Below are 55,373 nucleotides of genomic sequence, written 5' to 3' on the forward strand. Positions count from 1 at the left end.
TTCACAAAGCATGGGAAAAAGACGGTTTTACCGTGCTCGGTTTCCCGTGCAACCAGTTCCTCGGCCAGGAACCCGGTAGCGAAGAAGAGATCAAAACTTTCTGCAGCACCACCTATGGCATCACCTTCCCGATGTTCAGCAAAGTCGAGGTCAACGGCGAAGCGCGTCATCCGCTGTATCAAAAGCTGATTGCCGCAGCCCCGGTGGCTGTTGCGCCTGAAAGCAGCGGTTTTTATGAGCGTCTGGCGAGCAAAGGCCGTGCGCCGCTCTATCCTGATGACATTTTATGGAATTTTGAAAAATTCCTGATCGGTCGCGATGGCGAAGTGGTTCAGCGTTTTGCGCCGGATATGACGCCTGAAGATCCGATCCTGATGGAAGCGATCAAGCTGGCGCTCGCGAAGTAATGTCGATCCTGATGCAGCTCAATGGGGTGTCGGAAGCCGGACGTCTGCAGCCGCTTTCCGCACAGGTTAATGCGGGGGAGATCCTGCACCTGGTCGGCCCGAACGGGGCAGGTAAGAGCACATTGCTTGCCCGTATGGCCGGGCTGAGTAGCGGGCAGGGCGAAATCCTGTTGCAGGGGGAATCGCTATCCCGTTGGTCCTCCGCGTCGCTGGCGAGTCGCAGGGCGTATCTGGCGCAGCAGCAAACTGCGCCGTTCGCCATGCCGGTCTGGCACTATCTGACGCTGCATCAGCACCATAGTCAGCAAAAAGCGCTGTTAAGTGAGGTCGCGGCCATGTTGGGTATTGAGGATAAACTGTCCCGGCACGTCAGCCAGCTCTCCGGCGGAGAGTGGCAACGCGTGCGGCTGGCGGCGGTGATCCTGCAAATTCATCCCCAGGGCAATCCGCACGGTCAGTTGCTGTTGCTGGACGAGCCGATGAGCAGTCTCGATGTTGCCCAGCAGGTGGCGCTGGACAGAGCGTTAAGCGCTCTGTCGCAGCAGGGTATTGCGGTGGTGATGAGCAGTCATGACCTCAACCATACCCTGCGTCATGCGCATCGCGTCTGGCTGCTGAAGCGGGGCCAGCTGATTGCCAGCGGGGCGCGTGACAGCGTTTTGACGCCGCCCAATCTGGCTAAAGCTTATGATATGTCTTTCCGCCGTCTGGACATCGAAGGTCACAGAATGATCATTTCGACGTCTCAGGAATAACCGCTTGTTGCACAGCGACATATTCACAGGCTAAATTACGGAAAATCCAAAAAATCAGAGGATTCGTCGGGAATGCGATTCTGTTTTCTATTGGTAGCCGCGCTATTTCTTGCAGGATGCAGCAGCCATCGCGCACCGCCGCCGAACGCGCGGCTGTCTGATTCTATCGCGGTGATTGCGGGTCTCAACGATCAACTGCACAACTGGGGCGGTACGCCTTACCGCTACGGTGGCATGACGCGCGGCGGTATTGATTGTTCGGGGTTTGTCTTGTTGACGTTTCGCGACCAGTTTGCGTTGCAGTTGCCGCGAGAAACGCGACAGCAGGCGACAATAGGCACCGAGATTGATAAAGAAGATCTGTTGCCTGGCGATCTGGTGTTCTTTAAAACCGGCTCTGGCGAAAGCGGCCTGCACGTCGGGATATACGATACCGATAATCAATTTATTCATGCCTCGACCAGTCGCGGCGTGATGCGCTCCTCTCTCAATAATGTTTACTGGCGCAAAAACTTCTGGCAAGCCCGACGCATTTAATCTCGTCGCGCCGGCCTGGCGCGACGCCGATCCTTTGTTTAAATGAGATTCGTTTCAGGACATTAATTCTGGATCTCCAGCAGGCGGAATTAATTTGAATCAATTCTGGCAGTTAGGGAAAACTGGCTATTAAGCTTTATCCAGGATAAGATTATTTTCAGGACTAAGGAAAATCCGAAAATTAAATGGAACGAATGAGATTATTCTTTATAAAATCCAAATGGTTGAATTACTTCAGCATATGTTTCAGGATGTCTTGTATCGTCTTTAAATCAGGACGGACGCCATGATTGTGATGCTGGATATTGCTTATCAAACAGAATTTTTATTAGTCCCCGCGCGCCATGATTCAGGGGCGCTTAAAGGTCTTGAAATAAACGTCAATTTTGTTGGTGTTAACAGCCCTGTGCGCATTCCTACTGAACTGGTGCGCCCGTTGTTAACGCCTGCGCAAGAGTTGATGCTTTTTCAGGAGCAACTTGCGCTGCTCGAAACCTGCAAACTCTTTTTTATTCAGCAACAGCTCCTGGCGTGGATAAATATCTCCCCGGTGATTGTTGAATATCTGCTAACAGAAGAAGAAGGTGTTTCAATATGTGAACGTCATCCGTGGCTGGAGTTCACCATTTATGAAAACTATCCGGATCTCAATAAAGGCAATTTGAATACCTCGCTAATGAATTTCGCACTGCGTTTTCCGCTGGTGTTAGGCAATTTTGGTGCCGGGGATGCCTCAACCAAAGCCATTTTTGACGGCATGTTTAAACGCGTGGCGCTGGATAAAAACTTCATTCAGCAACAGCTCACTCAAAATACCTTCGATCCTTTCTTACGGGCGATCTTTATCCAGATATCGCCATACTGTCAGTCACTGATGGTAGCGGGCGTGGATGATGACGTTGCGCTACAGCGGCTGTCGGTGTACGGCTTTAGCGCCATGCAGGGCAGCCTGTGGCCTGCCGTTCCCCTTGAGCGTATAACCTCACTGGTGCAGGTATAACCCTTGTCTTACCCGGTGTTTAACCGCTGACAAACCCACTACACTAAAAGCAGGAGGACCTATGACCCTGTCTTTTACCGCGCACTGGCATGATGAATTACCCGGTTTTTATACGGCTCTGAAACCCACTCCCCTGAATAATGCCCGCCTGATCTGGCATAACACGGCGCTGGCCGCCGAACTGGCGATCCCGGAATCGCTGTTCAGGCCGGAGCAGGGTGCCGGCGTTTTTGGCGGCGAAACGCTGCTGCCCGGCATGCAGCCGCTGGCGCAGGTGTACAGCGGACATCAGTTTGGCGTCTGGGCCGGTCAATTAGGTGACGGGCGAGGGATCCTGCTCGGCGAACAGCAGCTCGCCAACGGACAAACCATGGACTGGCACCTGAAGGGCGCCGGGCTCACGCCGTACTCACGTATGGGCGATGGTCGCGCCGTTCTGCGCTCCACCATCCGCGAAAGCCTGGCCTCGGAGGCGATGCACGCCCTGGGAATTCCCACCACCCGCGCGCTGTCGATTGTCACCAGCGACACCCCGGTGGCGCGTGAGAGCATGGAGCAGGGCGCGATGCTGATCCGCGTAGCTCAGAGCCACGCCCGTTTCGGCCATTTCGAACACTTTTACTATCGCCGCGAGCCGGAGAAAGTGCGCCAGCTGGCGGACTTTGTCATTCGCCATCACTGGCCCCAGTGGCAGGACGAGGCCGATAAGTACATCCTCTGGTTCCGCGACGTGGTGGCACGTACCGCGTCGCTGATCGCCTGCTGGCAGACGGTGGGCTTTGCTCATGGCGTGATGAATACCGACAACATGTCGATCCTCGGCCTGACCATCGATTACGGTCCCTACGGTTTCCTCGACGACTACCAGCCGGGTTATATCTGCAACCACTCCGACTATCAGGGGCGTTACAGCTTTGATAACCAGCCTGCGGTGGGCCTGTGGAACCTGCAGCGTCTGGCGCAATCGCTCTCACCCTTTATCGACGTTGACGCGCTTAACGACGCGCTGGACAGCTATCAGGACGTCTTGCTCCAGCAGTACGGCAAGCTGATGCGCCGCAAGCTGGGGCTGATGACTCAGGAGAAGGGCGATAACGAGCTGCTGAATAACCTGTTTGCGCTGATGGCCCGGGAAGGCAGCGACTATACCCGTACGTTGCGCATGCTGGGACAAACAGAGCAGCACAGCGCTGCCTCACCGCTGCGCGATGAGTTTATCGATCGTCAGGCGTTTGATGACTGGTTTACAACCTACCGCGCGCGTCTGCAGCAGGAGAACGTGGCGGACGAGGTGCGTCAGGCGCAGATGAACGCCGTCAACCCGGCCATGGTATTACGCAACTGGCTGGCGCAGCGGGCGATCGAGCAGGCGGAAAAAGGCGATTACGCCGAGCTTCACCGCTTGCACGAAGCCCTGCGTACGCCGTTTGCCGATCGTAATGACGACTACATCAGCCGCCCACCGGACTGGGGGAAGCGGCTGGAAGTGAGTTGCTCAAGTTAAGGAGCGAGAAAAACCTGGGGGCTGGCATTAAGCGGATGCTGCCCCACCTGCACCTGCGCGCCGTACCAGCGCGTCAGGTCGTCAGCCTGTAACACCTGCTGTGGTGTCCCCTGCGACACGATTCTGCCGTCGTGCAGGAGCACGATCCGATCTGCCCATAAGGCCGCCAGATTGAGATCGTGCAGCACCACGCAGACGTGCAGTTTTCCCTCCTGAACGAGAGCCTTTAGCAGGCGCAGCAGATGCTGCTGGTGATAGAGATCCAGCGCCGAGGTGGGCTCATCGAGAAACAACCAGCCGCGCGGCGAGGCGTCATGCCAAAGCTGAGCCAGCGCCCGGGCCAGCTGCACCCGCTGCTGCTCTCCCCCCGACAGGGCCGCATACTGGCGACCGGCAAGCGGCTGGCAGCCGGTCAGCTGCATCACCTCGCTGACGATCTGCGGCTCGGGCCGTTGCGTCCACGGCGAGCGACCCATGCCGATCACCGCCTCAACCGGCCAGTCAAAACCGAGCTGGGTTTGCTGGCGCATCACCGCCCGCAACCGGGATAAACTCTGCGTACTCCAGCCGTCCAGCGCTTTACCGTCCAGCAGGCAGCGCCCTGAATCCGGCTTGAGAAAACCGGTTAACAGGCGCAGCAGGGTGGATTTCCCCGCGCCGTTAGGGCCGATCAGCGCCATCAGCTCTCCCGGCGAGAGGGACAGCGAGACGTCGCGCACCACCGTCCGGCCTGCCACGCTGTAGGTCAAACCTTCGGCAAACAGGGGTTCAGCCATGCTGGCCTCCACGACGAAAAATAAGCCACAGGAACCAGGGCGCGCCGAGAATGCTGGTCAGCAATCCCACCGGCATCTCAGCCGGAGCCACCAGCGTGCGCGCGGCGGTATCAGCGATCAGCAGCAAAAACGCCCCCGCCAGCACCGAGCCGGGGATCACCGCCCGGTGATCCGACCCCAGCCACATGCGTATCAGGTGCGGCACTACCAGGCCAATAAAGCCGATCACGCCGCTGACCGCCACCGCGGCGGCCACCAGCAGGGCGCTGCATAAAAGCAGGATGCGCTGAACGTTCCGCACATCGACGCCCAGATAGTGCGCCTCTTCCTCGCCAAGCTGGAGCAGATTCAGGGCAGCCGCCAGCCGCCAGATAACCAGCACCGTCGGGATCATCAGCGAGGTCACCGCCACCAGGGTGGACCACTGGGCCTGGCCGAGGCTGCCCATTCCCCACAGGGAGAGCTGGCGCAGCTGGGCGTCGTTACTTACCCAGGAGAGCACGCCCACCGCCGCGCCGCACAGGGCGTTGATGGCGATCCCCACCAGCAGCAGGCGCGAGAGGGAACTCTCCCGCTGCTGGCTGAGCAGAAAAATGACGACCGTTGCCGCCAGCGCGCCAAGAAAGGCCGCCAGCATCGGGGCATAGAGCATCAGCAGGGCGGGCAGGGTGATGGGCAGCACCACCCACAGGGCGACGGCGCAGGCGGCACCGCTGCTGATCCCAAGCAACCCGGGGTCGGCGAGGGGATTACGAAACAGGCCCTGCATCACGCAGCCCGCCAGCGCCAGCGAGCCGCCAATCACCAGCGCCAGCAGCACCCGCGGCAGGCGAATGGTGAGCCAGATCTGGCGTAGCGCCTCGTCGGTGCCGCTCCAGAGCAGGTTCACCGGCAGGCGCAACGCGCCAAAACCGGTGGCCAGCAGCGTCATCAGGGCCAGCGCCAGCGCCAGCCCCCACAGCGAGCAGAGAATACGGCGAGGCATCAGGGCAGTTGCTCAGCTTTGCTGCGCAGCTGGCCAATCGCCTGCGGGGTACGCACGCTGAACCCGAGCAGCGCCATATCGTCAATCTGTAACACCTGCTTATTACGCCCGGCAGGGGTTTGCGCCAGACCTGGCAGCTTCCACAGATTCTCTTCTCCGCCCATCGCTTTTACCCCGTCCTGCGAAATCACCACTAAATCGGGCTGGCTGGCGATCACGCCCTCCTGAGAGAGCGGCTGGTAACGGGAGAAGCCCTGCATGGCGTTTTGCAGACCCGCGGCGCGGATCGCCGCATCGGCGCCGGTATTCTGCCCGGCAGCCATGGCGGTCATCCCGCCGTGATTGAGAATGAACAGCACCCGCTTGTTAAGCGGGGAGGAGGGCATCGCGGCCAGCTCCTGATTCAGACGCTGGCGCAGGGCTTCCCCTTCGGAGACGCGGTGCGTCGCCTGCGCTATCACGCGCACTTTCTCGTCGATGACGCTGAGCGCATTGCTGCCCGGCACCGTCACCACCCTGATGTTGTTTTGCCCGACCTGTTTGAGCGCCAGGGAAGGCTGCGCCTGGGCGCTGGCTAACACCACCGTCGGGCGCATCGCCAGGATCCCCTCGGCATTGAGCTGGCGCAGGTAGCCCACGTCCGGCAGCGAGTTGGCCTGCTCCGGCCACTGGCTGGTGCTGTCGCGCGCAACCAGTGAATCCCCGGCCCCCAGAGCGTAGACAATCTCCGTGACGTCCCCGCCAAGGGCAACGATCTTCTCCTGCGGGGCGGCAAAAGCGGCCAGCGGCAGCGCGGCGATCAGGGCAAGCAGTTTTCTCATGCGGCCAGCCCTTTCACCGTCAGGGCGTCAATCTGGGCACGCCACTGGCGCTGCTCGGGCTCGCCTTCCGTGCGCTGACCGTACAGCTGGGCGATCTGCGTTCCGTCAGCGGCAAACAGCTCAAGGCTGGTAACGTGGCCGTCGGCGGTCGGTTTACGCGTCACCCAGGTCTCGGCGATGGTCTCTTCCAGCAGATGCAGGGTGAAGGCCGGGTTAAAGATGTTCAGCCAGCCTTTCATCGGCACCACTTTCTCCACCTTGCCGGTGAAGATCTGCACGCAGCCGCGGTTGCCGACGAAGATCATGATCTCGTTGGCGTCCTGACGGGCGGTGTCCAGCAGCTGCGCCAGGGCGCGGTTATCCACCTGACAGGCCAGGTCGTCACCCACCAGGCGGAACGCCTGCTGACGGGTCAGGCCGTGGCGCTTAAGCAGGCCGAAGAACTGGTGGACGTCGGTCATGGCGCGCCACTCGCTGTCTACCGTTGCGGCATCGGCGTTTGCCACCTCTGCGCTCACCTCGGCAGCCTTCAGCGCCAGCGGCGGGTTATCGGCAAAGATAAAGCGGGTCAGCACGTCGCCCCAGGCGGAGATATCGGTGTTGTCGGTAGTGTAAACCTTCAGCAGCGCATCGCCCTGATGGTCAAAAAACTGGATGCTCTGACGTTCGCCGCGGGCAGTGGTTTCGCTGATATGGAACACGCTCGCCCACTGGTTGAGGAACAGGCGCAGATCCAGTGCGCGCGGGTTGAGCACCAGCCCGGCATGGCCGTTCAGGTGCTGGTTGGTAAAGGTGCCCACCTGCTCGTGAACCGCATAGTCGTTGCGGCAGATGCATTTGGTTTCACCCGCCGCTTCCAGCGCGCCGAGGATCTCACGAATGTCGCCATGCAGACGCCAGGCATCGTGGCCCACCCGCGCATAGGTCAGTTCGGCTTCGCTGATGTTCATCAGCGCGGCGATATCACGCGCGTATTTCCCCGGGTTTTCTTCTTTTAGTTCAAGCCAGCGTGTGTAGTGATTCATTGTCTCTTCCTTCCGGATAAATGCCCCGCAGCCGGGGCAAGGGGATTACCACTGATAACTTACGAAAATCTTGCCGTTGCGCCCATCCTGCGGGATGCCCTGCGGCGACCAGTACTCTTTGTCGAAGGCGTTGCCCAGCACCAGGGTGGTGGTGACGCCCTTCAGCGCCTGCTGGCCCTGATAGCTGACGTAGAAATCGTTCACCGCGTAGCCCGGCTGGTGGCTGTAGCTGCTGCTCACGTGGGTGGAGCGATCGGCGAAGGTGCCAATCCAGCCCACGTTGAAGCCGCTCTGCGCCAGCGGAATGTCCAGCTTGCTGGAGACGGTATCCGGGCTGATGCTGGAGATGTACTCCCCGGTGTCGGTGTCTTTGCCCCGGGTGCGGTTATAGGCCACATCCAGGCTGAACAGGCTGGCGGAGTATTTCGCCATCATGTCCCAGCCCCAGATTTTGGCGTTCGGCACGTTGTACGACATGGTGGTCGCGGCGGCGAAATCGACGGTGGTGGAGATGTAATCTTTGGCGTTGGTATCAAAGTAGCTGGCTTTGAACTCCAGCGCATCGTTGGCGAGCATCAGATCGTCAAAGCGCAGGCCAAATCCGTACTCCTGGGTTTCGTTGGTTTCCGGGCGCAGATTTGGGTTTGGCACCCAGTAGTTGGTGTAGAACCGGCCAATAGAGAAGTGCTTCGCGTCGTTGTACATCTCGCCCATCGTCGGGGCGCGGAAGGCCTGGGCCCAGGAGCCGAACATCATCAGCCAGTCGGTCGGGGAGACGGTGATCCCGGCGCGGGATGACCACTTATCGGCGTCCACGTCCTCGTAGCCGTCGCTGCTGCCGCGGTAGTTATCGTAGCGGGTGCCGCCCAGCAGGGTGATGGGCAGATCGCGCAGGGTGATCTCATCCTGCAGCCAGCCGGAGCTGAAGTCGATGCTCGCATCCGGGAAGCCGGTGGTGGCACCAGAAGGCGACTGCTCCTGACGGTAATACTCGCCGCCGTAGGTCAGCAGGTGCGAGGCGAAAGAGTCGGCGAACAGGCGGGTGCGGTTTTCCACTTTGCCGCCTTTGGTGGTCTGCTCGCGGTACTCCCCGGTGCCATCAATGTTCTGGGCATTAATCCGCGCTTCAGACCAGTAGATCCGGGCATCGGCGTTCAGCCAGTCGTTGCCTTCCGGGGCGATGTGATACCCCAGCTGAACGTCACGCTGGATGGTGGAGCGGTCGGTCATCGGGTTACTGCTGTCGTCGGCATCGATGGTCTGCGGGTTTTTGGGCTCCTGCGCCGCGTTGTTGTAATAGCGCAGCGAGCCGCTCAGGGACTGGGCCTGATCCATCTGCCAGCTGCCTTTTGCCAGCATATTGTTGATTGATTCGTCGTTCGGCGCGGTCTCGCCGCCGCCCTGGCGGATATCCCCGCGATCCCGGCTCGACCAGGCCACCAGACCATCGAGAGTATCGGTCCGGCCAAAGGCGCTGGCCCCCATGCCGAGGCTGTGATCGCCGGTAGCGGCGGTGCCAAACACACGGAAGCCGCTGCTCTGGCCGGGCTGGAGCAGGTCTTTTGCATCGGCGGTGTCATAGGCGATCACCCCGCCCATCGCACCGCTGCCGTACAGCAGGGCGGACGGGCCGCGCACGATCTCAATGCGCTTGATCAGCGCCGGGTCGAGGAAGGTGCTGTTCAGGTGGCCGGTATCGGTGCCCTGACGAACGCCGTCCACCAGCACCAGCACGCCGCGACGATCGTAGCCGCGCAGATTGACGTCCTGACCGTTGGTGCGCCCGGTGCCGTCGAGGGTCAGGCCAGGAACATGGCGCAGCAGATCGGCGGCAGAGCTGGCGGTTTGGTTTTCCGGGGCGGTGGCGTCAATGACGCTCACCATCATCGGCGCTTCAAAGGCGCTGCGGGCATTCCCGGTGGCGGTCACCGTCATGTCGTCGGTGGTGGCAAGGGCCATTCCCGGCAGGGCGGTGGTAATGGCCAGCGCCAGCAGCGACGGGCGTAAAGACGCGGTATTCAGGTATGGCATGAGCCACTCTCCATTTAAAAGTGAAAAGCGCTGGCTGCCTGGGGAAACCTGGGTGGCTGGCGAAGGTGCTTATTTTGTGAGGATCAATTTTCCGGCATGTGTCTGGCGCAAGAGGTAGTGCTGGCCATCATGCTCGATAATGACGCGTCCTTCCTCGCCCAACAGCTGTTTACTGTTAATGCGACGATCGTTCGCGTCCGGGGCAGGCTGTGTTTTGTCTTCAGGACGAGTGAGCGTTGCTGCGGTGTTATCCATACGTGACATAATGTTTTTCAAAATAGCAATCAATGTAACAATGATAATCATTATCAACAAATCATTTTTAACGGCAAGCGTTTTATGAAAAAACAGTGACGGATGAAACGTTAAAGGGTTGTGCGGGATGAAAAAAGCCGGGTGGCGCTTCGCTTACCCGGCCTACAAAGTGTGGTACGTAGGCCCGGTAAGCGAAGCGCCACCGGGCGAAATGTCAGAAGCGAGAGTCCACCGCCACCGCAAGTTTATCCAGCAGCACTTCGGTATCTTCCCAGCTCAGGCAGGGGTCGGTAATCGACTGACCGTAGGTAATCGGCTGGCCGACCACCACTTTTTGCGTGCCTTCGCGCAGGAAACTTTCGGCCATAATCCCGGCAATGGCGCTGGAGCCGTTGCGGATCTGCTGGCACACCTCGTCGCAGACGTCCAGCTGGCGGCGGTGCTGTTTCTGGCAGTTGCCGTGGCTGAAATCGATCACCAGCTGCTCCGGCAGATCGAACTCGCGCAGGGTGTCGCAGGCTTCGGCGATATCCTGCGGATGATAGTTCGGCTGTTTACCGCCGCGCATAATGATGTGGCCGTACGGGTTGCCGCTGGTCTGATAGATCGTCATCTGGCCGTTCTTGTCCGGGGAGAGGAACATATGGCTGGCGCGGGCGGCGCGGATGGCATCCACCGCGATGCGGGTATTGCCGTCGGTGCCGTTTTTGAAGCCCACCGGGCAGGAGAGCGCCGAAGCCATTTCACGGTGGATCTGGCTTTCCGTAGTGCGCGCGCCAATCGCCCCCCAGCTGATGAGATCGGCGATAAACTGTCCGGTCACCATATCCAGGAATTCGGTGGCGGTCGGCACGCCCAGCTCGTTAACCTGCAACAGCAGTTTGCGCGCCAGCTGAATGCCGTGATTGACCCGGTAGCTGCCGTTTAAATCGGGATCGGAGATCAGCCCTTTCCAGCCCACCACGGTGCGCGGTTTCTCAAAGTAGGTGCGCATCACGATCTCAAGCCGCGCCTGGTGCTTATCCCGCAGCCCTTTCAGGCGCTGGGCGTAATCCATCGCGGCATCAAGATCGTGAATAGAGCAAGGACCTACGATCACCAGCAGGCGGCGATCGTCCCCGTTCAGGATTTTTTCAATACGCTTACGTGACGTTGTCACGTGGTCGGCCACTGCCGCAGAAACAGGGTATCGCTGGGCCAGTTCTGCTGGCGTCACCAGGCTGTCGATACGCGCTGTGCGGAGTTCATCGGTTTTATTCATGGTATTTCTCAGAATGTAGTGCTTCATCGGTAACTTACCGGGAAGTGATGGGCATCACCTTAAACCAATCCCCGCTGATTTCAAGTGCAGGGCACAAGCGTGCCCTGTTATGGGTAGCGAGTATAAAGGATTGCGAACCAATGTACTAGCCTGTTAGTACATGCGGCGGTTCAGCCCCATTATGTCGAGGATCTTGGTGGCAATCTCTTCTACCGAATAGTTGGTACTGTTGAGACAGGGAATGTTGTTCTTCCGGTACAGGGCTTCCACTTCAGCCACCTCCATCCGGCACTGGCGCATCGACGCATAGCGGCTGTTTTCCCGGCGCTCTTCGCGGATGGCCGCCAGACGTTCCGGGTTAATGGTCAGACCAAACAGCTTGTGCTGGAGCGGTTTCAGCGCCGCCGGCAGCACCAGATTATCCATATCATCGGCAATAAAGGGGTAGTTTGCCGCGCGGATGCCGAACTGTAACGCCAGATAGAGGCTGGTGGGGGTTTTGCCGCAGCGCGAAACGCCGAGCAGAATGACCTGGGCCTGATCGAGGTTGCGCATCGAGATGCCGTCATCGTGGGCGAGGGTGTAGTCGATGGCGGCGATACGGGCGTCGTACTTAATGATATTCGCCGGATTCAGACCGTGGGTGCGGTGCGCCACCGGGGTAGGGTCCAGCTTCAACTCCTGCTGCAGCGGGGCCACCAGCGCCTGGACGATGTCCTGACAGAAACCTTCACTTTGCAGAATGATATTGCGGATTTCCGGGATCACAATCGAGTAGAACACCAGCGGACGCTCGCCGGTCTGCTGGAAAATGGCATCAATTTGATCTTTCACCGCTCTGGCGCGGCTCTCGTTTTCCACAAACGGCAGGGTGATGCTGTTGATGGAAACCGGGAATTGCGACATCACCGCATGGCCCAGCACTTCGGCGGTGATCGCCGTACCATCGGAAATATAAAAAACGTGGCGATCGACAGCATTATCCATTTTGCACACTCGGTATATCAGATGTAATTGACTGAAAGCATAAATTAAAAAAGTAAATTACAACAGTCAACGGGCGCGGGAAATTCAAAATGAAACGCTATTTTTATTTTTAATGAAAGGGGTGTTTCATTTTTAAAAATCACCCTAAAGTCTGAGTTTTTTTGTGGGAATCCATAGGAATCATCAGGTTAGCATTTAAGCGGGAACAGTCTGAAAAGCGAAAAAATAAAAGTGCTTACACGATTCACCGTTTTTTTAGCGCGATTAAATATGACAGTATAAATACGCAGTAAGGAGTTTCTTAAAACCCGTTCATATATCATAAAAGGATTGTTTCGATGTCCAACAATGGCTCGTCACCGCTGGTGCTTTGGTATAACCAACTCGGCATGAATGATGTAGACAGAGTTGGAGGCAAAAATGCCTCCCTGGGTGAAATGATTACAAATCTGTCCAGTATGGGTGTCTCCGTACCGAATGGATTTGCTACCACCGCCGATGCTTTTAACTATTTTCTGGATCAAAGCGGCGTAAACCAGCGCATTTACGAACTACTGGATAACACGGACATTGATGATGTCTCCGAGCTTGCCAAAGCCGGGACCCAGATCCGCCAGTGGATCATCGACACACCTTTCCAGCCTGAACTGGAAAAAGCCATCCACGACGCCTATAACCAGCTCTCCGCTGATGATGCTCAGGCCTCCTTTGCCGTGCGCTCCTCCGCCACCGCAGAAGATATGCCGGATGCCTCCTTTGCCGGTCAGCAGGAGACCTTCCTTAACGTACAGGGCTACGATGCGGTTCTGGTGGCGGTTAAACACGTGTTTGCTTCCCTGTTTAACGACCGCGCCATCTCCTATCGCGTGCATCAGGGTTACGACCACCGCGGCGTTGCGCTGTCGGCGGGCGTGCAGCGCATGGTGCGTTCGGATCTGGCCTCGTCAGGCGTGATGTTCTCTATTGATACCGAATCGGGTTTCGATCAGGTGGTCTTTATCACCTCCGCCTGGGGTCTGGGCGAGATGGTGGTGCAGGGTGCGGTCAACCCTGACGAATTCTATGTACACAAGCCAACCCTGGCAGCGGATCGCCCGGCTATCGTGCGTCGCACCATGGGTTCGAAAAAAATCCGCATGATCTACGCCCCGACCCAGGAGCACGGCAAGCAGGTCCGGATTGAAGATGTGCCGCAGGAACAGTGCGATCGCTTCTCGCTGACCGATGCCGAAGTGCAGGAGCTGGCGAAGCAGGCGGTGCAGATTGAGAAGCACTATGGCCGTCCGATGGATATCGAATGGGCCAAAGACGGTAACACCGGCAAGCTGTTTATCGTCCAGGCGCGTCCGGAAACCGTCCGCTCCCGCGGCCAGGTGATGGAGCGTTACACCCTGCATGCCCAGGGCAAAATCATCGCTGAAGGCCGTGCCATCGGTCACCGCATCGGCGCAGGTCCGGTGAAAGTGATCCACGACATCAGCGAAATGAACCGCATCCAGCCGGGCGACGTGCTGGTCACCGACATGACCGACCCGGACTGGGAACCGATCATGAAAAAGGCGGCAGCGATTGTCACCAACCGTGGCGGCCGTACCTGTCACGCGGCAATCATCGCCCGTGAGCTGGGTATTCCGGCGGTTGTTGGCTGCGGTGATGCCACCGAACGCATGAAAGACGATGAGAACGTCACCGTCTCCTGTGCCGAAGGCGACACCGGTTACGTCTACGCCGAACTGCTGGACTTCAGCGTGAAGAGCTCCAGCGTGGATACCATGCCGGATCTGCCGCTGAAGATCATGATGAACGTCGGCAACCCGGACCGCGCGTTCGACTTCGCCTGTCTGCCTAACGAAGGCGTTGGCCTGGCGCGTCTGGAGTTCATCATCAACCGTATGATCGGGGTCCACCCGCGTGCGCTGCTGGAGTTCGATGACCAGGATCCGAAGCTGCAGAAAGAAATTCGCGAGATGATGAAGGGCTACGACTCGCCGAAAGAGTTCTACGTCGGCCGTCTGACCGAAGGGATCGCGACCCTTGGCGCTGCGTTCTTCCCGAAACGCGTGATCGTGCGTCTCTCTGACTTCAAATCGAACGAATACGCCAACCTGGTGGGCGGCGAGCGTTACGAGCCGGAAGAAGAGAACCCGATGCTGGGCTTCCGTGGCGCCGGTCGTTATGTCTCTGACAGCTTCCGCGACTGTTTTGCCCTGGAGTGCGAGGCGGTGAAACGCGTGCGTAACGAGATGGGCCTGACCAACGTCGAGATCATGGTGCCGTTCGTGCGTACCGTGGATCAGGCGAAAGCGGTGGTTGACGAGCTGGCGCGTCAGGGGCTGAAGCGCGGCGAGAACGGACTCAAAATCATCATGATGTGTGAGATCCCGTCCAACGCCCTGCTGGCAGAGCAGTTCCTTGAGCACTTCGACGGCTTCTCTATCGGCTCGAACGATATGACGCAGCTGGCACTGGGTCTGGATCGCGACTCCGGCGTGGTCTCCGCACTGTTTGATGAGCGTAACGAAGCGGTGAAAGCGCTGCTGTCGATGGCTATCCGCGCCGCGAAGAAACAGGGCAAGTACGTCGGCATCTGTGGCCAGGGTCCTTCCGACCATGAAGACTTTGCCGCATGGCTGATGGAAGAGGGGATCGACAGCCTGTCCCTGAACCCGGACACCGTGGTACAAACCTGGCTCAGCCTGGCCGAACTGAACAAGTAACGTCACGCTTCTGCAACAAATAAAGGCGAGGACTTTGGTCCTCGCCTTTTTTTATGCTTCATGCTCAGGACATTCACCGTTACGTTATCGCTCTGTTTACCAGTGCGGTTTCTGAAAATATTTCAATTGATTAAAAAATAGCCAGCGATATTAACGCTGATTTTATTTGATGCATTTGTGCTATTCAGGACGGTCAGCGTTGACTGTTTTATCCTGTAAGAACATTCTTAGCGGGCACAAGCGAACGACGCTTTATTAATAGTGGTGGGAGCTAACAAATAATTAATATTAACACGCGATGGAAAGCTAAATATTCTCAAGGCTCAATGCGAAACACAAATACGCTGCATTTATGGAACGTTTCAAACATTGTGAAACAGGTGCGGTGTGTGAGCAGTGCTTTATCCCACTGTATTGTTGCATGGGTTCTGGTATTGAAATTTAGGGTGTTATCACCGTTGGTATAATGCCAGTTATCACGGTTAAAGAGTTGATTGTGCTTCTTCAGCGTCAGCAAATAGTTGCTGACGTATCGGGGTGATCCTTATGAATATGATCGTCCCGCTCTGTTCTGTTAATTTAAGTGTGGAATTTAAAATGAAACGTTCTGTCTTAGCTTTGCTTATTCTTAGTTCTTTTGCTGCCTCTGCTCACGGTAATCACGGTAATCACGGTGGCGGTCATATGGGCGGCCATTCTTTTAATAATCATTCTTTCAATGGTCATGGTTTTAATGGTCGTAATGCAGGTCGCATTAATAATGGGCACACCTTTAACGGCTTTTCGCGCGGCTCAATTAACATGGGTGACACCAGTCGTACTATTGCTGTAAAAGACGGTGCGATAGTGGGTACCAAAACGACCACTATGGGTAATGTCACACGGCTGGAAACTAACGTTATTTCTGCAGACTATCGCTCGCATTCTGTCGCGGTAACCAACGGCAAGAAGACGGCGGTAGCAACGGGTAGCTATAAAGACGGTATGGGTGGTATCAGCGTGCATGGCGTGAATAATGGTGTGAATACTGTCGGTCATGTCTCTTTATACAACGATGTTGCAAATGCCGCTTATCGCACCAGTGTGGTTAAAAACGACGAAGTGACCCGTGTTGGCCTTAACGTTGTCTCTCCAACTCAGCGTTCACATATGGTCGATGTGAAGAGTGGTGACTACTCCCATGTTCACACGCGTGGTTCCCTTGACACTGAAGAGGGCGTGCGTGGCTGGAACAAGTCAGTTACCAAAGAAGGCCAGTATGGTTTTGAACGTTCTGTTGATGCTAAAGGCATTGCAACTGTCGCTGCCTTTGGTCCAGCGCATTACGCTGAGATTGTCGCCAATCTGAACACCGGTAAATACAAAGCGTTTAGCGATATCACTCCACCGACGCCTGTACCAACCCCGACTCCAACCCCAACGCCAGCACCGACGCCAGCACCAGCGCCGACGCCAGCACCGACGCCAGCACCAGCACCAGCACCAGCACCGACGCCAGCGCCAGCACCGACGCCAACACCAGCGCCAGCACCAACCCCTGTCACACCTGACATGCCTGTTACCGCTCACATCTCATATGTGAACGCTGATAACGACTACGTTTTGTACTGGTGGAATGTATAACAGGCAGGAGCATGAATTTTATTATAAAAAAAAGCCCATCGTGGGAGATGGGCAAAGACTACACACAGCAATTCGTTGTTTCACTCAGGGGATTTCCATGCTTATAAATCAAGATGTTGTTGATTCATAACCGTGACCTAATAGTAGGCATAGCGAATTTTTGCGTCGATCAGATTCGTCTCAATAGTTTAAAAAGCATGAAGAATTTATGAAGTAGATTGAAGGAATTAGGGGCGCTGAAGGGTTTAGTGGTGCTTAATGCCAAGCTAATTGATAAGTGATGCTTAACATTCTGGTGGGCGTACCCACCAGAATGGGAGATTTACTGTTTCGGCTCGTCCGTTTCGTGAAGCGTGGCAAGCAGGACATCGGGATCGGTTGGCGGTAGCGGGACTTCGTGCACCCAGGCGGAGAAGAGTCGCCAGGAGACGGCCAGCAGCACCGGTCCGATAAACAGACCGATCATGCCGAAAGCGATCAACCCACCGATCACGCCGGAGAGGATCAGAATCAACGGCAGATCGGCCCCCATGCGGATCAGTAGCGGGCGGATCACGTTATCCATCGTACCCACCACGCAGCTCCAGACCAGCAGCACCGTGCCCCAGGTGGTATCCCCGCTCCAGTAGAGCCAGATAATTGCCGGAACCAGAACCAGCAATGGCCCCAGCTGCATCAGACAGGTTAACAACATCAGCACCGTAAAGAGGGTGGCGTAAGGCACCCCCGCGATCGCCAGACCAATACCGCCCAGCACCGACTGCACCAGCGCCGTCACCACCACGCCTAACGCCACCGCGCGCACCGCCTGCGCCGCCAGCAGCATCGCCGCGTCGCCGCGCGTCGAAGCCAGACGGGTGGCAAAATGACGCACCCCAAGGGCTACCCGCTCTCCGCGCCAGTAGAGCAGGGCGCTGAACAGCAGCATCAGCACGCAGTGCACCACAAAGCGGCCCAGATGGGCAGCGGTACCCACAAACCAGGTGGTGGTGGCGCCAATATAGGGCCGCACTTTCGCCATAATGGCGCTGCCGCCCATGTCCAGCAGGTTGTGCCAGCCGGCATAGAGCTTGTCGCCAATCAGCGGAATGTCGTTCAGCCAGGCCATCTCCGGCAGCGTCATATCGCCGCTGGTGATGCTGGAAATGAGCGGGCCGCTGCCGTCCACCAGGCTATTCACCAGTAACGCAACCGGGATAACAAACAGCAGCACCAGCAGCAGCGTCATCACCAGCACCGCCAGCGTGCGGCGACCAAACAGCAAACGCTCAAGGCGAATGAACAGCGGCCAGGTGGCGATCACCACGGTCCCCGCCCATGCAAAGCCAAGAATAAAGGGTTGAACAATCCACAGACACGCAATAATCATGATTGCCAGGAACAGCACCGACAGCAAAACTTGTGCAACGTCCCTGGGCTGGTGTCGATTGACCATAAATGAAATTCACCTTGTGAGAACACCGGCAGACCGGCGAGAACATGAAACCGCATCACTATAATCATTAGTGATTTCAGCCATTTTTAACAGGCAGATTCTGCCTGTAATTCTGTCGGGCGGATACGTTTAAAATGTGATACAAAATGTGAGACACAACGCAAACGATTATCTACAACTATTCAGATTGGGCAGGGTCGACAGTAATGATCCCACAAATTTCTCAGGCACCCGGCGTCGTTCAGCTGGTGCTGAATTTTTTGCAGGCACTGGAGCAACAGGGTTTTACCGGCGATACCGCCACACGTTATGCCGACCGGCTGACGATGGCGACCGACAACAGTATCTACCAGCTACTTCCCGATGCAGTCGTTTTTCCCCGTTCTACCGCTGATGTGGCACTCCTAGCCCGTCTGGCGTCCCAGGAGCGATTCGCTTCGTTAATCTTTACCCCTCGCGGCGGCGGCACCGGCACCAACGGCCAGGCGCTGAACACGGGGATCGTTGTCGATATGTCCCGCTACATGAACCGCATCATTGAGATCAACCCGGAAGAGGGGTGGGTGCGGGTGGAAGCCGGGGTCATTAAGGATCAGCTGAACCAGTACCTGAAGCCGTACGGCTATTTCTTTGCGCCGGAGCTGTCGACCAGTAACCGCGCCACCCTCGGCGGCATGATCAATACCGACGCCTCCGGTCAGGGGTCGCTGGTGTACGGTAAAACCTCCGATCACGTCCTTGGCGTGCGGGCGGTGCTGCTGGGCGGTGATATTCTCGATACCCAGCCGATGCCGGTTCAGCTTGCCGAAACGCTCGGAAAAGACAACACCACTACCGGACGCATCTATCGCACCGTGCTGGAACGCTGTCGCGACAACCGCCAGCTGATTATCGATAAATTCCCGAAACTGAACCGCTTCCTGACCGGCTACGATCTGCGCCATGTCTTTAATGACGATCTCAGCCAGTTCGATTTGACCCGCATCCTCACCGGTTCCGAGGGGACGCTGGCCTTTATCACCGAGGCGCGTCTCGACATCACTCGTCTGCCCAAAGTCCGCCGCCTGGTGAATGTGAAGTACAACTCTTTCGACTCCGCGCTGCGCAATGCGCCCTTTATGGTGGATGCCCGGGCGCTGTCGGTGGAAACCGTCGACTCCAAAGTGCTTAACCTGGCGCGGGAAGATATCGTCTGGCACTCGGTCAGCGAGCTGATTACCGACGTGCCCGACAAAGAGATGCTTGGCCTCAACATCGTTGAATTTGCTGGCGATGACGCCGGGCTTATCGAAAGCCAGGTCGAGAACCTGTGCCAGCGCCTGGACGAGCTCATCGCCCGGGGCGATGGCGGGGTAATTGGCTGGCAGCTGTGCAACGATCTCTCCGGCATCGAGCGTATCTATGCGATGCGTAAAAAAGCGGTGGGGCTGCTGGGCAACGCCAAAGGGGCGGCCAAGCCGATCCCCTTTGCCGAAGATACCTGCGTCCCGCCGGAAAACCTAGCGGATTACATCGTCGAGTTCCGCGCGCTGCTCGACAGCCACGGCCTGAGCTACGGCATGTTTGGCCATGTCGACGCCGGAGTGCTGCACGTGCGCCCGGCGCTGGATATGTGCGATCCGCAGCAGGAGATCCTGATGAAGCAGATCTCCGACGACGTGGTGGCGCTCACCGCGAAGTATGGCGGCCTGCTGTGGGGCGAGCACGGGAAGGGGTTCCGCGCGGAATACAGTCCGGCCTTCTTTGGCGAGCAGCTGTACGGCGAACTGCGCAAAATCAAAGCCGCCTTTGATCCGGACAACCGCCTCAACCCCGGTAAAATCTGCCCGCCGGAAGGCATTGACGCCCCGATGATGCAGGTGGACGCGGTCAAACGCGGCACTTTCGACCGTCAGATCCCCATTGCCGTGCGCTCGTCCTGGCGCGGGGCGATGGAGTGTAACGGCAACGGCCTGTGCTTTAACTTTGATGTTAAAAGCCCGATGTGCCCGTCTATGAAGATCACCAGCAACCGCATCCACTCGCCGAAAGGGCGTGCGACGCTGGTACGCGAGTGGCTGCGTCTGCTGGCCGACCGCGGCGTGGATCCGCTGGCGCTGGAAAAAGAGCTGCCGGAAAAACGCGCCAGCCTGCGTACCCTGGTGGAACGCACCCGCAACAGCTGGCATGCGCGCAAAGGGGAGTATGACTTCTCCCACGAGGTGAAAGAGGCGATGTCGGGCTGCCTGGCCTGTAAAGCCTGTTCCACCCAGTGCCCGATTAAGATCGACGTGCCGGAGTTCCGCTCGCGCTTCCTGCAGCTCTATCACAGTCGTTATCTGCGCCCGATGCGCGATCATCTGGTGGCCACGGTGGAGAGCTATGCCCCGCTGATGGCCCGCGCGCCGCGCACTTTTAACTTCTTTATCAACCAGCCGCTGGTGCGCAAACTCTCCGAGAAGCATATCGGCATGATCGACCTGCCGCTGCTCTCCACGCCGTCATTGCAGCGTCAGATGGTCGGCCACCGCTCCGCTAACCTGACCCTCGAGCAGCTTGAGACCCTGAGCGCCGAGCAAAAAGCGAAAACGGTGCTGGTGGTGCAGGATCCCTTTACCAGCTATTACGATGCGCAGGTGGTAGCCGATTTTATTCGTCTGGCCGAGCGGCTGGGGTACCAGCCGGTGCTGCTGCCGTTTTCACCGAACGGCAAAGCGCAGCACATTAAAGGTTTCCTCAACCGCTTTGCGAAAACGGCGCAAAAAACCTCGGACTTCCTGAGCCGGGTGGCGCAGCTGGGCATGCCGATGGTGGGCGTCGATCCGGCGCTGGTGCTCTGCTATCGCGATGAGTACAAACAGACGCTCGGCGACAAGCGCGGCGAGTTCCACGTGATGCTGGTGCACGAGTGGCTGCCATCGGTTGTCAACGCGCAAACCGCGCCGGAGACCAGCGGCGAGCCGTGGTATCTGTTCGGGCACTGCACCGAAGTAACCGCGCTGCCGGGGGCGCCTGCGCAGTGGGCCGCTATCTTTGCTCGCTTTGGCGCGAAGCTGGAGAGCGTCAGCGTGGGCTGTTGCGGTATGGCCGGAACCTACGGCCATGAGGTGGTGAACCACGCCAACTCGCTCGGGATCTACGAGCTCTCCTGGCACCAGGCGATGCAGCGTCTGCCGCGTAACCGCTGTCTGGCGACCGGCTACTCATGCCGTAGCCAGGTCAAACGCGTCGAGGGCAGCGGCGTGCGCCATCCACTGCAGGCCTTACTGGAGATAATGGGATGATCTGGAAACGCGCGGTCACGTTGCAGGCGTTAAACGCCATGAGCGACGGAAATATGGTGGGCTTGCTGGATATCCAGTTTACCCGCATCGGCGAGGATGAACTGGAAGCCACTATGCCGGTGGACAGCCGCACCCATCAGCCGTTTGGCCTGCTGCACGGCGGCGCCTCTGTGGTGCTGGCCGAAACTCTGGGTTCGGTGGCGGGCTATCTCTGCACCGAAGGGGAGCAGAAGGTGGTGGGGCTGGAGGTGAATGCCAACCACATGCGTTCCGTGCGCAGCGGTCGGGTGCGCGGCGTCTGTCGCGCGCTGCATACCGGCGGACGTCACCAGGTGTGGCAGATTGAGATTCTGGATGAGCAGGACCGGCTGTGCTGCACGTCGCGGCTCACCACCGCCGTAGTATAAGAAAAGGCCGCGAATGCGGCCTTTTTGCTTTTCCATCTCGTTGAAATAGCATCGCTTTCTGGCGGGCCGCAATTTATGCTAATTCGCACCCTCAGATTTATGAGACTATTCCTATGCTCCTTCAAGAGCTAAGCCATATTGAGTGCCGGAGATAAGCGCCGGATGGAGCGAGAAGCCCTTAAGATTACCTCAGGTAGTCTTAAGGGCTTTCTTTTTGGTACTCAGTAATCGTTGTTAATGTCCTGCATGGCAGACAGGATAACCAGCCCGGTAATGACGACGGCAACGACGGCGATGGTCACAAGTGCAATGAGCATTTTCCCCTCCGTATGCTGCCCTTTTGCCAAAGCATAGCGCACCAGGAGGGGATCGCCTCAGCCATCCGACTGAGATTCGGAATACGCTTACAATGCGAACATGTGCGAATTCACTCAATATTTAGTGGGGAGTTTGTTAATTTTAATCAGTCGGCCCTCTTCCATTTCCACATAACCGCCGGCTTTCAGATCGGCCAGAATACGCATTACGCCGCTGCGTGAAAGCTGCGTCTTATCCCGGATATACCTCTCTGCGGTGATCTTTTCGCGAAAACTCTCATCTTCGTTCATCAGTTCCAGCAGGTGCTTGCGGATTAACTCATACGCCGTTGGCGTGCCCTCGGGCATGATGTGGTGGTAGAGCCGGTTGTAGACAAACATCAGATGGCTGGAAACCAATCCCCACAGATCCTGCTGCTGGCAAATAGCGTTGACCTTATCGGCCGGAATAATGCCAATTTTGCACGGCTTAATGGTTTTGAAGTAGTCGTCAAAATAGATATCCGTGAGGTTCGCCAGGCCGAAAACCGCAGGGCTGGTGGCGGTTGACAGCAGCATATTGTTGCTCCGGCGATAGATCGCCACGCTTCCCTCGATGATCAGATAACAGATCCCCTGACCTTTTACGCACAGATCAAAGCGTTCCCCCCGCTGAGCGTCGTAAATGGTGGCGTGGGGTTGCAGATGGGTAATAAGTTCCTGAGACCAGGGCGACCCACGCGGAACCGAACCGGGGAGCGTTGTTGGCGATGACATAAAATAACCTGCGAGCTGAGAGTGACGTAATGACGATTATTATAGTGCCACTCGGCTTTGAGAAGTACGGGTTACACAGCCGCATCAATATTTTTGCGGCAGGTGGTGAATATCCAGCAGTACGCCCCGCTGCATGGTGATATATCCCCCGGTACGCAACTCTGACAGAATGCGCATGATGCCGCTTCGGGAAAGGTAGGTGCGGCTTTTTATGTAAGCCGCCGCAGTGGTATTGAGCCGGACCGAATCGGGTTCCTGTAATAGTTCCACCAGTTGCACCCGAATAATGTCATACGCGGACATCTGCGATATTTGCGAGCAATGCTCATATATGCGGGAAACCGTGTAGATCAGCAGCCGGGAAAAATATTCCCATAACCCATCGTTGGCGATGATTTGATTAAATAACTCCAGCGGCATACGTGCCACTTCAGAATCTTCCAGCGCCCTGGCATATAAATGCTCCGAGCACAATTGGCTGCTCACACCCAGGATAAAGGGTGCGGATTCTGAATTCAGCACCACGCCATCGCCACGGCGATGCAGCGCCACACTGCCTTTTAATAACAGCCAGCACTGGCGAACATCCGCCTCGTAATAATGCACCACTTCGCCTTTATTAACCGTCAGGGTCTCGGTAAAAGGTCGAAGATGCGCAATAAGTTTTTCTATATCGGCAAAAGGTTTTAACGCCAGCGAAGATGTATTGGGACCGGCCTTTACCGCCGTCATTCGGGTATTCATCAGGTGACCTCAATCTAAGCAAATTATCGGCTGGTTATTACCGGGCAGGATTATCTTAAAAACCATTGACGCAGGGAATATGTGGGTTTGGTCTAAAAATAGACCGGACACAAGCCTCGTTAGTTAACATCATGATTGATCATTGTTTTTCTACTGAGTCTATTAATAGACCCAACGAGGGCAGGCATGGTTCTATTCATAAGAATGAGATGGGGCCCCTCGCGATGTGCTGAATTTCGTCGGTGATACCAATGAAAAAAAGCTGACCCAAAGTCTACAACTAGACTGAAAAACAATTTGAGTTTGGGGAGGTCTTTATATAAATTGCCGCCATGTGAGTAAAAAACAGACAGTGTCTTTTATATGCAGACAGGGTTTTGTTCTTTTATTTACACCCAGGAACCAGCATAGCGGGCATACAAAAATAAAAGGTGATAAACACCTTATGGATGCTTTTGCCCAAAAATGGTGATGACAAAAGTAATTAAGGAAATGATTTTATGAAAAAGAATATTATTATTGTTGCGTTAACAGCTCTCGCTGCCGTTTCGTCCTCTTCTGTCTTCGCGGCAGCAGGGACGGTTAATTTTTCCGGGAATATTCTGGATTCGGCCTGTGAGGTTGCCGTTGCATCGCAAAACCAGACTGTGGTCATTGGTAACTTCTATAAATCAGAATTCGCAGGTATGGGGGACAGAACCGCAGCAAAAGACTTCGACATTATATTAAAAGATTGTCCCGTTACCGTCACCTCAGCAAAAGTCCGTTTTGACGGTGCGCCGGATTTAGTTAACCCAAGCCTGCTGGCCATTAACTCTTCAGTTGCCGGTGCGGCGACCGGGGTGGCGATTAATCTGATGTCTGCAGATAAAGCCGATCTGCCGCTGCATGGCGAGAATAACTACAACTATGTTCTGAGCAGCACCCAGGATAATACACTGAAGTTTTATGCTCAGTATATTTCCACGGCGTCAAGCGTGACGGCGGGGCCAGCAAACTCTGTCGCCAACTTCTCTGTTGTTTATAACTGATTTCCTGACCGGATATCAGATGGGGCCGGAAAACGGCCCCGTTGTTACTGAGGTATGTAATGAAATTCGTTCACAAAACCCTGCTCTCCAGTCTGCTTATTCTGACCGGCGTATCAACTGCACAGGCAGGTATCGTTATTGGCGGAACTCGCCTTGTCTTTGATGGCAGTAAAAAAGAAGCGTCTATCAACGTAAATAATCCTGACAACTCGCCGTATCTTATTCAGTCGTGGATAGAGGCGGCGGGTGACAGCACGCAAAAGCCGCCTTTTATTATTACGCCACCTCTTTACCGGCTGGATAAAGGACAGCAAAACGTTGAGCGGGTGGTATTAACCGGGGCATTACCTCAGGATCGTGAGAGTCTGTTCTGGCTGAATATAAAATCGATTCCTTCAGCAACCACGGTGGAGAACTCGCTGCAAATTGCCGTAAAAACACGCATTAAATTAATTTACCGTCCGGCAGGATTAAAGCGCTCAACACCAGAGGAGCAGGCCGATAAATTAACCTGGCGACGCAGTGGAAATAAAATAGAGGTTACTAACCCTACCGACTATGTCATGAATTTCAACGAAATTACCGTCGGGGGTAAAAAAGTGCCGGAAGCAACCTGGATATTGCCGCATTCACAAACGGCAATCTCTCTGCCTGCACAAATCACGTCAGGTGCAGTGGTATTTAAATTGATCAGCGATTTTGGCGGTACAGGGGAAGCACATACGGCAAACCTGTGACCAATAACAGGGGTTAAAGGTGATATTCATGGAGCAGCGTTAAGATGGACATCAGTAGATATAAAATCACGTGGCTGGCATGGTTTATTACCCTTGGCCTGGCGAGTGGTTTAAATAAAACTCAAGCACGAGAATTTTTTAACCCGGATTTAATCGAGCTCGATAATCCAGGCATCGACAAGGCCGATCTACAGGGTTTTGAAACAGGTTCCCAGGCGGCAGGTATTTACCATGTGGATATCATACTTGACGGTCAGCTGACGGATACCCAGGACATCACCTTTAACAAAGTCAGTGATACGCAGGGGGAGACGCGGCTTGAGCCCTGTCTGAGCGTCGAAATGCTGAGCAAATGGGGCGTTAAGACGGAGCACTTTCCACAGCTTAATCAGCCCGGTACGCCATGTGCGCGTCTGGGGGCCATTCCCCAGGCCAGCACTGATTTTCAGTTTACCAGCCAGCGCCTGGTGATCAGCGTCCCGCAGGCTGCGCTGTCGATGCAGGCCAGAGGCTATGTCCAGCCTGCGCTGTGGGATGACGGGATCACCGCCGCGATGCTCAACTACTCGCTGAGCGGCGCAAACAACCTGAACAAAAACGGCGGCAACGACAGCAGCCAGTACGCCAACCTGCGACCGGGCCTCAATATCGGCCCCTGGCGACTGCGCAACTACACCACCTGGTCACGGGACAACGACGGCCACACGCAGTGGGATAGCGTCTATACCTATGCCCAGCGCGGCATTGTCCCGCTGAAAGCCCAGCTGACGCTCGGAGACAGCTCCTCACCGGCCGACGTGTTTGACAGCCTGCCTTTTCGCGGCGGACAGCTGGCGTCAGACGATGACATGCTGCCGGATTCGCTCCGGGGATACGCCCCGGTGGTGCGCGGCATTGCCAGAACCAACGCGCAGGTGATTATCCGCCAGAACGGCTACCAGATTTACCAGAACTATGTTGCACCGGGCGCGTTTGAAATTACCGATATGTACCCGACCGGTGGCGCAGGGGATCTCGACGTCACCATTAACGAGGCCGACGGCAGCGTGCAGCACTTTACCGTGCCCTTTGCTTCCCTGCCGGTTTTGCAGCGTGAAGGGCAACTGAAGTACGCCGTCACCGGCGGGCAGTACCGCTCATGGGATAGCCGCGTCGATAAGACGCCGTTCAGCCAGCTGACCGGGATCTACGGACTTCCGTATGGCCTGACCCTGTACGGCGGTTTTCAGGGTGCGAGTAAATACCAGTCGCTGGCCGCCGGGCTGGGGAAAAATATGGGCGATTTCGGCGCCTTTTCCGCGGATGTCACCCAGGGCTGGTCCACGCCGAAAGATGAGCAAAAATCGAACGGTCAGTCCTGGCGGGCGCGGTACAGCAAGAATTTCATTGGCACCGGGACCAACTTTGCCATCGCCGGCTATCGCTACTCCACCCGCGGCTTTTACGGGATGCAGGAGGTGCTGGACTCTTATGGCAGCGACAGTGCGCTCATTGAAAGGCGTCGTAACCGCGCCGAGCTAACCATGAGCCAGTCCCTGGGCAATAAACTCGGCTCTCTGATGTTAAGCGCCATGAGGGAAGATTACTGGAACGAAGGCCAGTCGAAGACCTCATGGAGCCTGGGCTATAACAACTTCTGGCGTAGCGTCAGCTACGGTTTGACCTACACCTACAGTCACAACGGGAGCAACAGCGACGGTCGGTATGCTAAAGACCAGATGGTCGCTTTCAATATCAGCGTTCCGCTGGCGGCCTTCCTGCCGCAGACCTGGGTGAACTACAGCGTCACCGCCAGTAAAAACGGTGGCACCACGCACAATCTGGGGATCAACGGCACCGCGCTGGAAAATAATGCGCTTAGCTGGAACGTCCAGCAGGGGTACGGTACCAACAATGTGGGGTATACCGGCAACGTTAACGGGGATTACAAAGGCACCTACGGTGAAGTGACCGCTGGCTACAGCTACGACCAGCACAGCGACCGGCTGAATTACGGCCTGCAGGGTGGGGTGGTTGCCCACGAAGACGGCATCACCTTTTCTCAGGCGCTGGGCGAAACCAACGTGCTGATCAAAGCGCCGGGGGCTGCCGGGGTAGGGGTGCAAAACCAGTCGGGGGCCAGGACGGATTACCGCGGTTATACCCTGAGCGGCAATATTACGCCGTACCGGAAAAACGATATCTCGCTGTTGACCGACACCCTGCCCGCCGACGTTGAACTGGAACAGACGGTGCAGACCGTGGTGCCGACCCGGGGGGCCATTGTGCGGGCCAGCTATGTCGCCAGCGTAGGGCAGCGGATCCTGATGACGCTCACCCGGCAAAATGGCCAGCCCGTTCCGTTCGGGGCAATTGCCACGGTGAACGGGGCGCAGAATTCGGGCTTTATTGTCGGCGATAGCGGGCAGGTTTATTTAACCGGTTTGCAGCCGGATGTGAAATTGACCGTGAAGTGGGGCGAAGGTGAACAACAGCGTTGCCAGGCTCATTACACACTTAATAACAAGCAACCCGCCAGCGATATTATTCGTGCCGATGTTGTTTGCCGTTAAATAAATTTATGTGGATTACTCGAAATGTCTATTATCAGACGTCTGTTAATTTTGCTGGGGATCGTATTTCCGCTTTACGGATACGGGTGTGATTACACCACTATCGGCGCCCCTTATTCCGTTAATTACGGCAATATTATCGTCCAGCGCGATGTTCCCGTCGGGCAGGCGATAAGCAACGAAATTTATGGCTCGATGGCGCTGGCATACAGCTGCACGGCAACCGGAAATGAAGGCTCAACCACCGGGATGAAAAGCGGGGTATTAACCTATGCGTTTACCTCCGCTAATGGTCGCCGGGTGTATCAAACCAACCTGCCGGGCGTTGGGGTCTCGCTCGGTTACTATGAGAAAACTACCGCCGGACCAAACTCATTCAGTGGCGATACCTGGCTCGGGGCCGATCTGTTCACAGCCTCATGGTCGTCGAATCCAAATGAAGTGGATGCCAGCAACTTCCAGCCGATCATTCAGTTCTGGAAAACCGGCAATATCACCTCGGGTTCGGTAACCGGGCAACTGGCGTCGTTTGTGGCCTGGACCGAGCAATATCGGGGTGGGGCGGCGGCCCCGGAGATCCCGGTTTATGCAGGAACCGGTTCGATTACTCAGGTGGCCTGTGACATCACGACGCCAAATCTGGTGTTCCCCCTGGGCGACATACCGGCAGGTGATTTCGGCGATACCGTTGGCACCGTCCCGGAACGGGGGCAGAACACGCAGAACCTCGGCCTCAACTGCGACAGTGGCGCCAATATTAACGTCACGCTGAGCGGCGTTCAGTACCCAGGATTCAGTGACAACAGCGTGCTGGCGCTATCCGGACAGGGCTCGCCGGGCGTCGCTAACGGTGTCGGCGTGCAGTTGCTTTATGACGGCAGACCACTGGTACTCAACAGCACCATTGCGCTGAAACAGACGACAGGCGGTCAGGAGAGTTTCGCAATCACCGCCCGCTATTATCAAACCAAAACCTCGGTAAGCACAGGAATCGCAAATGCCAGTGCCACCCTGATCCTCACCTATCAATAAAAGGAAAAGGTCGATGACGCTCAATATCATCGCGGCCGCGTTCGCCTGCCTGTTTACCGCCGGGGCGGCAGCAACGGATGCGGTCAGTATCGCCGTAAAAGGCAGAATTGTGGCCTCCCCGTGCGTGTTTAACGGGGGAAACTCGGTTGTAAACGTCAGTCTCGGGAACATGCAGGCACAAAATATGGCAACACCGGCTTCAGCATCCACGCCCGTGCCTTTCAGTCTCACCTTTAGCGACTGCCCGGCAGCAACCCAAAGCGTGACGGCCACCTTTAGCGGAACCGCCGATCCCGTGGCCGGGACGAATTATTACAAGAACAGCGGTTCAGCGACGAATATCGCACTGGGCATTATTGAAACCAGCTCAGGGAGCTTAAAAGGCCCGGGTAGCAGCGTTACCCAAAATATTGCTGCCGATCGCACCGCTACCATGAATATGCAGGCCATTGCCTGGTCCGCTTCCGGCGGCGTAACGCCCGGCACCCTCAGCGTCGCGGTGGTGGCGACGCTGGAATACAACTAATTCTGAATAAGAAAGACGATAAACAGGAAGTGGAGAAAACAGATGACCATCAACGTGCTTATTAAAGAGACAGAGACACTTTACTGTTATGCCCTAAAAAATTTCATTGTCGATCTATTCAGAACGGAATTTCTGAGGGAAGTTAATTTTATTACGGAATTTACCCGGGAGAGCATCAGCGATGCCGATATTATTGTGCTCTCTCTTTGCCGGGGCGAGCCTTTTATCTGCACGCCCGAATTACTGGCCCGCAATAAAGGGGTGATGATTGGTCTGGTCAGCGGCGAACAGTACGATAAAGAGACGTTACCGGGCTGTTTTAAAGAGATGATTTTCATCTCGCGGGATGCCCCGTTAAACGACTTTTATCAGGTTTTCCGGGCGGCATGGCAAACCCTGCAGAGCGATGAGCAAAAGAGCGACAGCCTCTCCTGCGCCGATTGCCATCACCGGACGTTATCGCCCCGGCAAACCGTGATCATGGCGAGCCTGTATCAGGGGCTGTCGACGCCTGAAATCGCCAAAAAGCTGCAGATCGATTACAAAACGGTGTATGCGCATAAGTATGACGTTATGCAGAAATTCCAGCTGGGCAGCGACCACGACCTGCAGGTGCTACTCTCCAGAATGCGTGAAAAAAATACCCAAATAAATTTGCTGCGCGAATGCCTGAGAACGTAACGGCGCATGATGTGTAACCGAACTACCCACCCATATGGGTGGGTGTCTGATTCTGTGGTCACGCTACCCGATACGTAAAGGGTGATGCAAGGAGCCACGTTGCAGTCAGGCGAGCGCAAAAAGAGCTATCCCAAAAATAGGCATTTTCTATACATATTTTCGCTTTTGACCATTTCTGCCGATTTCCTTCCGTAATCCTCAGCATTATCAACAGATTAAACATTCACCCTCAGGCCTGATAAGCCCGTCAGCAGGGTCTATGCTTAATGAAAGTAAGCAAAAAGGGCGATTAAGCGTAATGTCCCTGCAACTGAGGGGTTGAAGTGATAATCATTATCACTAACATGGTGTTATGCCCTGGGGGCGCAATACATGAGGTGGACTTATGGAACAGCATTCAGAAACGTTTGATCCGACAGATTTCGCGTGGCGTGGATTATCGCTTACGCCTGCCGCAGCGGCGCACATTCGCGAGCTGGTGAGTAAACAGGCAGGCATGCTTGGCGTGCGGTTAGGGGTTAAGCAGACCGGCTGCGCCGGTTTCGGCTATGTCCTGACGACCGTCAGCCAGCCGGAGAAAGACGATCTGGTTTTTGAACATGACGGCGCCCGACTCTATGTGCCGCTACAGGCGATGCCGTTTATTGACGGTACGGAAGTGGATTACGTGCGCGAAGGCTTGAACCAGTTATTCAAATTCAATAACCCGAAAGCCCAGAACGAATGCGGCTGCGGCGAAAGTTTTGGGGTATAGGCGGTATTATGTCTCGACATACTGAAGCAACTGACGATGTCAACACCTGGTCCGGTGGCCATATTAATTATAAAGAGGGCTTCTTCACCCAATTGCAGACCGACGAGCTGGCAAAAGGGATTAATGAAGAGGTCATTCGCGCCATTTCGGCCAAACGTAATGAACCCGACTGGATGCTGGAGTTCCGCCTGAATGCGTTCAGGGCCTGGCTGGAGATGGAAGAGCCGCACTGGCTGAAGGCGCACTACGACAAGCTGAACTATCAGGATTACAGCTACTACTCTGCGCCGTCCTGCGGCAACTGCGACGACACCTGCGCCTCAGAGCCCGGTGCGGTGCAGCAGACCGGGGCCAATGCCTTTTTAAGCAAAGAGGTGGAAGAGGCCTTCGAACAGCTCGGCGTGCCGGTGCGAGAAGGGCGTGAAGTGGCGGTCGACGCCATCTTCGACTCCGTGTCGGTGGCCACTACTTACCGGGAAAAACTGGGTGAGCAGGGAATTATTTTCTGCTCCTTCGGCGAAGCCATCCACGATCACCCTGAGCTGGTGAAGAAGTACCTCGGTACCGTGGTGCCGGGCAATGACAACTTTTTTGCCGCCCTGAATGCGGCGGTGGCCTCCGACGGCACCTTTATCTACGTGCCGAAGGGCGTGCGCTGCCCGATGGAGCTCTCCACCTATTTCCGCATCAACGCCGAGAAAACCGGCCAGTTTGAACGCACTATCCTCGTCGCCGACGAGGGCAGCTACGTCAGCTATATCGAGGGCTGTTCCGCCCCGGTACGGGACAGCTACCAGCTGCACGCTGCGGTAGTGGAAGTGATCATCCATAAAGACGCGGAAGTGAAATACTCCACGGTGCAGAACTGGTTCCCGGGGGATAACAACACCGGCGGCATCCTGAACTTCGTCACCAAACGCGCCCTCTGCGAAGGTGAGAACAGCAAGATGTCCTGGACCCAGTCGGAAACCGGCTCCGCCATCACCTGGAAATACCCGAGCTGCATTCTGCGCGGGGATAACTCCATCGGCGAGTTCTACTCCGTGGCGCTGACCAGCGGGCATCAGCAGGCCGATACCGGCACCAAGATGATCCACATCGGCAAGAACACCAAATCGACCATCATCTCAAAAGGGATCTCGGCGGGTAAAAGCCAGAACAGCTACCGCGGCTTAGTCAAAATCATGCCGACGGCGACCAACGCGCGTAACTTTACCCAGTGCGACTCGATGCTGATTGGCCCGGACTGCGGGGCGCACACCTTCCCGTACGTCGAGTGCCGCAATAACAGCGCCCAGCTGGAGCACGAAGCGACGACGTCGCGGATTGGCGAAGATCAGCTCTTCTACTGCCTGCAGCGCGGGATCAGCGAAGAAGACGCCATCTCGATGATTGTGAACGGCTTCTGTAAGGATGTGTTCTCTGAACTGCCGCTGGAGTTTGCCGTGGAAGCACAGAAATTACTGGCGATTAGCCTTGAACACAGCGTCGGTTAAGGATTAAGGAAAGCACATGTTAAGCATTAAAGATTTACAGGTCAGTGTGGAAGATAAAGCGATCCTGCGCGGCCTGAGCCTTGAGGTTCGCCCGGGCGAAGTGCATGCCATTATGGGCCCTAACGGCTCCGGCAAAAGTACGCTGTCGGCCACCCTGGCCGGGCGCGAAGATTACGAAGTGGTTGGCGGATCGGTGGACTTTAAGGGCAAAGATTTGCTGGAGCTGTCGCCGGAAGAGAGAGCCGGAGAGGGCATCTTTATGGCCTTCCAGTATCCGGTGGAGATCCCGGGGGTCAGCAACCAGTTCTTCCTGCAGACCGCGCTGAACGCGGTGCGCAAATACCGCAGCGAAGAGGAGCTGGATCGCTTCGACTTCCAGGATCTGATGGAAGAGAAAATTCAGCTGCTGAAGATGCCGGAAGATCTGCTTACCCGTTCGGTCAACGTCGGTTTTTCCGGCGGGGAGAAAAAGCGTAACGACATCCTGCAGATGGCGGTGCTTGAGCCGGAACTGTGCATCCTCGATGAAACCGACTCCGGGCTGGATATCGACGCCCTGAAGATCGTCGCCGACGGCGTTAACGCCCTGCGCGACGGCAAACGGTCGTTCATCATCGTCACCCACTATCAGCGCATTCTTGACTACATCAAGCCTGACTACGTGCATGTGCTCTATCAGGGGCGAATTGTGAAATCCGGTGATTTCACGCTGGTCAAACAGCTGGAGGAGCAGGGCTATGGCTGGCTTAGCGAACAGCAGTAACGCGCTGCAGCAGTGGCATCGTCTGTTTGAAGCGCAGGGCCAGACGCGCTCGGAGCAGGCGCAACAGCACCTGCAGCAGATGCTGCGCCTCGGGTTGCCGACGCGTAAGCACGAAAACTGGAAATACACCCCGCTGGACGGGCTGCTCAATGGCGAATTCGTGGCGCGTCCGGCAAGCGTAGCGCCTGGCGACCGTGATGCGCTGGCGCTGACCCTCGACGCCACACGGCTGGTCTTTGTCGACGGGCGCTTTAACGCGGATCTGAGCGATAGCACCGATGAGAGCGGGTTCGAAGTGGTGATCAACGACGAACGTCAGAACCTGCCGACAGCGGTTCAGCCGGAGCTGTTCCTGCATCTGACCGAAAGCCTGGCCCAGAGCGTGACCCATATCAGCGTGAAGCGTAACGCCTGCCCGGCGAAGCCGCTGCTCCTGCTGCATATCACCCAGGGGCTGGCAGGTGAGGAGATCAACACCGCTCACTATCGCCACCATCTGGAACTTGCCGAGGGGGCGGAAGCCACGATCGTTGAACATTACGTCAGTCTCAACGACATGCGCCATTTCACCGGCGCGCGCCTGACCATGAACGTGGCGGCCAACGCCCGGCTGCACCATATCAAGCTGGCGTTTGAGAATGCGGCGAGCCACCACTTCGCCCATAACGATCTGCAGATGGCCGCCGATGGGTCGGCGTTCAGCCACAGCTTCCTGCTGGGCGGCGCGGTCCTGCGCCATAACACCAGCACCCGGTTGAACGGTGAAAACACCACCCTGCGGATCAACAGCCTGGCGATGCCGGTGAAAACCGAAGTGTGCGACACCCGCACCTGGCTTGAGCACAACAAGGGCTACTGCAACAGCCGTCAGCTGCATAAGACCATCGTCAGCGACAAAGGTCGCGCGGTCTTTAACGGGCTGATCAACGTGGCCCAGCACGCTATTAAAACCGACGGGCAGATGACCAACAACAATCTGCTGATGGGCCGCCTGGCGGAGGTGGACACCAAACCGCAGCTGGAAATCTACGCCGATGACGTGAAGTGCAGCCACGGTGCCACCGTGGGCCGGATCGACGACGAGCAGATGTTCTATCTTCGCTCCCGCGGGATCGACAAACAGGCGGCAGAGAAGATGATCATCTACGCCTTCGCTGCCGAACTGACCGAGGCCCTCGGGGATGAAACATTAAGACAGCAGGTGCTGGCGCGTATCGGCCTGCGTCTGCCTGGAGGTGTGGCATGAATTTCCCTGTAGAGAAAGTGCGGGCGGACTTTCCCGTCCTGACCCGTGAAGTGAACGGTCTGCCGCTTGCCTATCTCGACAGCGCCGCCAGCGCGCAAAAGCCTGCCCAGGTGATCGAGGCCGAAGCGGAATTTTACCGGCACGGCTACGCGGCGGTGCACCGGGGGATCCACACCCTCAGCGCCGAGGCGACCCAGCGGATGGAAAACGTCCGCACCCGGGCGGCGGCGTTCTTAAATGCCCGCTCGCCGGAGGAGCTGGTCTTTGTGCGCGGCACCACCGAGGGGATTAACCTGGTGGCGAACAGCTGGGGCAGCGCGGAGGTTCACGCGGGGGATAACATCATCATCACCCAGATGGAGCACCACGCCAATATTGTCCCCTGGCAGATGCTGTGCGAGCGCGTCGGGGCAGAGCTGCGGGTGATCCCGCTTATTCAGGACGGCACCTTACAGCTTGAGCGGCTGGAAAGCCTGCTGGATGAACGCACCCGGCTGGTGGCCATCACTCAGGTCTCCAACGTGCTGGGCACCGAAAACCCGGTTGCGGAGATTATCGCCAAAGCCCATCTGGCAGGGGCGAAAGTGTTGATCGATGGCGCCCAGGCGGTGATGCACCATACGGTGGACGTGCAGGCGCTGGACTGCGACTTCTACGTCTTTTCCGGGCACAAGCTCTACGGGCCAACCGGCATCGGCGTCCTCTACGTTAAAGACGAGATTTTACAGGCCATGCCGCCGTGGGAAGGGGGCGGGTCGATGATCGCCACCGTCAGCCTGAGCGAAGGCACCACCTATGCCCGCGCGCCGTGGCGCTTTGAGGCGGGAACACCCAACACCGGGGGCATTATCGGGCTGGGCGCGGCGATGGAGTATGTGACCGCTATTGGCCTTGATGCCATCGCCGAGTATGAGCAGATGCTGATGCGCTACGCGCTGGCGGAGCTGGCCAGCGTGCCGGATCTGACGCTGTACGGCCCGGCAGGTCGCCTTGGCGTCATCGCCTTTAATCTCGGCAAGCACCACGCCTATGACGTCGGCAGTTTTCTTGATAACTATGGCGTAGCGGTGCGCACCGGACACCACTGCGCCATGCCGCTGATGGCGTTCTATGAGGTACCGGCGATGTGCCGCGCGTCGCTGGTGATGTACAACACAACGGAAGAGGTCGACAGACTGGTGGCAGGGCTGAAGCGTATCCACCGTCTGCTGGGCTAACAAGAGGGTAAGAGATGGCTGCATTGCCAGACAGAGACAAATTGCTGCGCAACTTTACCCGTTGCGCAAACTGGGAAGAGAAGTACCTCTACATCATCGAGCTGGGGCAGCGTCTGCCTGCCCTTAGCGAAAGCGACCATGTTCCGGAAAATAGTATTCAGGGCTGTCAGAGCCAGGTGTGGATAATAATGCACCAGAATGAAGCCGGGATGATTGAATTAGCGGGCGACAGTGATGCGGCAATAGTGAAAGGCCTTATTGCCGTCGTGTTTATTTTATATCAGCAGATGTCCCCTCAGGATATTGTCGCCTTTGACGTCCGCCCGTGGTTTGAAAAAATGGCGCTCACCCAGCATTTAACGCCGTCCCGTTCTCAGGGGCTTGAGGCGATGATCCGCGCAATCCGCTCCAAAGCCGCCAACATTAGCTAAACTATCTAAACAGCCCTCATTCTGTTCCGCGAGACGGCTCCCGCCTCGCGGATTTTTCAGCTTTCTGACGATCCGTCAGTGAATAAGGAATCTCAGTATGAAGCGCGCGTCTCTATTAACTCTCATTCTTTTTGGTTCGCTTAGCGCGCTTAATAGCGCCTGGGCGGTGGATTATCCTTTGCCACCGGCGGGCAGCCGGCTTATCGGGCAAAACCAGACGTATATTGTTCAGGAAGGTGATAATAACCTGCAGGCAATAGCGCGTCGGTTTAATACCGCTGCGCATTTAATACTCGAAACCAATAATACCATCGCCCCGGTTTATCCGGCGCCGGGAACGGTCATCACCATTCCGTCGCAGATGCTGCTGCCGGATACCCCCCGGGAAGGGATTGTGGTGAACCTGGCGGAGCTGCGGCTCTACTACTATCCGCCGGGTGAAAACAGCGTGCAGGTCTATCCGCTGGGGATTGGCCAACTGGGGCTGGAGACGCCGGTGTCCACCACGCGAATCAGCCAGAAGATCCCGAATCCGACCTGGACGCCAACGGCGGGCATCAGAGCGCGCTCGCTGGCGCAGGGCATCAAACTGCCCCCGGTGGTACCCGCAGGGCCTAATAACCCGTTAGGACGCTTTGCGCTGCGTCTGGGCATAGGCAACGGTGAATACCTGATCCATGGCACCAGCGCGCCGGACAGCGTCGGGTTGCGCGTCAGCTCCGGCTGTATGCGCATGAACGCCCCGGATATCAAAGCGCTTTTCGCCCAGACCCGGGTCGGTACGCGGGTGCAGATCATCAATGAGCCGGTGAAGTTCTCGGTTGAGCCGGACGGTAAGCGCTACGTTGAAGTGCATCGTCCGCTGGCAATGGTAGAGGGAGAAAACCCACAGACGGTGTCAATCGCGCAGTCCAGCGCCTTTACGTCATTTGTCTCGCAGGGCGGCAGCGATAAGCTGCTGGTGAATAAAGCCTTGTCGCGTCGGGCAGGTATCCCGGTAGTGGTATCAACAGGAGCCGGACAGGCGGTGAACAGTACGGGGCTGTCGGCGCAGAACACGCGCTTGCCGGTGGCGGCATCACAAGGTGGGCAGGAGCAGGCGATTCAGTAGAGCAAAATGCGGGGCAAAAAAAAATGGCGCACAATGTGCGCCATTTTATTAACACAGGTACTATTACTTACGGTATTTAGTAGCCTGGTTGTCCAGACGCTGGTTAGCGCGTGCTGCGTCATCTTTAGCAGCCTGAACGTCGGAACGCATTGCGTTCACGTCGTTGCTCAGCTGGTCAACTTTAGCGTTCAGAGTCTGAACGTCAGAAGACAGCTGATCGATTTTAGCATTGCTGGAGCAACCTGCCAGCAGAGTAGAACCCAGGATTACCGCGCCCAGTACCAGTTTAGTACGATTCATTATTAATACCCTCTAGATTGAGTTAATCTCCATGTAGCGTTACAAGTATTACACAAAGTTTTTTAGGTTGAGAATATTTTTTTGATGGGAATATGCCTATTTTTGATCGTTCGCTCAAAGAAACACCTGTTTTGACTATTTCGTCAAAAATGTTGTGTTAAAACAGACAATTTTCATCGGATTCATCTTAGAAAACGTACCCGTTAAATAGAAAAACCCGATTTGCTTTTTTAATAAGTTTGGCTGATAGCGGAAATAAAAAAAGCGCCCCGAAGGACGCTTTTTAAACAAATTAATTCGTTCGGTATTATTACAGGACGTGAACAGATGCGGTATTAGTGGTGCCGCTTGGAACCAGCGCACCTGAAACCATTACCACTACGTCGCCTTTCTGCGCCAGGCCACGCTCAACCAGCTGCAGGGCCACTTCTTTACCCAGACGGTAGAAATCGTCAGTAGAAGCGATCTCTTTCACCAGGTGTGGAACCACGCCTTTGCTCAGCACCAGCTGACGCGCGGTCACTTCGTTAGTGGTCAGCGCCAGAATGGTCGCGTTCGGGAAGTACTTACGTACGGCTTTCGCAGATTTACCGCCCTGAGTCGCCACGACGATCAGTGGGGCTTCCAGCTTCTCGGCAGTCTCTACCGCGCCACGGCACACCGCTTCGGTGATGCGCAGCTTACGGCTGTCGTTGTTGTTGTCCAGACGGCTCTGCATCACGCGGTCGGTACGTTCGCAGATGGTTGCCATGATGGATACCGCTTCCAGCGGGTATTTACCCTTCGCGGATTCACCGGACAGCATAACGGCATCGGTACCGTCGAGGATGGCGTTGGCTACGTCGCCAGCTTCAGCGCGGGTTGGACGTGGGTTTTTGATCATGGAGTCCAGCATCTGCGTCGCGGTGATAACCACTTTACGCGCGCGAACACACTTCTCGATCATCATCTTCTGCGCGAAAATAACTTCTTCAACCGGGATTTCAACGCCCAGGTCGCCACGCGCAACCATGATGCCGTCAGACGCTTCGAGGATTTCGTCGAAGTTGTTCAGGCCTTCCTGGTTTTCGATTTTGGAGATGATCTGGATGTTTTCGCCGCCGTGGGCTTTCAGGTGCTCACGGATTTCAACGACGTCAGAACGTTTACGGATAAAGGACGCCGCAACGAAGTCAACGCCCTGCTCGCAACCGAAGATCAGGTCCTGTTTGTCTTTCTCAGCCAGCGCTGGCAGTGCGATGGAAACGCCCGGCAGGTTAACGCCTTTGTTTTCGCCCAGGTCGCCGTTGTTCAGTACTTTACAAACAACGTTTTTGCCTTCGATAGCGGTGACTTCCATACCGATCAGGCCATCGTCCACCAGAACGGTGTTGCCGACGGACAGATCGCTGGTGAAGCCTTCATAGGTTACAGCAACGATGTCGCTGTTGCCGACAACAGACTTGTCTGTGGTGAACGTGAAGGTCTGGCCCGCTTTCAGAGAAACGTCGTTGCCGCCTTCCAGTTTAATGGTACGAATTTCTGGACCTTTGGTATCCAGCAGGATTGCTGCTTTTTTACCGGTCTTGCTCATCACGTTGCGCAGGTTCTGGATGCGCTGGCCGTGTTCAGCATAGTCACCGTGAGAGAAGTTCAGACGCATCACGTTCATGCCGGCGTCCAGCATTTTGGTCAGCATCTCTTCAGATTCGGTTTTCGGGCCGATGGTGCAAACAATTTTCGTCTTTTTCATGACAGTCTTAGTCTTTAAGTTGGGAAGGATATGGAATTCTCGCTCCGGGGGCGCAGGGCCTCGGAGTCAAACCTGTGTTGCGAAATTTTTTATGGCACGCAGTAAGGATAGGTGACATCACTTGAGCGTGCAGAAGAATGTGTGCCTGTGTTTCAGCCCAGGAGGAGAGGGTAAGTTGTGTGCGTTGTTTTTTGTAGTCCAAGCGCTGAAACCATTCATCAGGAGTTTGGCGCGCATTATACGCTGAAAGATGCGCAAAAGGAAAATGAAAACAGCGTTTCAAAAATTTTATATGCAGTTTCACAAAGGATTGTTATCAAGGCGTTAAGGTTCGCTGCACGGATGTTGCGCCAGCGAAAAACCTTAAGGCAAATGCCCCATTTTTATGGCGATTACCCATTGCCGCTCCTCAACTATTGATTGCTGAAAATTAGCATTATGGCGTTTCCCGCGCGCGGCGCGGCATATCACTCAAAGTTATAAGATATTCCTTTTCATTCATTTAAAAGCTAATAACGGCTGTTTACTATCATTTGGACATCCATACTGCTAAACCGCCACAGGCGAACGGATTACCCGAATAATGATAGTACTCAGGAATATTTCTAAGATTTTTGACAACGGAAAAGTGGCGCTGACGGCCGTTGATAACGTGAACCTGGCGATAGAGCAGGGACAGATTTATGGAATTATTGGCTACAGCGGCGCGGGCAAAAGCACCTTAATCCGCCTGCTTAACGGCCTCGAAAAACCGACCACCGGCAGCGTGACCATTAACGGCCAGGACATCTCGGCGGCGAAAGGCGAAACCCTGCGCCAGGCGCGGCTGAAAATCAGTATGGTGTTTCAGCACTTCAACCTGCTGTGGTCGCGCACCGTCAGCGAGAACATCGCTTTCTCCATGCAGATTGCCGGAGTGCCAAAGGCCAAAATTAAAGCCCGCGTGACGGAACTGGTTGAGCTGGTGGGGCTGAAGGGCCGCGAACAGGCCTATCCGTCCCAGCTGAGCGGCGGACAAAAGCAGCGTGTCGGCATTGCCCGCGCGCTGGCGAATAACCCTGATGTGCTGCTCTGCGATGAGGCCACCTCGGCGCTGGACCCGCAGACCACCGATCAGATCCTCGATCTGCTCCTCGACATTAACCGTCGTTTTAAGCTGACCATCGTGCTCATCACCCATGAGATGCACGTGGTGCGCAAAATCTGCGACCGCGTGGCGGTGATGGAAAACGGCAAGGTGGTGGAGGAGGGCGAGGTACTGCAGGTCTTTACCCACCCGCAGCAGCCGATTACGCAACAGTTTGTGCGCCAGGTGAGCCAGTATGCGGAAGAAGAGACCTTCAATACCGAGCTGGCAAACGATCTGGAAGGCACCGTCATCAAGCTGACCTTTACCGGGCACAGCACCCATAAGCCGGTGGTGGGAGAACTGACGCTGCGCTACGGCCTGCCGTTTAACATCCTGCACGGCAAAATGACGCAAACCGCTCACGGCGTATTCGGCCAGCTCTGGCTGCACGTGGTGGCAACGGAAGAACAACTGAACAATATCCTCGCCGATTTGCAGCACAGTGATATTGAAGGCGAGGTAATTAAACATGGCTGAGAATCTCTTCCCGCACCTGAAATGGGACCAGCTCTGGGCCGCCACCCTGGAAACGCTGTACATGACGGCGCTCTCCGGCGTCGCCACCTTTGTACTGGGTCTGGTCCTCGGCCTGGCGCTGTTTTTAACCGCCCGCGGTGGGATGTTCCACAACCGCACGGTCTACAGCATCATTTCGATTGTGGTGAACGTGTTCCGCTCTATCCCGTTCATTATTTTGATTGTGCTGCTGATCCCCTTCACCAAAACCGTGGTGGGGACCATCCTCGGGGCGAACGCCGCACTGCCCGCGCTGATTGTCGGTGCCGCGCCGTTCTATGCCCGTCTGGTGGAGATTGCCCTGCGTGAAGTGGACAAAGGGGTGATCGAAGCGACGCGCTCGATGGGGGCCCGTCTGAGTACCTTAATTTTTCGGGTTTTACTGCCGGAATCATCGCCAGCCCTGGTCTCGGGGATCACGGTGACGCTGATTGCCCTGGTGAGCTACAGCGCCATGGCAGGGGTGATTGGTGCCGGTGGTCTGGGAAATCTGGCTTATCTGGAAGGATTCCAGCGCAACCATGGTGACGTCACGCTGGTGGCAACGGTGACCATTTTGATCATCGTTTTCATTATCCAGTTCTGCGGCGACATCATTACTTCACTGTTAGATAAAAGATAAACACGAATAACACACAGGAACCATCATCATGAAAAAGACACTGACGTTGATCGCCGCAGCAACCCTGAGCGCCCTGAGCTTTGCCTCCTGGGCTGACACCCTGACCGTGGGCGCGTCCAACACGCCGCACGCCGAAATTCTGGAGCAGGCGAAGCCGATTCTGGCGAAACAGGGTATCGATCTTGAGATCAAACCGTTCCAGGACTACATCCTGCCGAACACCGCCCTGGCGGGTCGCGACATCGACGCCAACTACTTCCAGCACATCCCTTACCTGAACAGCGTGCTGAAAGATCACGCCGGGGATAAAGAGTACGATTTCGTCAGCGCCGGTGCGATCCACATCGAGCCGATCGGTATCTACTCTAAAAAGTACAAGTCGCTGAAAGATCTGCCGGAAGGCGGCAAAATCATCATGCGTGATGCGGTCTCTGAAGAGGGTCGTATCCTCTCTATCTTCGAGAAAGAGGGCGTGATCAAGCTGAAGCCGGGCATCGACAAAGTGACCGCGCGCATCAGCGATATCGTTGAGAACCCGAAAAAGCTGCAGTTCACCCCGAACGTTGAAGCCTCTCTGCTGCCGCAGATGTACAACAACGATGAAGGCGCTGCGGTCGTCATCAACGCTAACTACGCCATCGACGCTGGTCTGGATCCGGTTCACGACCCGATTGCGGTAGAGAGCGGTGAAAACAACCCGTACGCCAACATCATCACCGTCCACCGTGGCGATGAGAAGAAGAAGGACATCGTGGCGCTGGTAGACGTCCTGCACTCCAAAGAGATTCAGGACTGGATCCGCACCAAGTATAAAGGCGCGGTGATCCCGGTTAACAACTGATTTATCAGCTTGATATTAAAGCCCGGCGGGTCCCTCGCCGGGCTTTTTTTGTATACGGGCGATGAATGAATTAAGCTGGCGTTTTAAGGCAATGGAGTGAAAGTCATGGGCAATGTAACCAAAGACGAAGCGCTGTATCAGGAGATGTGCCGCGTGGTAGGCAAAGTCGTGCTTGAAATGCGGGATTTAGGGCAGGAGCCAAAGCATATTGTCATCGCCGGGGTACTGCGCACCTCGCTGGCGAACCAGCGGGTGAAACGCAGTGAACTGACCACCCAGGCGATGGAGACCGTCGTTAAAGCGCTGGCCGGTTAAGCTGCCAGCGTTTTGCCAGCTGTTCGACCCCACAGCACAGCAGGTAATAGACCACACCGGTAAAAACAAAAATAGCCGCCGGGTAAATCTGCACCCGGTTGTTCACCTGGCCTGCCACGGTGGTCAGCTCCGGCACATTGACAATAAACGCCAGCGATGTGTCCTTCAGCAGGCTGATAAAAATCCCCAGCAGCGAAGGCAGCGTGTTGCGCAACGCCTGCGGCAGCAAAACGAACCCCAGGGTCTGCAGCGCACCAAACCCCTGCGCCTGCGCCGCTTCATATTGCCCGTCCGGCAACGCCCCCAGCCCGGCCAGCACCGAGTGCATCACCGCGGCGGCGGTAAACCACGCCAGCGCCAGGGTGACGGTCAGCGCCCCCGGCAGATCGCCGCCGGTCATCAGCGGCAGCAGATACCACAGCCAGAAGATGACAAAAATCAGCGGGATGCCGCGGATGATCTCCGCCCAGACAAACAGGGTTTTGCGTATCACTCCCGGAAAACGCCACGCCAGCCCCGCCAGCGCAACCCCGGCCGGTAGCGCCAGCGCCGCAGCGCCGAAGGCCATCAGCAGCGTCAGCAGCACGCCGCCGGGCTCCCCGGCCGCAGCCCGCCCCCAGAGCAGGTAATCCAGGTTATCGGTAATCACGTTCAGTCCGGCTAACATCTCTCTTCACTCCGGGTGGCTGGGGCGACGTTTTGACGCCGCCGGTTTGCGGGGCCCAGTCTGGTCAGCACCATGCCCATCACCACGCCGGTGAGCAGGTACAGCACCGTGCCGATGGTGAAGGCCTCCAGCGCGTGGGCGTTATAGCTCTCAATCTGGCGCACCTGATAGGTCAGTTCCGCAAAGCCGATGCCGCTGGCCAGGGACGAGAGTTTCATCAGGTTGAGATACTGCCCAACAACCGGTTGCCAGGCGTTGGCCAGCCCCTGCGGCAGCAGAATATGCCGCAGCAGCGGCCAGGCAGAAAACCCCTGCGCCACGGCGGCTTCGCGTTGCCCGGCAGAGACGGCGCGCAGGCCAGCGCTAATCTCCTCCGTCAAAAACGCCGAGGTAAAGACCCCGAGCCCCCAGGCGGAGCAGAGAAACTCTGGCGTAAACCACCACACCTGGCCCGGCAGCACCGACCAGCTGTGATCGTCCATCACAAAGGCGCGAAAACCCTGCGGGAGCCCGTTCCAGGCGGCGAAGTACCAGAACAGCAACTGCACCAGCAGCGGGGTATTGCGAAACAGCGACACCCACACGGCGACAATCGTTGCGCCAGGGCGGCCTACGGCGAGTCGCAATCCCAGGCAGACGAGGGTGATGAGGCTGGCGACGGCCATCCCGGCGAGCGTCACCCACAGGGTGGTCAGAAAACCGGACAGGAACCACGTCAGAGGCTGGCCGGTCAGCACCCCCTGCCAGTCGAGGGCGGGCATCAGGACGTTCCCGGATGCAGCGGATTGAGCACCTTCTGTAGAAAACGCTGCGTGCGGGGATGCTCAGGATGCTGAAAGAACTGCGCCGGGGGAGCCACTTCCAGAATGTGTCCGCCGTCGATAAACACCACCCGGTCGGCAATCTCCCGGGCGAACTGCATCTCATGGGTGACGACAATCATGGTGATCCCGCTGTGGGCGAGGGCTTTCATCACCAGCAGCACTTCGCCGATCATCTCGGGATCGAGGGCCGAGGTGGGCTCATCAAACAGAACGATCTGCGGTGAGGAAGCCAGGGCGCGGGCGATGGCCACCCGCTGCTGCTGCCCGCCGGATAACGCCTCCGGGTAGTGGTCGGCTTTATCCGCCATCCCCACCTGCGCCAGCAGCGCGTCGGCGCGGGCATCGGCCCCGGCTGGCTGCCAGCCGTGAACATGCTTCAGCGCCAGGGCGATGTTTTGCCGCGCCGTCAGATGGCTGTACAGATTGAACTGCTGGAAGACAAAACCCACCCGGCTGCGCAGCTGGCGCAGCGCCTGGCGGGGAAGCTGGCGGGTGGATTTCCCGTCGATCAGAATGTCGCCGGAGGTCAGCTCTTCCAGCTGGTTGATAAGGCGGATCAGCGTCGATTTGCCGGAACCCGACGGGCCAAGAATGGCGACCACTTCACCGGGCATCACGCTGAGGTTGATGCCTTTCAGCACTGGGCGATCGCCGTAACGTTTCACTACGTCACTAAAGGTGACGCTGGCCTGCTCCAGATGTGAAAAATCCGCGGCACGGGCCGCGGAGCGAGAAAATAAACCTGACAGCATATTACTGGGCTTCTATTTTAAAGGCGCGCGGCTGCGGGGAGGGCGTCTGTGGGCCAAACCAGACATCGTAGATTTTTGCCGCGTCGCCGTTGTTCTCCAGCTTCACCAGCTCATCGTTCACCACCTTCAGCAGCGCGGTTTCGCCTTTTTTCACCCCGACGCCAATCTCCTCTTTACTCAGCAGGTCCGGAAGAATTTTAAAATTCGCCTTATCCGGTGCCTGGGCCAGCAGCCCCGCCAGAATGGTGCTGTCCTGAGTGATCGCCTGCACGTTGCCGTTGCGCAACGCCGTCAGCGCCAGCGGAATATCGTCATAGGAGAGCACGCGGGACTGCGGGAAGCGCTGATGCAGCGCCTGCTCCCCGGTGGTACCTTTCACCGCCCCGATACGCGCCTTGCTGTAGGCGTCGAGTTTATCCGCGCCGCTGGCCGGGACCAGGAACTGCTGTCCGGTAACAAAGTACGGCGTTGAAAAATCAATCACCTGAGCGCGCTCCGGGGTGATGGTGATATCGGCCACGATCAGATCCGCCTTGCCGGACTGTAACAGCGGGATGCGGTTCGCCGGGTTGGTGGCGACCAGCTCCAGTTTTACCCCGAGGGTTTTCGCCAGCGCTTTAGCAAAATCGACGTCATAGCCGACGATCTCGTGACTTTTCGCGTCTATCGAGCCAAACGGCGGGTTGGCATCGAAGGTGGCGACCTTAACGACCCCCGCCGCCTTGATATCCGCCAGCTGGTCGGCCTGCACCTCTGCAGAAAGGATCCCGCCTGCGGCCAGTAAAGCCAGTACCAGCGCCCGTTTTGTGTGTATTGCCATAAATTCCTCTGCACCTGTTCTTGTTTTGTCTTCATACGCTCCCATAACCGGCCCTGGTCGCCAAATGCCAATATTGACTTTGCTATATGAAAAAACTCATTAGTGAACAGCGTGTTACATGGCGGTAAAAGAAAACTGCTTTTGCGTCTGGCGCAAATCCTCTGCCGGAATCGGTATTTCTCAGGGGGGCAGAATGCTGGTTAACTGCATTCAGGCTGAGCAAACGAGGACAAGGCAATGGGCAAACTGATGAGTACGTTACGGCGGTTTTTTACCGCAAGATCGGAAGAGAACAGCGCGCAGCGTATTATTGAATCCATTCTGCCGGCAGCCAGCCTGTATGGCGTGGATATCGCCAACATCGATCCGGAGTGGTTCCATGACAAAACGTCACGCTGAACACCGCCAGGTGCGGGAAACCTACTGGAATGAGGTGTGCGTTCTTCACCGCACCGCCTGCCATTCTGGACGCTGACATCCAAAAATCACCGCAAGTTTTGTCCCCGGCTTAGCTTCCTGCTAAGGTCTCTGGCGTCTTCCTCCAGCGCCAGTTAAATAAATGAACAGCAAAAAATTTCTCCAGCGTGGGCTTCTGATCTGGCTGATGCTCTGCCTGCTCAGCAGCGTGCTGCTGTATGCCGAACTGATCCGCCGCCAGTTCTGGGAACTCGACCGTGAATTTTCCACGGCGTTTACGGAGATCGGCGCAGTTCTCACCCAGAATGAATCGGTGCTGCCGCTGTTAAATGGCGATGAAGATCTGGCGGCGCTGGGCAAAAAATTCCCGCAGATACTTGGCTTGCAAAAGACCCAGGGACGTGCCCTCGACGCCGCCCGGGTTGAACCCCTGTCCGGCACGCAGTACTGGCTCTACAACCCCTGGCGGCAGATCCGGGTGCTGATCGACCTCGCGCCGGTCATCAACGCCTGGCCCAGGTTTACCCGCATCACCCTGGATCTTACTGGCCATTTGCCGTCCCCATCCACGGACGCCTTCTGGCACTGGCAACGGCAATTTCCCCAGCATACTCAACCCTTCGTGCTGCTGGCCGACGCCCGACCGGCGTGGCTGAACGTGACGCTGCTGCCGTTTTTCCTGCTGTTTGTCGGCTGGGCTATTGTGGTGGCGGCAGGGGGGCTGATCCTCTGGCAGCGTAAGCAGCGCCAGAATGCCGATCGGCGCGCCTGGTACTATCAACACGCCCGGCTCAATACCCTGGGGGAGATCACCGCGGGCATCGTGCATGAGATCAACCAGCCCCTGACGGCCGTTCAGACCTGGATCCAGGGCGCGCAGCGCCAGCTGGATCAGGATAACCCCGCAGCGGTGTCCCAGGCCCTGGGCTCGGCGCTGGTGCAGACCCGGCGGATTAGCGAGCTGCTGACCCGCTTTCGCGAGCACGTTACCCAGGATGCCGTCACCTTAGGTGAAGTGGATCTCGCCGAGTGCTGGCAGCACGTCGGCAACCTGCTGGAGCACGAACGCACCGCCAGACATATTCGCCTTACCCATGATTTTGCCGCCGATGCCCGAACCCTCTGCGCCGACCGGCTGTGGCTGGAGCAGGTGCTGCACAACCTGCTCAGCAACGCCATTCAGGCCCAGCAGGACCGCGCGGCGGGCTGGGTGCATATCCGCAGCCATCGTGAGGGCGAACGTGTGCACGTCGAGATCGCCGACGGCGGACCGGGCTTTACCCCGGAAGCACTCCACAACGCCTTTATGCCTTTTTACAGCGGGCGGGAGGGCGGTACGGGGCTGGGGATGACCTTAACGGAGTCTTTAGTTACCCGAATGAACGGCACCATCGCGCTGGACAATGCGCCGGAAGGCGGAGCCAGGATCAGATTGCAGTTTGCTCACCACAGGAGTCAGGACCATGGATAACGTCATCTGGTTAATTGATGATGATGCGTCAGTCAGGGAGTCGCTGGTGTTTCTTTTTTCCGGGATGAACTGGCGCGTGGAGCCCTTTGAGAGTATTGCCGCCTTTAGCGCCGCGCAGGAGGCGGGAAAAGAGCTGGCCGGCTGCCTGCTGCTGGACATGCGCATGCCGGGCAAAGGCGGGTTAGCCTGGCTGGAAGAGGGGAAATGGCCGTGGCCGCTGCTGCCGGTGATCCTGATGACCGGTCACGGCACCATTGATGCCTGCCGCCGCGCGTTTCACAACGGGGTGTTTGAGTTCTTCACCAAGCCGCTGGACGCCGACAAGCTGATCGAGTCCATCACCGCCGCGCTCGCCGAGAGCCAGCGGCGCGTGGGGGTATGGCATGAGGCGAAACGCGTAAAGGCGCTGTTTGAGCAACTCACCTCCCGGGAGCATGAAGTGCTGCTGGCGTTAATGGAAGGCAGCAGTAATAAAGAGGTAGCCGCCCGGCTGAATCTCTCCCCCCGAACGGTGGAAGCGCACCGGGCGGCGGTGTTCCTCAAGCTGGGCGTTTCCAGCCTGGTGCAGGCCATCCGGGAATACGACAAATTGCAATCCGTATAACTACCAGGATCACCCCGTAGTCAACCGAATAACATTTCTTCGCCCGCTTCGATACGCTGCATCTGTTTCCACTTACCAGAGGATGTGCGATGAAAAAGTTAATGATGGCGGCAGTGTGTGTAGCAGGGATGGTTAGCGTATCGGCGCAGGCACAGTCCGTGACGCAAAAGAGTCTCTCCCTGACCCAGGCGAATGCGTTAGCCAGCGCGGCGATTCAGGCCTGCACGGCCAAAAATTATCAGGTCAGCGTCACGGTGGTGGATCGTGCCGGGATGGTGAAAGCGGTACAGCGCACCGATAACGCCGGTCCACATACCCTGAAAGCCAGCGAGATGAAAGCCTTCACCGCGCTCAGCACCAAAAACGCGTCGGGGAAAGTGATGGAGTCGGCCCAGAGCAATGCGGGCGCGCAAAACTTAAAAGATATCCCGGGTTTCCTGTTACTGGCGGGTGGGCTGCCGGTGAAAGAGGGTGATGAGGTGATTGGTGCCATCGGTATTGGCGGTGCGCCGGGCGGGCATCTGGATGAAGCCTGTGCCCAGCAGGCGATTGAAAGCCTGACGAAGTCGTAGTCAATCGCCCGGCGGCGCTTCGCTTGCGCGGGCCTACGGTTTTGTAGGCCGGGTAAGGCGCAAGCCGCCACCCGGCGTTTTACATCAGATCTTGCAGGCGTCGCCGCAATCATCGTCCGCGACAATCGCCTGCGCTTTTTTATCCGCATCTTCAAGGCGTTCAGCGTTACGTTCTTCGGCTTCATCCAGCCCGTCAAACACCAGATTGTTGAGATCAATTTCCATCATTTACCTGCTTTGTTCGGTTATTGTTCCAGGTCGTATTATAGAGCAAAAGAATGGGATGAGGCACCCCAGCGCACATAAGGATAATCCTTGCCATACTGATGACTCACCCGCGCTCAGGAGGAGTGATGATCGTCTTATGTAAAACCTGCGGCACGTCCTATGACGCGCCCCGAGAACCCCAACGCTGCGCCATCTGCGACGATGAACGCCAGTACGTGCCCGCGACGGGCCAGGCGTGGGTAGATTTTGCCACCCTGACCCGCACCCATACCAACAAGTGGCAACAGATCGAACCCGACCTGCTAACGATCAAAACCGTGCCCGCATTTGCCATTAGCCAGCGCGCGATCCTGTTGCGCACCCCGCAGGGGAACGTGCTGTGGGACTGCATCGCCAACCTCGACCCCGCCACCCACGCGCTGATAACCGCGCTCGGCGGGATCGACGCTATCGCCATTTCGCACCCGCACTATTACACCACCATGCAGGACTGGGCAGAGGCCTTTAACGCCCCGGTGTACCTGCACGCCAGCGATCGCGAGTGGGTGATGAGAAGCAGCCCGGCTCTGCGCTTCTGGGAAGGGGACTCGCTTGAGATCGCCCCGGACGTGACGCTGCACAGGCTGGGCGGCCATTTTGCCGGAGGCACGGTGCTGTACTGGAACCGCGCCGGTGGCACGCTGCTGGCGGGGGATATCCTGCAGGTGACCCCTGGAAAAGACGCGGTGTCGTTTATGTGGAGCTACCCGAACATGCTCCCGTTGCCGGCAAGTGAGGTGGCTGACATCGGCGCGCGGCTGGAAAACGTCCCCTTCGAACGGCTCTATGGTGCCTTTGAAGGGCAGAACATTTCCGGGAATGCGCGGGAGATTGTTATGCGGTCGGTGCAGAAATATATTGCTTGTCTGAACTCGGGGCCGGTGGGTAAACTCCAAAAACCGTGATCTCGATCATGCCTGTACAATCACAAAAAAATGAGACATTGCTATGCAACATATCATTGAAGGTTTTCTCAGCTTTCAAAAAGAAGTTTTTCCGCAACGTAAAGACCTGTTCCGCAGTCTGGCGTCCAGTCAGAATCCCAAAGCGCTGTTCATCTCCTGTTCTGACAGCCGCCTGGTGCCGGAATTAGTCACCCAGCAGGAGCCGGGACAGCTCTTTGTCATTCGTAATGCTGGCAACATCGTGCCACCGTTCGGGCCAGAGCCGGGCGGCGTTTCCGCCACTATCGAATACGCGGTTGTGGCGCTGGGCGTTACCGACATCGTGATCTGCGGCCACTCTAACTGCGGCGCGATGAAGGCCATTGCCGACAACGCTAAACTCGAGCCGATGCCTGCCGTTTCACACTGGCTGCGCTACTCCGATGCGGCGAAAGCGGTCGTGGAAAACAAAACCTGGGATAACCCGACCGACAAAGTGAATGCCATGGTGCAGGAGAACGTCTTCGCCCAGCTGAGCAACATCAAAACTCACCCTTCCGTCGCGGTCGGCCTGCGTAACAACGCCATTCGCCTGCACGGCTGGGTGTACGATATCGAAAGCGGCGACATTCGCGCCCTGGATAAAGAGACCAAAACCTTCGTCTCTCTGTCCGAAAACCCAGGCGTTTACTTCGAGTAACGTGCCGAATTCAGGGCGGGGTAACCCGCCCTGATATCCCTCACGGCAGCGCTTCGAGCTTCAGCCCCGCGCGCTTCGCCGTTTCCGGTAACAGATCCATTGCCGTAACAAACCCATCCGGATCCAGACAGCGGTTCGCCGCTCTTGCCTGCTTCAGTATCTCCCGATCCCAGTACACGCGCTTACGCTGATCGCCTTCCGTCGTCAGAATGCACTCCATGTCGCCCTCCAGGGCGCGGTAGCGCCGCCAGCTGTTCGCCGGGATCGAAATAACCGAACGCTCAGGGGCGACAATGCTCACCTCTTCGCCTTCTTCATTCCAGGTCACCTCCAGCGTGCCCTTGAAGACCATGATCACCTGCACGTCCGGGCAGAGGTGGCGGCCCACCACGTGGTCTGACTTCAGGCGCAGCCACTCAACGGAGAAGCCGTGCGGGTTAACGATAGCCGGTTCCGCGTGTTTATCCTGGCTAATGCCAAAGCCGATCACCGGGGCGATCTCGCCGCCGTGGCCCGGCAGCACCGAATCGAGTAACCCCGCCGCCGACCAGCGACGATCCTCCCCGGTCACCGCCCGCTGGCGCATCTCCTCCACGGAGTAGTGGCGCAGGGCGGCGATTTCGTGCTCCGGCAGCGGGGTCAGCAGCCCCTCCGGCCCCGGCAGGGTATCTCCCGCATTGACGTCGAGGAGCATATTCTCCTTGCTCAGGTAGAGACCATACTCGCTGGCCGCGGCCAGAATCGACGGATGCCAGATGATCCCTCCAGTGTTATTCCCGCCCAGCACCGTGTAGACCATGCCGCAGGTCTCTTCTTTACTGACGTTGGTGAAGCCGCGGAAGATCCAGGTCGGGATAGAGAGGATGGCCGGGGCGCTGAACTCGGCTTCGTTTTCGCCGTTGGCGCCCCAGCGAAAGCGCCAGGTTCCCTCGTGGATCAAAAACACTTCGGCGGTGAAGTGCAGGTGCAGGTTATTGGTCACCCCTTTTGGCATCGCCGCCGCGCCGATGTTGAAGCCGTGCGGTTCCGGGATATTGACCACCTGGGCGGACGACTGGGTCACGCCCGGGCCAATAAAGGAGTAGTTCTGTTTCAGGTGCGAGCCGGGAAGCTTGCAGTCGATAAAGGCCAGATTGCAGGACACCATATCTTCAGGGGCAACCAGACGGCTGCGGGCCAGTTCCGGGGTAATGTGACGTGCTTTCATGTTCTCTCCTGTTAATAGCCTGAAGCGCCGGGTTTAGGGATCGCGTTGCCGCGCGCCAGGGCGATAGCTTCGCGTGAGGCGCGGCCAAGTTGCATGACATCGTTCGCCGGGGTGACAAACTGAAAACCTTCGCTGATGCGCCGGGCGGCGGCGTCGCCGGAGGTACAAAAGATCCCGGCGATTTTCTGCCACTGACGACAGCGGCTGACCACCAGCTCAATGGCGGCCAGCATCTCAGGGTGCTGCGATTCGGCGCTGGCGCTGCCGGTCAGGGTTAACGAGAGATCGTTCGGGCCGATAAATACCCCGTCAAGCCCCTCGGTGGCGAGGATCGCATCGAGATTCGCCAGCCCGTCACGGGTTTCGATCATCGCCAGGGTCAGAATTTCATCGTTGGCGTGCTGCGGGTAATCGGCCCCGCCGTAGAGCAGGCCGCGGGCCGGGCCAAAGGAGCGGTTGCCCAGCGGCGGATAGCGGCAGGCGGCCACAAAGCGCCGGGCCTGTTCCGGGGTGGAGATCATCGGGCAGATAATGCCGTAGGCCCCTGCATCCAGCATGCGCATGATCTGCGCCGGGTCGTTATCGGAGACCCGCACCAGCGGCACCGCCGGGGTAGCGGAGAGCGCCTGCAGCATCGACAGCGCGCTGGCGAAGTCGATCATGCCGTGCTGAAGATCGACGGTGACCGCGTCAAAGCCCTGATGGCCGACGATCTCGGCGCTGTAGCCCGACGGGATCGCCAGCCAGCCGTTAATAATGGCGCTGCCGTCCGGCATTGCCCTGAGTCTGTTCTTACGCATGTAAACACTCCTGGATCCAGTGACGTAGCGGGAGGGCAACCTCGTCGGGCGCTTCGAGCAGGGTGAAATGCCCGGCACAGGCGACGGTGACGTGCTTCACCTGAGGCGCACTCTGCGCCACCCGCTGGTGGTGATGGGGCGTGCAGATGGGATCGTGCAGGCCGTTGATAACGATGATGGGGCAGGCGAGGGCGGCCAGCGCCGCGCGATTATCCCGCCGGGTAATGGCGATCTCGGTCTGGGTGGCGAGGGTATCGAGGCCACTCTCCTCTGCCATCAGACAAATAAGATCCTGCAGGGCCTGGTCATCCACGCGCGACGGCGCAACGTACTTCGGCCACAGGCTGGCGGAGAGCCAGTTTGTCAGCCCCTGCTGCCGGGCAGCGCGCACCGCCTCGCGGCGGGGAGCTGCATTTTCTGGCGCATCCGCAAGGGGGTTCACCGACAGTAGCGCCAGCCCGGCAATGCGCCCAGGCGCGTCGGCAACCATCTGCAGCGCCACAATCGCCCCCAGCGAGAAGCCCGCCAGCAGAAAGCGCGGCGGCAGTTCGCTCAGCAGCGAGCGGGAGGCTTGCGCCGCCGAGGTAGCGTCCGCAAGCGTAATGCACCGCACGTCAGAGACCTTGAGCCTGTCGAGCACCGGCTGCCAGAGGCGTGGGTTACAGAGCGTGCCGCCGATCAGCACCAGCGGCAGGGCGTGATTATCCATATGTCTCCTCAGGTTGCGGTCCAGCCGCCGTCGACCATCAGCGCGCTGCCGGTGATCATTCCCGCGGCAGCGGAGGCGAGAAACACCACCGGACCCATCACGTCCTCCACCGTGCCGGTGCGTCCGAGCTTGATGTTCTCCAGCACGTAGCGGCGAAAGTCGGGGTCAGCCAGCGACGAGGCGGTGAGCGCCGTCTCAATAAAGGTCGGGCAGAGGGTGTTGACCCGGATCCCGTCCTCGCCCAGCTCCAGCGCCATGGCTTTGGTTAACCCTTCCAGCGCAAATTTTGAGGCGCAGTAGACACTGCGCTTCGGGCCACCGACGTGGCCCATCTGCGAGGAGATGTGGATGATGGAACCCGCAATGCGCGCCTCGCGCATCCGGGCCGCTACCCGCTGGCTGACAAAAAAAGTGGCCCGCAGGTTGATCGCCATAACCGCATCGAAGTTCGCCTCGCTGACCGCCAGAAACGGCTCGTGGCGCGCCAGTCCGGCGCTGTTCACCAGAATATCGAACGCGGGCAGGGCATCGGTTACGGCCTCAACCTGGGCGACATCGGTGATATCCAGCACCACTGGATGCAGGCGCAGATCGCGCTCGGCGGCGAGGGTCGTCGCCGTCTCCAGCGTCTGGCGATCCCGGGCGGCGATCCACACCTGCGCCCCGGCATGGGCCAGCGCGACGGCGCAGGCGAACCCCAGCCCTCTGGAGCCGCCCGTCACCAGGGCACGCTTGCCGTGCAGGCTAAAGGAGGGCATCTGAGGAAAGGTCATGACTTACACCTTCTCTCTGACCGGTGCAGGGGTGGCGTAAGGCACCTCCACCTGACCGTAGCGGCGCACGCGGATGTTGGCCTGCTCGGCGTGACCGGCGAAGCCTTCCAGCAGGGACAGGCGCGAGCAGTAGCTGCCGATCTCGGCGGTGGCCTCGTCGCTGAGCACCTTCTGCCAGGTACAGGTTTTCATGAATTTGCCCACCCACAGGCCGCCGGTATAGCGCGCCGCTTTTTGCGTCGGCAGGGTGTGGTTGGTGCCGATCACCTTGTCGCCGTAAGCCACGTTGGTGCGCGGGCCGAGGAACAGCGCGCCGAAGTTGGTCATGTTGGCGAGGAACCAGTCGTCGCGGTGAGTCATTACCTGCACGTGCTCGGAGGCGATGCGGTCGGCTTCGGCGAGCATTTCGTCGTAGCTGTCGCAGACGATGATCTCCCCGTAGTCGTGCCAGGCCTGACGGGCGATGTCGGCGGTGGGCAGTTTTTCCAGCAGGCGCTCGATCTCCCGCAGCGTCTCTTTAGCCAGCGTCATCGAGTTGGTCAGCAGAATGGCGGGGGTGGTGACGCCGTGCTCGGCCTGCCCCAGCAGGTCGGTGGCGCACATTTCAGCATCCACGGTGTCGTCGGCAATCACCAGCGTCTCGGTCGGACCGGCAAAGAGATCGATCCCCACCCGGCCAAACAGCTGACGTTTGGCCTCAGCCACAAAGGCGTTCCCGGGGCCGACAAGCATATCCACCGGGGCCAGCGAATCGGTGCCGAGCGCCATCGCGCCGATGGCCTGGATGCCGCCTAAGGCGTAGATCTCCGTAGCCCCGGCCATTTTTTGCGCCGCCACGATAGCAGGGGCAGGCTCGCCGCCGAACGGCGGGGCACAGCTGACGATGCGCGAGCAGCCCGCCACGTTGGCGGTGATAATCGACATATGCGCCGAGGCCAGCAGGGGATATTTCCCGCCCGGGACATAACAACCCACCGCATTAATAGGAATGTTTTTATGCCCGAGAATCACGCCCGGACGGGTTTCAATTTCCAGATCGAGCAGACAGCCTTTTTGCGCCCGGGCGAAATTAAATACCTGCTCCTGAGCGAATTCGATGTCGTGAATATCCTGGCGGCTAAGTTTATTGATACAGGCATTAATTTCCGCGTCGCTCAGGCGATAATCCTGGCGATCGTAGCGGTCGAACTTAACGGATAATTCGCGAATGGCTTTATTTCCGCGCTTTTCAATATCCGCCAGAATAAGCTCCACCGTTTCCCTTATTT

General features: G+C 57.4%; 57 protein-coding genes and 1 other RNA gene (2 of these 58 cut by a window edge). 33 read left to right on the forward strand and 25 right to left on the reverse strand.

The genetic code is table 11. The annotated features are described in order from the left end of the window. The 5 genes from ACOYA6_RS05095 to selO all read left to right on the forward strand — a co-directional run. Positions 1–407 carry the 3' portion of a glutathione peroxidase gene (locus tag ACOYA6_RS05095; protein WP_138368784.1) on the forward strand. 145 nt of this gene lie to the left of the window's left edge, so only the last 407 of its 552 coding nucleotides appear in the window; the start codon falls outside the window, past its left edge; it ends in the stop codon at positions 405–407. After that, entirely contained in the window at positions 407–1,162 is a 756-nt protein-coding gene (gene btuD, locus ACOYA6_RS05100) for a vitamin B12 ABC transporter ATP-binding protein BtuD (protein ID WP_422654155.1), read from the forward strand. Before ACOYA6_RS05095 ends, btuD begins: the two co-directional genes overlap by 1 nt. A 72-nt stretch (positions 1,163–1,234) precedes the next feature. Then, entirely contained in the window at positions 1,235–1,699 is a 465-nt protein-coding gene (locus ACOYA6_RS05105) for an NlpC/P60 family protein (RefSeq protein ID WP_039029079.1), read from the forward strand. A 286-nt stretch (positions 1,700–1,985) separates the two neighbouring features. Continuing rightward, positions 1,986–2,699, forward strand: coding sequence for an EAL domain-containing protein (locus ACOYA6_RS05110; protein ID WP_422654156.1), 714 nt, complete (start codon positions 1,986–1,988; stop codon positions 2,697–2,699). Positions 2,700–2,760: 61 nt separating this feature from the next. Continuing rightward, the gene (gene selO, locus ACOYA6_RS05115) at positions 2,761–4,203 is read left to right on the forward strand and encodes a protein adenylyltransferase SelO (protein ID WP_422654157.1); all 1,443 of its coding nucleotides are present in this window, start codon (positions 2,761–2,763) and stop codon (positions 4,201–4,203) included. Here selO and ACOYA6_RS05120 read toward each other — a convergent pair. The 8 genes from ACOYA6_RS05120 to ppsR form a co-directional block, all read right to left on the reverse strand. Further along, positions 4,200–4,979 (reverse strand): heme ABC transporter ATP-binding protein, encoded by a 780-nt coding sequence (locus ACOYA6_RS05120; RefSeq protein WP_422654158.1) that lies wholly within the window; start codon positions 4,977–4,979, stop codon positions 4,200–4,202. The two genes, selO and ACOYA6_RS05120, sit on opposite strands and share 4 nt — an antisense overlap. Next, positions 4,972–5,964, reverse strand: coding sequence for a FecCD family ABC transporter permease (locus ACOYA6_RS05125; protein WP_422654159.1), 993 nt, complete (start codon positions 5,962–5,964; stop codon positions 4,972–4,974). Before ACOYA6_RS05125 ends, ACOYA6_RS05120 begins: the two co-directional genes overlap by 8 nt. Continuing rightward, on the reverse strand, positions 5,964–6,785 hold the full coding sequence (locus ACOYA6_RS05130) for a heme/hemin ABC transporter substrate-binding protein (RefSeq protein WP_422654160.1): 822 nt from the start codon (positions 6,783–6,785) through the stop codon (positions 5,964–5,966). Before ACOYA6_RS05130 ends, ACOYA6_RS05125 begins: the two co-directional genes overlap by 1 nt. Continuing rightward, on the reverse strand, positions 6,782–7,810 hold the full coding sequence (gene chuS / locus ACOYA6_RS05135; RefSeq protein ID WP_422654161.1) for a hematinate-forming heme oxygenase ChuS: 1,029 nt from the start codon (positions 7,808–7,810) through the stop codon (positions 6,782–6,784). The genes ACOYA6_RS05130 and chuS overlap by 4 nt, the downstream gene beginning before the upstream one ends. 45 nt (positions 7,811–7,855) lie before the next feature. Continuing rightward, positions 7,856–9,841, reverse strand: coding sequence for a TonB-dependent hemoglobin/transferrin/lactoferrin family receptor (locus tag ACOYA6_RS05140; protein WP_422654162.1), 1,986 nt, complete (start codon positions 9,839–9,841; stop codon positions 7,856–7,858). 69 nt (positions 9,842–9,910) lie between these two features. Then, positions 9,911–10,147 carry a hemin uptake protein HemP gene (hemP, locus tag ACOYA6_RS05145; RefSeq protein WP_039029087.1) on the reverse strand — a complete coding sequence of 79 codons (237 nt, stop codon included), beginning with the start codon at positions 10,145–10,147 and terminating at the stop codon, positions 9,911–9,913. A gap of 163 nt (positions 10,148–10,310) precedes the next feature. Further along, a complete protein-coding gene (gene aroH, locus ACOYA6_RS05150) occupies positions 10,311–11,357 on the reverse strand; it encodes a 3-deoxy-7-phosphoheptulonate synthase AroH (RefSeq protein ID WP_039029294.1) in 1,047 nt (348 codons plus the stop codon). Between the two features lie 153 nt (positions 11,358–11,510). Beyond that, positions 11,511–12,344: a posphoenolpyruvate synthetase regulatory kinase/phosphorylase PpsR gene (gene ppsR, locus ACOYA6_RS05155; protein ID WP_039029088.1), complete on the reverse strand. Its 834-nt coding sequence runs from the start codon at positions 12,342–12,344 to the stop codon at positions 11,511–11,513. Between the two features lie 338 nt (positions 12,345–12,682). On the opposite strand from ppsR, the gene ppsA reads away from it, so the two are divergent. After that, a complete protein-coding gene (ppsA, locus tag ACOYA6_RS05160; protein WP_039029089.1) occupies positions 12,683–15,061 on the forward strand; it encodes a phosphoenolpyruvate synthase in 2,379 nt (792 codons plus the stop codon). 546 nt (positions 15,062–15,607) lie between these two features. Then, entirely contained in the window at positions 15,608–16,684 is a 1,077-nt protein-coding gene (locus tag ACOYA6_RS05165) for a hypothetical protein (RefSeq protein WP_422654163.1), read from the forward strand. Positions 16,685–16,707: 23 nt separating this feature from the next. On the opposite strand, the gene rprA is transcribed toward ACOYA6_RS05165, so the two are convergent. Beyond that, positions 16,708–16,818, reverse strand: an RNA gene (gene rprA / locus ACOYA6_RS05170) — antisense sRNA RprA. Positions 16,819–17,006: 188 nt separating this feature from the next. Continuing rightward, positions 17,007–18,119, reverse strand: coding sequence for an AI-2E family transporter YdiK (ydiK, locus tag ACOYA6_RS05175; protein WP_039029091.1), 1,113 nt, complete (start codon positions 18,117–18,119; stop codon positions 17,007–17,009). Positions 18,120–18,325: 206 nt separating this feature from the next. On the opposite strand from ydiK, the gene ydiJ reads away from it, so the two are divergent. Both ydiJ and menI read left to right on the forward strand, forming a co-directional pair. Further along, on the forward strand, positions 18,326–21,382 hold the full coding sequence (gene ydiJ / locus ACOYA6_RS05180; protein WP_039029092.1) for a D-2-hydroxyglutarate dehydrogenase YdiJ: 3,057 nt from the start codon (positions 18,326–18,328) through the stop codon (positions 21,380–21,382). Continuing rightward, entirely contained in the window at positions 21,379–21,789 is a 411-nt protein-coding gene (gene menI / locus ACOYA6_RS05185) for a 1,4-dihydroxy-2-naphthoyl-CoA hydrolase (protein WP_039029093.1), read from the forward strand. The genes ydiJ and menI overlap by 4 nt, the downstream gene beginning before the upstream one ends. Positions 21,790–22,220: 431 nt before the next feature. Here menI and ACOYA6_RS05190 read toward each other — a convergent pair whose 3' ends face one another. After that, positions 22,221–22,862, reverse strand: coding sequence for a winged helix-turn-helix transcriptional regulator (locus ACOYA6_RS05190; protein WP_039029094.1), 642 nt, complete (start codon positions 22,860–22,862; stop codon positions 22,221–22,223). A gap of 84 nt (positions 22,863–22,946) precedes the next feature. Further along, on the reverse strand, positions 22,947–23,606 hold the full coding sequence (locus ACOYA6_RS05195; protein ID WP_039029095.1) for a helix-turn-helix domain-containing protein: 660 nt from the start codon (positions 23,604–23,606) through the stop codon (positions 22,947–22,949). Positions 23,607–24,106: 500 nt separating this feature from the next. Here ACOYA6_RS05195 and ACOYA6_RS05200 point away from each other — a divergent pair, with 500 nt between their 5' ends. The 13 genes from ACOYA6_RS05200 to ldtE all read left to right on the forward strand — a co-directional run bounded on the left by ACOYA6_RS05200 (position 24,107) and on the right by ldtE (position 37,183). Then, positions 24,107–24,637, forward strand: a complete 531-nt coding sequence (locus ACOYA6_RS05200) for a fimbrial protein (RefSeq protein ID WP_039029096.1) — start codon at positions 24,107–24,109, stop codon at positions 24,635–24,637. Between the two features lie 59 nt (positions 24,638–24,696). Further along, the gene (locus ACOYA6_RS05205) at positions 24,697–25,374 is read left to right on the forward strand and encodes a fimbrial biogenesis chaperone (protein ID WP_138368797.1); all 678 of its coding nucleotides are present in this window, start codon (positions 24,697–24,699) and stop codon (positions 25,372–25,374) included. A 44-nt stretch (positions 25,375–25,418) separates the two neighbouring features. Beyond that, positions 25,419–27,926, forward strand: coding sequence for a fimbria/pilus outer membrane usher protein (locus tag ACOYA6_RS05210; protein ID WP_422654164.1), 2,508 nt, complete (start codon positions 25,419–25,421; stop codon positions 27,924–27,926). A gap of 24 nt (positions 27,927–27,950) precedes the next feature. Next, the gene (locus tag ACOYA6_RS05215; protein ID WP_422654165.1) at positions 27,951–28,958 is read left to right on the forward strand and encodes a fimbrial protein; all 1,008 of its coding nucleotides are present in this window, start codon (positions 27,951–27,953) and stop codon (positions 28,956–28,958) included. Positions 28,959–28,971: 13 nt separating this feature from the next. Next, positions 28,972–29,484 carry a fimbrial protein gene (locus tag ACOYA6_RS05220; RefSeq protein WP_422654166.1) on the forward strand — a complete coding sequence of 171 codons (513 nt, stop codon included), beginning with the start codon at positions 28,972–28,974 and terminating at the stop codon, positions 29,482–29,484. 42 nt (positions 29,485–29,526) lie between these two features. Next, complete coding sequence (locus ACOYA6_RS05225) at positions 29,527–30,165, forward strand: LuxR C-terminal-related transcriptional regulator (protein ID WP_422654167.1); 639 nt, start codon at positions 29,527–29,529, stop codon at positions 30,163–30,165. Positions 30,166–30,550: 385 nt separating this feature from the next. Continuing rightward, positions 30,551–30,919 carry a Fe-S cluster assembly scaffold SufA gene (sufA, locus tag ACOYA6_RS05230; RefSeq protein ID WP_039029102.1) on the forward strand — a complete coding sequence of 123 codons (369 nt, stop codon included), beginning with the start codon at positions 30,551–30,553 and terminating at the stop codon, positions 30,917–30,919. Between the two features lie 8 nt (positions 30,920–30,927). Next, the gene (gene sufB, locus ACOYA6_RS05235; RefSeq protein WP_139564855.1) at positions 30,928–32,415 is read left to right on the forward strand and encodes a Fe-S cluster assembly protein SufB; all 1,488 of its coding nucleotides are present in this window, start codon (positions 30,928–30,930) and stop codon (positions 32,413–32,415) included. Positions 32,416–32,431: 16 nt separating this feature from the next. Further along, positions 32,432–33,178: a Fe-S cluster assembly ATPase SufC gene (gene sufC / locus ACOYA6_RS05240; RefSeq protein WP_039029104.1), complete on the forward strand. Its 747-nt coding sequence runs from the start codon at positions 32,432–32,434 to the stop codon at positions 33,176–33,178. Beyond that, on the forward strand, positions 33,153–34,424 hold the full coding sequence (sufD, locus tag ACOYA6_RS05245; protein ID WP_422654168.1) for a Fe-S cluster assembly protein SufD: 1,272 nt from the start codon (positions 33,153–33,155) through the stop codon (positions 34,422–34,424). Before sufC ends, sufD begins: the two co-directional genes overlap by 26 nt. Beyond that, positions 34,421–35,641 carry a cysteine desulfurase SufS gene (sufS, locus tag ACOYA6_RS05250; RefSeq protein WP_422654169.1) on the forward strand — a complete coding sequence of 407 codons (1,221 nt, stop codon included), beginning with the start codon at positions 34,421–34,423 and terminating at the stop codon, positions 35,639–35,641. The genes sufD and sufS overlap by 4 nt, the downstream gene beginning before the upstream one ends. Positions 35,642–35,655: 14 nt before the next feature. Further along, entirely contained in the window at positions 35,656–36,072 is a 417-nt protein-coding gene (sufE, locus tag ACOYA6_RS05255) for a cysteine desulfuration protein SufE (protein WP_039029107.1), read from the forward strand. Positions 36,073–36,169: 97 nt separating this feature from the next. Beyond that, entirely contained in the window at positions 36,170–37,183 is a 1,014-nt protein-coding gene (ldtE, locus tag ACOYA6_RS05260; RefSeq protein ID WP_039029108.1) for a L,D-transpeptidase LdtE, read from the forward strand. Between the two features lie 63 nt (positions 37,184–37,246). Here the strand turns inward: ldtE and lpp are convergent, their stop codons facing one another. The 3 genes from lpp to ynhH form a co-directional block, all read right to left on the reverse strand. Beyond that, on the reverse strand, positions 37,247–37,483 hold the full coding sequence (gene lpp, locus ACOYA6_RS05265; protein WP_001082307.1) for a murein lipoprotein Lpp: 237 nt from the start codon (positions 37,481–37,483) through the stop codon (positions 37,247–37,249). Positions 37,484–37,793: 310 nt separating this feature from the next. Beyond that, entirely contained in the window at positions 37,794–39,215 is a 1,422-nt protein-coding gene (gene pykF, locus ACOYA6_RS05270) for a pyruvate kinase PykF (protein ID WP_039029109.1), read from the reverse strand. A 7-nt stretch (positions 39,216–39,222) separates the two neighbouring features. Then, on the reverse strand, positions 39,223–39,498 hold the full coding sequence (ynhH, locus tag ACOYA6_RS05275) for a protein YnhH (protein ID WP_422654504.1): 276 nt from the start codon (positions 39,496–39,498) through the stop codon (positions 39,223–39,225). On the opposite strand from ynhH, the gene ACOYA6_RS05280 reads away from it, so the two are divergent. The 5 genes from ACOYA6_RS05280 to fumD all read left to right on the forward strand — a co-directional run bounded on the left by ACOYA6_RS05280 (position 39,393) and on the right by fumD (position 42,638). Next, on the forward strand, positions 39,393–39,635 hold the full coding sequence (locus ACOYA6_RS05280; RefSeq protein ID WP_072036632.1) for a hypothetical protein: 243 nt from the start codon (positions 39,393–39,395) through the stop codon (positions 39,633–39,635). The genes ynhH and ACOYA6_RS05280 overlap by 106 nt on opposite strands. 163 nt (positions 39,636–39,798) lie before the next feature. Then, a complete protein-coding gene (locus ACOYA6_RS05285; RefSeq protein ID WP_039029110.1) occupies positions 39,799–40,821 on the forward strand; it encodes a methionine ABC transporter ATP-binding protein in 1,023 nt (340 codons plus the stop codon). Next, on the forward strand, positions 40,814–41,482 hold the full coding sequence (locus tag ACOYA6_RS05290) for a methionine ABC transporter permease (RefSeq protein WP_422654170.1): 669 nt from the start codon (positions 40,814–40,816) through the stop codon (positions 41,480–41,482). The genes ACOYA6_RS05285 and ACOYA6_RS05290 overlap by 8 nt, the downstream gene beginning before the upstream one ends. Before the next feature lie 28 nt (positions 41,483–41,510). After that, positions 41,511–42,323 carry a MetQ/NlpA family ABC transporter substrate-binding protein gene (locus tag ACOYA6_RS05295; RefSeq protein WP_039029111.1) on the forward strand — a complete coding sequence of 271 codons (813 nt, stop codon included), beginning with the start codon at positions 41,511–41,513 and terminating at the stop codon, positions 42,321–42,323. Positions 42,324–42,428: 105 nt separating this feature from the next. Continuing rightward, positions 42,429–42,638 carry a fumarate hydratase FumD gene (gene fumD, locus ACOYA6_RS05300; RefSeq protein WP_032617775.1) on the forward strand — a complete coding sequence of 70 codons (210 nt, stop codon included), beginning with the start codon at positions 42,429–42,431 and terminating at the stop codon, positions 42,636–42,638. Here the strand turns inward: fumD and ACOYA6_RS05305 are convergent. From ACOYA6_RS05305 to ACOYA6_RS05320, 4 genes are read right to left on the reverse strand one after another with little or no spacing between them, the layout of a single operon-like run. After that, positions 42,619–43,305 carry an amino acid ABC transporter permease gene (locus tag ACOYA6_RS05305; RefSeq protein ID WP_039029112.1) on the reverse strand — a complete coding sequence of 229 codons (687 nt, stop codon included), beginning with the start codon at positions 43,303–43,305 and terminating at the stop codon, positions 42,619–42,621. The genes fumD and ACOYA6_RS05305 overlap by 20 nt on opposite strands. After that, positions 43,299–44,066: an amino acid ABC transporter permease gene (locus ACOYA6_RS05310; RefSeq protein WP_422654171.1), complete on the reverse strand. Its 768-nt coding sequence runs from the start codon at positions 44,064–44,066 to the stop codon at positions 43,299–43,301. The genes ACOYA6_RS05305 and ACOYA6_RS05310 overlap by 7 nt, the downstream gene beginning before the upstream one ends. Next, a complete protein-coding gene (locus tag ACOYA6_RS05315) occupies positions 44,066–44,881 on the reverse strand; it encodes an amino acid ABC transporter ATP-binding protein (RefSeq protein WP_422654172.1) in 816 nt (271 codons plus the stop codon). The genes ACOYA6_RS05310 and ACOYA6_RS05315 overlap by 1 nt, the downstream gene beginning before the upstream one ends. Position 44,882: 1 nt before the next feature. Next, positions 44,883–45,701 carry an ABC transporter substrate-binding protein gene (locus ACOYA6_RS05320; protein ID WP_422654173.1) on the reverse strand — a complete coding sequence of 273 codons (819 nt, stop codon included), beginning with the start codon at positions 45,699–45,701 and terminating at the stop codon, positions 44,883–44,885. A 249-nt stretch (positions 45,702–45,950) separates the two neighbouring features. On the opposite strand from ACOYA6_RS05320, the gene ACOYA6_RS05325 reads away from it, so the two are divergent. From ACOYA6_RS05325 to ACOYA6_RS05340, 4 genes are all read left to right on the forward strand, one after another. Continuing rightward, positions 45,951–46,100, forward strand: a complete 150-nt coding sequence (locus ACOYA6_RS05325; protein WP_341932653.1) for a hypothetical protein — start codon at positions 45,951–45,953, stop codon at positions 46,098–46,100. 160 nt (positions 46,101–46,260) lie between these two features. Further along, positions 46,261–47,589, forward strand: a complete 1,329-nt coding sequence (locus ACOYA6_RS05330; protein WP_422654174.1) for a sensor histidine kinase — start codon at positions 46,261–46,263, stop codon at positions 47,587–47,589. Then, positions 47,582–48,193, forward strand: coding sequence for a response regulator transcription factor (locus ACOYA6_RS05335; protein WP_422654175.1), 612 nt, complete (start codon positions 47,582–47,584; stop codon positions 48,191–48,193). Before ACOYA6_RS05330 ends, ACOYA6_RS05335 begins: the two co-directional genes overlap by 8 nt. Before the next feature lie 89 nt (positions 48,194–48,282). Beyond that, a complete protein-coding gene (locus tag ACOYA6_RS05340) occupies positions 48,283–48,765 on the forward strand; it encodes a GlcG/HbpS family heme-binding protein (protein WP_422654176.1) in 483 nt (160 codons plus the stop codon). 84 nt (positions 48,766–48,849) lie between these two features. Here ACOYA6_RS05340 and ACOYA6_RS05345 read toward each other — a convergent pair whose 3' ends face one another. Beyond that, entirely contained in the window at positions 48,850–48,990 is a 141-nt protein-coding gene (locus ACOYA6_RS05345; RefSeq protein WP_032617828.1) for a hypothetical protein, read from the reverse strand. A 128-nt stretch (positions 48,991–49,118) separates the two neighbouring features. Between ACOYA6_RS05345 and ACOYA6_RS05350 the strand changes: the two genes are divergently transcribed. Both ACOYA6_RS05350 and ACOYA6_RS05355 read left to right on the forward strand, forming a co-directional pair. Next, positions 49,119–49,937 (forward strand): MBL fold metallo-hydrolase, encoded by an 819-nt coding sequence (locus ACOYA6_RS05350; RefSeq protein WP_422654177.1) that lies wholly within the window; start codon positions 49,119–49,121, stop codon positions 49,935–49,937. Between the two features lie 43 nt (positions 49,938–49,980). Continuing rightward, entirely contained in the window at positions 49,981–50,616 is a 636-nt protein-coding gene (locus ACOYA6_RS05355) for a carbonic anhydrase (protein WP_422654178.1), read from the forward strand. Between the two features lie 40 nt (positions 50,617–50,656). On the opposite strand, the gene ACOYA6_RS05360 is transcribed toward ACOYA6_RS05355, so the two are convergent. The 5 genes in view from ACOYA6_RS05360 to hisD are tightly spaced (at most 11 nt apart) and all read right to left on the reverse strand, a layout consistent with a single transcriptional unit that may run on beyond the window. Continuing rightward, a complete protein-coding gene (locus tag ACOYA6_RS05360) occupies positions 50,657–51,823 on the reverse strand; it encodes a cupin domain-containing protein (RefSeq protein ID WP_422654179.1) in 1,167 nt (388 codons plus the stop codon). Positions 51,824–51,834: 11 nt separating this feature from the next. Next, positions 51,835–52,623 (reverse strand): HpcH/HpaI aldolase family protein, encoded by a 789-nt coding sequence (locus ACOYA6_RS05365; protein WP_138368816.1) that lies wholly within the window; start codon positions 52,621–52,623, stop codon positions 51,835–51,837. Continuing rightward, positions 52,616–53,332 (reverse strand): alpha/beta fold hydrolase, encoded by a 717-nt coding sequence (locus ACOYA6_RS05370; protein ID WP_039029123.1) that lies wholly within the window; start codon positions 53,330–53,332, stop codon positions 52,616–52,618. Before ACOYA6_RS05370 ends, ACOYA6_RS05365 begins: the two co-directional genes overlap by 8 nt. A gap of 8 nt (positions 53,333–53,340) precedes the next feature. Further along, positions 53,341–54,105: an SDR family NAD(P)-dependent oxidoreductase gene (locus tag ACOYA6_RS05375; protein ID WP_422654180.1), complete on the reverse strand. Its 765-nt coding sequence runs from the start codon at positions 54,103–54,105 to the stop codon at positions 53,341–53,343. A 3-nt stretch (positions 54,106–54,108) separates the two neighbouring features. Continuing rightward, positions 54,109–55,373, reverse strand: the 3' portion of a protein-coding gene (gene hisD, locus ACOYA6_RS05380) for a histidinol dehydrogenase (protein WP_156126869.1). Its footprint extends 58 nt past the window's final position; only the last 1,265 of its 1,323 coding nucleotides appear in the window; its start codon lies beyond the right edge, outside the window; its stop codon occupies positions 54,109–54,111.

This window comes from Leclercia barmai (assembly GCF_049312895.1).
Lineage (GTDB): Bacteria > Pseudomonadota > Gammaproteobacteria > Enterobacterales > Enterobacteriaceae > Enterobacter > Enterobacter barmai.

Excerpts from the sequence above, each read along its gene's own strand:
- btuD (WP_422654155.1), top strand. The coding sequence starts at position 407 with ATGTCGATCCTGATGCAGCTCAATGGGGTGTCGGAAGCCGGACGTCTG.
- ACOYA6_RS05105 (WP_039029079.1), top strand. The coding sequence starts at position 1,235 with ATGCGATTCTGTTTTCTATTGGTAGCCGCGCTATTTCTTGCAGGATGC.
- ACOYA6_RS05110 (WP_422654156.1), top strand. The coding sequence starts at position 1,986 with ATGATTGTGATGCTGGATATTGCTTATCAAACAGAATTTTTATTAGTC.
- selO (WP_422654157.1), top strand. The coding sequence starts at position 2,761 with ATGACCCTGTCTTTTACCGCGCACTGGCATGATGAATTACCCGGTTTT.
- ACOYA6_RS05120 (WP_422654158.1), bottom strand. The coding sequence starts at position 4,979 with ATGGCTGAACCCCTGTTTGCCGAAGGTTTGACCTACAGCGTGGCAGGC.
- ACOYA6_RS05125 (WP_422654159.1), bottom strand. The coding sequence starts at position 5,964 with ATGCCTCGCCGTATTCTCTGCTCGCTGTGGGGGCTGGCGCTGGCGCTG.
- ACOYA6_RS05130 (WP_422654160.1), bottom strand. The coding sequence starts at position 6,785 with ATGAGAAAACTGCTTGCCCTGATCGCCGCGCTGCCGCTGGCCGCTTTT.
- chuS (WP_422654161.1), bottom strand. The coding sequence starts at position 7,810 with ATGAATCACTACACACGCTGGCTTGAACTAAAAGAAGAAAACCCGGGG.
- ACOYA6_RS05140 (WP_422654162.1), bottom strand. The coding sequence starts at position 9,841 with ATGCCATACCTGAATACCGCGTCTTTACGCCCGTCGCTGCTGGCGCTG.
- hemP (WP_039029087.1), bottom strand. The coding sequence starts at position 10,147 with ATGATTATCATTGTTACATTGATTGCTATTTTGAAAAACATTATGTCA.
- aroH (WP_039029294.1), bottom strand. The coding sequence starts at position 11,357 with ATGAATAAAACCGATGAACTCCGCACAGCGCGTATCGACAGCCTGGTG.
- ppsR (WP_039029088.1), bottom strand. The coding sequence starts at position 12,344 with ATGGATAATGCTGTCGATCGCCACGTTTTTTATATTTCCGATGGTACG.
- ppsA (WP_039029089.1), top strand. The coding sequence starts at position 12,683 with ATGTCCAACAATGGCTCGTCACCGCTGGTGCTTTGGTATAACCAACTC.
- ACOYA6_RS05165 (WP_422654163.1), top strand. The coding sequence starts at position 15,608 with ATGAATATGATCGTCCCGCTCTGTTCTGTTAATTTAAGTGTGGAATTT.
- ydiK (WP_039029091.1), bottom strand. The coding sequence starts at position 18,119 with ATGGTCAATCGACACCAGCCCAGGGACGTTGCACAAGTTTTGCTGTCG.
- ydiJ (WP_039029092.1), top strand. The coding sequence starts at position 18,326 with ATGATCCCACAAATTTCTCAGGCACCCGGCGTCGTTCAGCTGGTGCTG.
- menI (WP_039029093.1), top strand. The coding sequence starts at position 21,379 with ATGATCTGGAAACGCGCGGTCACGTTGCAGGCGTTAAACGCCATGAGC.
- ACOYA6_RS05190 (WP_039029094.1), bottom strand. The coding sequence starts at position 22,862 with ATGTCATCGCCAACAACGCTCCCCGGTTCGGTTCCGCGTGGGTCGCCC.
- ACOYA6_RS05195 (WP_039029095.1), bottom strand. The coding sequence starts at position 23,606 with ATGAATACCCGAATGACGGCGGTAAAGGCCGGTCCCAATACATCTTCG.
- ACOYA6_RS05200 (WP_039029096.1), top strand. The coding sequence starts at position 24,107 with ATGAAAAAGAATATTATTATTGTTGCGTTAACAGCTCTCGCTGCCGTT.
- ACOYA6_RS05205 (WP_138368797.1), top strand. The coding sequence starts at position 24,697 with ATGAAATTCGTTCACAAAACCCTGCTCTCCAGTCTGCTTATTCTGACC.
- ACOYA6_RS05210 (WP_422654164.1), top strand. The coding sequence starts at position 25,419 with ATGGACATCAGTAGATATAAAATCACGTGGCTGGCATGGTTTATTACC.
- ACOYA6_RS05215 (WP_422654165.1), top strand. The coding sequence starts at position 27,951 with ATGTCTATTATCAGACGTCTGTTAATTTTGCTGGGGATCGTATTTCCG.
- ACOYA6_RS05220 (WP_422654166.1), top strand. The coding sequence starts at position 28,972 with ATGACGCTCAATATCATCGCGGCCGCGTTCGCCTGCCTGTTTACCGCC.
- ACOYA6_RS05225 (WP_422654167.1), top strand. The coding sequence starts at position 29,527 with ATGACCATCAACGTGCTTATTAAAGAGACAGAGACACTTTACTGTTAT.
- sufA (WP_039029102.1), top strand. The coding sequence starts at position 30,551 with ATGGAACAGCATTCAGAAACGTTTGATCCGACAGATTTCGCGTGGCGT.
- sufB (WP_139564855.1), top strand. The coding sequence starts at position 30,928 with ATGTCTCGACATACTGAAGCAACTGACGATGTCAACACCTGGTCCGGT.
- sufC (WP_039029104.1), top strand. The coding sequence starts at position 32,432 with ATGTTAAGCATTAAAGATTTACAGGTCAGTGTGGAAGATAAAGCGATC.
- sufD (WP_422654168.1), top strand. The coding sequence starts at position 33,153 with ATGGCTGGCTTAGCGAACAGCAGTAACGCGCTGCAGCAGTGGCATCGT.
- sufS (WP_422654169.1), top strand. The coding sequence starts at position 34,421 with ATGAATTTCCCTGTAGAGAAAGTGCGGGCGGACTTTCCCGTCCTGACC.
- sufE (WP_039029107.1), top strand. The coding sequence starts at position 35,656 with ATGGCTGCATTGCCAGACAGAGACAAATTGCTGCGCAACTTTACCCGT.
- ldtE (WP_039029108.1), top strand. The coding sequence starts at position 36,170 with ATGAAGCGCGCGTCTCTATTAACTCTCATTCTTTTTGGTTCGCTTAGC.
- lpp (WP_001082307.1), bottom strand. The coding sequence starts at position 37,483 with ATGAATCGTACTAAACTGGTACTGGGCGCGGTAATCCTGGGTTCTACT.
- pykF (WP_039029109.1), bottom strand. The coding sequence starts at position 39,215 with ATGAAAAAGACGAAAATTGTTTGCACCATCGGCCCGAAAACCGAATCT.
- ACOYA6_RS05285 (WP_039029110.1), top strand. The coding sequence starts at position 39,799 with ATGATAGTACTCAGGAATATTTCTAAGATTTTTGACAACGGAAAAGTG.
- ACOYA6_RS05290 (WP_422654170.1), top strand. The coding sequence starts at position 40,814 with ATGGCTGAGAATCTCTTCCCGCACCTGAAATGGGACCAGCTCTGGGCC.
- ACOYA6_RS05295 (WP_039029111.1), top strand. The coding sequence starts at position 41,511 with ATGAAAAAGACACTGACGTTGATCGCCGCAGCAACCCTGAGCGCCCTG.
- fumD (WP_032617775.1), top strand. The coding sequence starts at position 42,429 with ATGGGCAATGTAACCAAAGACGAAGCGCTGTATCAGGAGATGTGCCGC.
- ACOYA6_RS05305 (WP_039029112.1), bottom strand. The coding sequence starts at position 43,305 with ATGTTAGCCGGACTGAACGTGATTACCGATAACCTGGATTACCTGCTC.
- ACOYA6_RS05310 (WP_422654171.1), bottom strand. The coding sequence starts at position 44,066 with ATGCCCGCCCTCGACTGGCAGGGGGTGCTGACCGGCCAGCCTCTGACG.
- ACOYA6_RS05315 (WP_422654172.1), bottom strand. The coding sequence starts at position 44,881 with ATGCTGTCAGGTTTATTTTCTCGCTCCGCGGCCCGTGCCGCGGATTTT.
- ACOYA6_RS05320 (WP_422654173.1), bottom strand. The coding sequence starts at position 45,701 with ATGGCAATACACACAAAACGGGCGCTGGTACTGGCTTTACTGGCCGCA.
- ACOYA6_RS05325 (WP_341932653.1), top strand. The coding sequence starts at position 45,951 with ATGAGTACGTTACGGCGGTTTTTTACCGCAAGATCGGAAGAGAACAGC.
- ACOYA6_RS05330 (WP_422654174.1), top strand. The coding sequence starts at position 46,261 with ATGAACAGCAAAAAATTTCTCCAGCGTGGGCTTCTGATCTGGCTGATG.
- ACOYA6_RS05335 (WP_422654175.1), top strand. The coding sequence starts at position 47,582 with ATGGATAACGTCATCTGGTTAATTGATGATGATGCGTCAGTCAGGGAG.
- ACOYA6_RS05340 (WP_422654176.1), top strand. The coding sequence starts at position 48,283 with ATGAAAAAGTTAATGATGGCGGCAGTGTGTGTAGCAGGGATGGTTAGC.
- ACOYA6_RS05345 (WP_032617828.1), bottom strand. The coding sequence starts at position 48,990 with ATGGAAATTGATCTCAACAATCTGGTGTTTGACGGGCTGGATGAAGCC.
- ACOYA6_RS05350 (WP_422654177.1), top strand. The coding sequence starts at position 49,119 with ATGATCGTCTTATGTAAAACCTGCGGCACGTCCTATGACGCGCCCCGA.
- ACOYA6_RS05355 (WP_422654178.1), top strand. The coding sequence starts at position 49,981 with ATGCAACATATCATTGAAGGTTTTCTCAGCTTTCAAAAAGAAGTTTTT.
- ACOYA6_RS05360 (WP_422654179.1), bottom strand. The coding sequence starts at position 51,823 with ATGAAAGCACGTCACATTACCCCGGAACTGGCCCGCAGCCGTCTGGTT.
- ACOYA6_RS05365 (WP_138368816.1), bottom strand. The coding sequence starts at position 52,623 with ATGCGTAAGAACAGACTCAGGGCAATGCCGGACGGCAGCGCCATTATT.
- ACOYA6_RS05370 (WP_039029123.1), bottom strand. The coding sequence starts at position 53,332 with ATGGATAATCACGCCCTGCCGCTGGTGCTGATCGGCGGCACGCTCTGT.
- ACOYA6_RS05375 (WP_422654180.1), bottom strand. The coding sequence starts at position 54,105 with ATGACCTTTCCTCAGATGCCCTCCTTTAGCCTGCACGGCAAGCGTGCC.